Raw genomic sequence first — 51,283 nt, forward strand, 5'->3', positions numbered from 1 at the left:
TCAGTCGGAACCGGTGCTCACTGTCCACCTTCACGACTGAAACCGGCCGAGTTGTCTCCGACGGCTGCTGGAACGCCTGACGTTCTGACCGGCTACCCTCTTTTACAGGCGGTTCGAGGCGAATGCCCCGGGGCTTGACCCCGAGGTGGTTCACGGACACCGGTATGCGGCATGGGTTGGAAGGGTCTTTCTGGCACTCTATCGGAGGATTCTCCAAGAGATAGAGGGGCCGTTGACAGTGACGCACCCTGTGTATCCCATTGGATGTAGTCGCCACACCCCAAAGCGAATGGTTATTACTGTATATCGGCTAGGTGTGGCATGGGAACTCTTAACAACGGGTCGCCGATCGACGACATCGGGTATCTCTCTCGATCCGAACATCGTATTCCAATGCTCGTTTCGCTAACGGATCGTCCCCGGAGTCGCTCCGAACTCTGTGAGCTGAATGAAGTGTCATCGTCGACAGCCCGACGAACGTTGAGCGAATTCGAAGACCGCACTTGGGTTCAAAAGGAGGGGTACCAGTATGTAGCAACACGGTTGGGAGAGGCCATCGCGACCGGGATGGAGGATCTGATCGACCTTTTCGAAACCGAGCGGAAGCTACGTGACATCTGGCACTGGCTTCCAGACGAGGTGATTGAAGTCCCGACCGAGACATGGTCTGAGCTGACTGTCACACTTCCGGAGCCCGATTCACCCTACCGTCCTGTGAACCGATTCAAGTCGCTTCTCCAGCAGACGAACGAGGTCCGCTATCTTCGACCCGAGGTTGCCTTGATGGAGCCCTGCTTCGACGCGCTCCTCTCGTTGATTGACGCCGGAGTAGACATGACGTTGATCGACCGACCGAGTTGTCATTCATACTTCATTACGACGTATCCCGAGCGCAGTTTAGAGATGGAGAAACGGGACAATTTCACGGTTCTTGAACATGACAAACTCCCCCAATGCGGAATTGGCCTTCTAGAAACCCGAGTTACCATCAGTTGTTACGAGCAGGACAGTGGGTCGGTCCAAGCATTGATCGACACCGACGTTCCGGCTATCCGCGAGTGGGCAGAATCGACGTATGCATCCTTCGAAATCGACGCGCGACCGGTCACCCCCGAAGCCTACATGGAGTGACGCTCCCGGTCGCGTGAGTGCAATATCCATCCGGTTGCTCGATGTCTCCCCTTCTACTTCGCAGGACAGACTGGTTGGGCCATCGATTTCTCGGCAGAGTTCAGTGAGCAACTGTTGACGCGTGTACAGTGGCTGAAAGAATGGCAGGACCTGCCGAAATAGCACGGAATAGCTACAACGTCTCAGGAGTCGTTGTGCCGCTTGTCGGGAGGTACAGCGAAACAATGACTGACGACCGGCAAACAATGCACGGAATCGACCTCGAAACACTCGAAGGATTCGCCGAACACGCAGCCGAGAATCCTGAAGCCGTCCAGCTTGGCCTCGGGGCGTCCGCGACCTACGAGGGGACGGCCGCTCACAGCCTGGCAAAGATCGATAGCTACGATCTCGGCGGCGAGACCATCGCTCGCGAGACGCGTGAATACACCGTTCCGTACGGCGCCTGGAAGGAAGTGATGGATGCTGGTGGGTGGGTCGGCGCGACCGATCGAATCGAACCTATCGAAGCAGCACTGTCTGCGCTCGCCGCCTGTATCAATGTCGGCATCACCATCAACGCCGCCGCGAACGGTGTCGACATCGACCATCTTCAGACGCGCATCCGGACAGATTTCGATCCAGCGGTCCTCTTTAGTCTCGCTGAACTCAAGGAGGCCGACTCGGTGTACGAGAATCTGACCGCGGAGGTCGAAATTGATGGAGAGGACATCGACGACGACCTGATCGATGAGTGGGCACGACGAGCGCCCGTCTACACGCTGCTCTCACTCGCTCAGGACATCCAGCTAAGCATCAAAACCCCCGCCGAAGCGGCGGGAGACGACTGATTGGTGAACAACAATGAGTGAATCACTAGACACGGACAAACTCGAACGAAAGGTCAAGTCGATGTACCGTGACGTCGCGGAGTTCTCCGACGGGGAGTTCCACTTCGAAATAGGCAGAAATCTAGCCGAGCGACTCGGATACGATCCAGAAGATCTCTCTGACGTTCCCAATCCTGCGATTGATTCATTCGCCGGTGTTGGATACCACTTCGATCTGGCGGCGATCCAACCCGGTGAGTCCGTACTTGACCTCGGCAGCGGTTCGGGAATGGACCTGTTCGTCGCCGGAATGCACGTCACCGAAACCGGAACGGTTACCGGCGTAGACATGACCGACGAACAGATCCAAAAGGCCCGAAAATTGATTGAGGAGAACGGATTTCACAACGTCGATGTGCGACACGGCCACATCGAAGCGCTCCCCTTCGACGATGAGTCGTTCGACGTGGTCGTCTCCAACGGCGTGATCAACCTCTCCGCAGAGAAGGAACGTGTGTTCGAGGAAGCGTATCGCGTGCTCGAGCCCGGCGGTCGACTCGCACTCTCGGACATCATCAGCGAGTCACAGATGCCGGAGAGCATCAAGAACAACGAGAACCTGTGGGGGGCCTGTATCGGTGGGGCCGAGCAGGTCGACCGTTACATGGCGCTCATCGAACAGGCCGGATTCGAAGTGACCGACGTCCGGGACAACACCCAGTACGAATTCATCTCGGACCAGGCCGTGAATGCATGTCAGACGTACGGCGTGAAGAGCATCTCACTCGGCGCCAGGAAGTGAGCAACATGGGAACCGACACTCAAGCAAATCCGATAAACGAAGAGAAACTGAGCGAACTCGTGGAGACGTCCCTCGTCGATCTCGGTGCAACGGTCCATGCCGCACTCGCCGTCATCGGTGACGACCTCGGGCTCTACGCGACACTTGATGACGCGGGGCCGCTCACGTCAGCTGAACTCGCTGAAAAAACCGAAACCGTCGAGCGTTACGTTCGCGAGTGGTTGCGCTCGCAGGCCGCCGGCGGGTACGTGACCTACGACCCTGAGACTGACCGATACTACCTCACCCCGGAGCAGGCGCACATCTTGGCCAACGAGGAGAGCCCTGTGTTCATGCCCGGTGCGTTCCAACTGGTCGGGTCAGTGGCCAAGATAGGTCCCGAACTTCAGGAGGCTTTCCGAACGGGCGAGGGCATCGGCTGGCACGAACATGACGAGGATGTGTTCCATGGCACGGAACGCTTCTTCGGGCCGTCCTACGGAGCGTTCCTACTCGACTGGATCGCAGCGCTCGATGGCATTGATGCTAGACTGAAATCAGGCGGGCGGATCGTCGACGTGGGGTGTGGTCACGGCGCGCCGACGATCCGCATGGCCGAAGCGTACCCCAACTCGACAGTCGTCGGCGTCGACTACCACGAGGAATCGATCGAGGTGGCGCGCGAGCGGGCGGAAACGGCGGGCGTGGCCGACCGTGTTAGCTTCGAAGTGGCGACCGCGAGGGAGTACACCGGCTTCGACTACGACCTCGTTACGATGTTCAACTGCTACCATGATATGGGAGATCCCGTCGGGGTGGCTGCTCACGTTCGAGAGACGCTAAGTGAGAACGGTGCGTGGATGATCGTCGAACCGTATGCCAATGACCGGGTCGAAAACAATCTTACCCCATTTGGCCGCCTTGGATACTCTATTTCGACACTTGCCTGTACGCCAAATTCGCTCAGTCAAGACGTCGGGTACGGGCTCGGCGCGCAGGCGGGCGAGGACCGAACCCGAGAGGTCGTCACTGGAGGCGGGTTCACGCACTTCCGCCGGGCGGCCGAGACGCCGACCAGTCTGGTCTTCGAAGCAAAATCCTGATTTCTTATCTGGGGCAATCGTGTATCTCTGGATGGAGGAAACTCACCCCGAGTTCGGGACTCATGAGCCACCTGCCCCTGCGACGGAACAACCGGCCCAATCGGTTCCTCAAGACTAGCTTGACAGAACAGTCTTTCCGATTTCCTGATTGTATCGTACGTTCTCTTTCTCTCAGTCCGTGTGGGGCCAGGACAGTGCTGCGACGCGCGTAGCTGGCCCGCACGTCGGCCACGACAAACACGGCCACTTTGATCACCGCTTCTGACGGTGTGCGCGCTGCGGAACGGAAACCACCGACAAAGACGCGCTCACCAACTGCTGCTAACTACATTTCCCCCCATTTTTATGATTTTCAACAGACGCTTCCTGACGTCGCCGAACAGCGCACGCTCACCGACAGCATCGACGACTGCGACGCCGCCGATAGCGTCCCGACGACGCAGGCGGCTCTGCTCGACCGGGCCCGAACGCACGCGGCCGACGTCGCTGCCGAGCACTTCCCCGAGTTCCCCCTTCACAGCGATCGACTGGGAGGTCTTCCAGCGGGCGCAGCGACAGGCCGGCGTCACCGAAGACAACCCAGACACCGAAGCGGCCACGATCCGGCTCACCTGGGACGCTTACCAAGAATTCGGCTGGACACAATTCAGCAAGACGTTTCGACACGAACTCGTCCACGCCTGGCAATACCGGCGGTTTGACGAGGCGGACCACGGTGAGACGTTCGTCCGCTGGACGGACCCGCTTAATATCGCCTAGCACTGCGAGCGATTTACCTCTCCTAAATGGTGGTTGGTCTGCGGGGATTGTGGCCAGCGTCTCGGGCGGTATCGTCGCTCGAAGACGGTCTGCAACCCCGAGGACTACCAGTGTAGCGACTGCGGCGGGAATCTGCGCGTCGAAGCGGGACCTAGGCAATGACCGGCGACCGCTGTCCGCACTGCAAGGCGGTAGTCACAGCGACAACTGTTCGAGGTTCCGCGTTGATGGTCGTCCATCCGTGTGGGCATGCACTACGCGTCAAAATCGCTGCTGGTCAAATATAATTCGACGGTACCGTGCTGAATAGAAAGCGCGAAAGAAGCAGGCCAATGCTCTCGAATAGAAGGAGGTTGGGTTGTTCAGTGCTGAGAGAACCGCTCTCGGAAGGGGTGAATTAGTCGTTTAACAATTCCCACCATCAGTACGTCAGTAAATTATGTTTTACTAGCAGCATTTCTTTATAGGTGGTTGTCGTACGAGAGTGCGAGCTGGACGGGAGCAGTGCTGTGAGCACCGTGCAAGAGAAAAACAGGGACCAACTATGACCAACGAGACACACGACACGCGAGCTGACGCAAAATCGGACTCCGAACCGCTACGGGCAACCCGCCGCACTGCGCTTCGCGGGGCGGGTCTCGCCGGCTTTCTCGCGATGGGCGGTGGCGCCAGCGCCCGCCAAGACTCCGGTATACAACTCCACTGGCACCGCCGTGACCTTCGTGTAACCGACAACCCGGCGCTGGCGGGCGACGACCGCGTACTTCCGGTGTTCGTCCACGATCCCGCGATACTCGCCTACGGCGCGCCGCCCGTGGTGTCGTTCCTGCTCGATGCGCTCGACTCATTGCGCGAGCAGTACCGCGAGCGCGGCGGTGAACTGCTCCTCGCCCGCGGCGACCCAAGCGCGGTGCTTCCCAATCTCGCCGCGGCCTGCGACGCCGACGCCGTCACCTGGAACCGCGACTACTCCGGACTGGCGGCCGAACGCGACCGTGCGGTCGCGGCGGCGCTCACCGACGCCGGCGTCAGCGTCGAGCAGTTCGACGGTATCCTCCTCCACGAACCAGCGAGCATCAAGCCGAACGACGGGAGCCACTACGCCGTCTTCTCGTACTTCTGGCGGCAGTGGCGCCACCGGGAGAAGCCCGCCCCCGTCGCCGCGCCCGGTCGCGGTGACGTTGTCGACCCCCGCGACAGCCTTGACGAGGAGTGGCTCGGCGAAGCCTCCGATGCCGCCGGCCCGCTCCCGTCACTCGCCGACCTCGGCTTCGACGAACCCGAAGCCGACGTGCAGCCAGCGGGCACTGACGTTGCCTACGACCTACTCGCCGACTTTCGTGAGGGCACTATCTACCGCTACGGGGACGACCGTGACTATCCCGCTCGGGAAGCGACCTCGCGCCTCTCGCCGCACCTGAAGTTCGGGACAGTCGGCGTCCGGACGGTCTGGAAAGCCACTGAGGACGCGGCGGCTACCGCGAGCGACGGGGACGCCCGGGAGTCGGTTGAGGCGTTCCGGCGAATGCTCGCCTGGCGGGAGTTCTACGCGCACGTCCTCGACGCGCGCCCCGACATAGTTACCGAGAACTATCGCGAGTTCCCGAACGAAATTCAGTGGCGCGATGATCCTGAGGGGCTCCGGGCATGGAAGGACGGTGAGACCGGTTACCCGCTCGTCGACGCCGGGATGCGGCAATTGCGCGACGAGGGGTGGATTCACAACCGCGTCCGGATGGTGGCCGCCGCGTTCCTCACGAAGGACCTGCTGATAGACTGGCGCGAGGGGTACGACTGGTATCGTCGAAAGCTTGCGGACCATGACACCGCGAACGGCGCCGGCGGCTGGCAGTGGGCTGCCTCGACAGGAACGGACGCCCCGCCGTACTTTCGCGTCTTCAACCCAGCGTCCCAGGGTGAAAAGTACGACCCCGACGGCGAGTACGTCCGGGAGTACGTCCCCGAACTCCGGGACGCGCCAACCGACGCCATCCACGAGTGGCCCGCGCTGGACGACGAGGAGCGCGCCGCTATCGCGCCCGACTACCCCGATCCCATCGTCGACCACGGCGAGCGCCGTAAACGCGCAATCGCGGCGTTCGAGGCCGCACACGGCGACGGCTGACGGAGACGAGAGAAGCGGCGCCGTCAGGAGCATAAGGACACGGCGGGGCTGGTTTTCGGGGGCGGGGATACCGAAGCGACGAAATTTCAATGTCAGGCCGAACACAACGGAATTGAGGCTCTCAGATTCCGGACATCTCGAATGTAGCGACCCGTCTACTCCAAATCGAAGGCTGATTGCACGCTTGGGGTGCCTTGAACAACAGTACGGTGAGCAGTTCCAGCCTAAGAACACGTGAGCACGGTGAACACGCCCCAGGGTCAAGCTCCGAGGCACTCGGCCTGCTCCGCCTGTAGAAGGGTATCGTTGAGTACTACGTCGACTTCAATGTAGAGGCCCTACCGAAGCCGACGTGAGAGCCAGAGCAATCACTAGTATGAAAAATCCAAAATTGCTTCCACCATTATATAAGAAATTTATGTTTTACTGCCATCATCTCTTTATAGGGGATTGTCGTACGAGAGTAGGAATTGGGTGGGGAGTGCTGTCGGCACCGCGGAAGAGAAAACGAGGCGAGACACTACTCATGAATAACGAGACACACGATACGACGGCTGACGCAGAATCGGATTCCAACCCGCTGCAGGCAACCCGCCGAACCGCGCTTCAAGGAGCAGGGCTCGCCGGGTTACTCGCGATGGGCGTCGGTAGTGCTGGCGCTCACCAAGACACACCGACACAGACTACCAACCAAGCCGAGCAACAGACGACGGACAATACCGATGGTGTCCCAGTGACATGGGCGAACTTCCCACGTGCCTACTGTCATGCTTCATTTCAGTCAATCGTCAGCAAGGGCGGATTCGGACAGTTCTATCATGTCGGAGATCTTTCTCCCATCGGTGCAAAGAGTGAGTTGGGCATCGGGGAGCAACGTGACTCACTCTACTCACTCGGAGTCTTCGATCTGACCGAGCCCGTCACTATCACGAAACCAGACACCGGTGACCGATATCAGTCGATGAATGTACAGAATGAGGATCAATATGTGAAGCTGAGCGTCACCGAACCTGGCACGTACACATTGACGCAGGATCAGATCGGCACGCAATATGCTGGTATCGTGTTCCGCACGTTCGTCGACGCTGACGACCCGGCCGATGTGAAACAAGTCCGGCAACTCCAAGATCAGATCGACGTGGTGCAATCGTCGCCTGGGTCGTTCGAGATTCCCAACTGGGATCAGCAATCACTCAAACAGATCGACGACGCGCTCAGAACACTCTATTACACGATAGACAACTGGTCGGACGCATTCGGTGACGTCGGCCAGGTCGACCCTGTGAAATTTTTCATCTCCAGTGCGTCAGGGTGGACTGGCGTCCCGGAACCGTCGGAAGCAGTAATCCTCCAACGGACTCCCGACCAGAATGACGGCGACACGCCATACACACTCACCGTCGAGGACGTCCCGGTCGACGGGTTCTGGTCGATCAGCGTCTACAACAGTCGCCTGTCCTTTGTAAAGAACAAATACGATGCCTACACTGTGAGCAACGTGACCGCCGACCGGAACGCTGACGGCAGTATCACGATCCACTTCGGTGGCGACCCCGCCCAGAAGAACTTCCTCTACACCCCGGAGGGATGGCGCTATCTTTTCCGGTTCTACGACCCACGCGAGCCGATTATCAATAGGAACTATCAATTTCCCGAAGCCGAACCGATCGAGTGAGGTGAGCGGACGGCTAGCAGCCGTTCAGTCCGCTCGCGATTCCTTCACCACGATGTCGTGAACACACCCCGGGGTCAAGCCCCGGGGCTTCCTGCTTCCACGACGCGCTTTGCATCCACTCGTGAGATCGTCGCTGGCCCACGTACCTCGACAACGCGTGCTTTGAAGCGATCTCTGTCGGCAGGAGCATCAATATGGGCCAACGTGTTCCGGGCGACCGAGGTCGTTGTTGTCGACGTGGCCGATGTCGTCGTGCTCGTGCTTGGGGTCGTCGTCGTTGTCGCGGTCGTTGTCGTCCTGATCGTCGTGGTCGTCGTTGCTGTTGGCTCTGTGGCCGTCGCTGGTGGGTCGGGCGTCGCTGTCTCGGTTGCGGTCGTCGTGGTGGTCTGAGTATTGTCGCCAAGTCCAAACCCGCCGAGGCAGCCGGCGAGAACGACGAGCAGGGCAAGACAGAAAATGGGACGTGGTTGCGCCATACGTGGGGTCGCTGCTCTGATTAGTTCAACGTTGAGGATTGCGAAGAATGCCGTAAACGGCCTTGTCGATGGTTTTATTCCTAGCTTTGAGAAATACGGTGGACATGATGGACTCGGACACGAGCGGAGAAGATACGTTTCGTCTGTTTGGGTATGAGGTCCCGGAGTTAGTGGCCTGCTACTTTCGTCTGTTTGATCCCGCCAACGTTCCAGATCGGTCCGGTACTGGGTCTTATGTCGAATTGCGTCTGTCGGAGAGGCGGATTGTTACGGGCGATCTGAGGAAAAGCCCTCCCGTGAGGGGAGACTGCCGGACCCAGGGTTCTTCTGGACGGCGGTTCTCTTGCTCGCTATCAGCATCGTGACGGTCGTTCTCCAACTGCTGAGTCTTGTCTAACGCTTTATCCCCTACTGGATCTGTTGAAACTCTCTAGATCATATAAGAATCGTGTGCTGACTACAGAGGATGTATTCTGCACGACGGTCTTCACGCTCGCTATCGGCTTCGGATACCGCGGATACCATCGTAGCGCTCGTCGTGAGCATGTTGTTACGGTCATGAGCAACGGCTAGACGACACAGAAACGATATTTAACTAAAGAGCTAAGTATTCACCCGGCGTTCATTAAACCGGATGGTTGAACAATCGTCGGACGACCCGGATCTCGACGCGATATTCCAGGCGTTGGCGCACCCAATCCGTCGGGACATCCTCGAACAGGTAGCCGACGGGCCGGAGAGCGTCGGCGAGCTAGCCGAGCCCCACGACGTCTCACTGGCGGCCGTGTCCAAGCACCTACACATGCTTGAGGACGCGGGCCTCATCGAGATCGAAAAAGACGGTCGCGTTCGCCGCTGCCACCTTACCGCCGCGCCACTCAGTGCGGCTTTCGGCTGGCTGACACGGTACCGTGTTTTCTGGGAGGACAGGTTCGACGCGTTGGCTATCCACCTGGAGGAAGAAGACCAATGACAACAAACGGCAACGGTGACGATGGACAGCAGCGCAACAATCGGACCAACGAGCAGACCATGACCGTGAGCCGCGTCATCGAGGCGCCGCCCAGGCGGGTCTACGAGGCGTTCCTCGACCCGGACGAGCTGGTCCAGTGGCTCCCGCCGACGGGATTTTCGGCCGAGGTCCACCAGTTCGAACCCGAGGAGGGTGGTACTTTCCGCATGACATTCACGGGAGAGACCGAGGAGTTCGCCGAGTACGGCTCGACATTTGGCGGCACCTACCGGGAGCTCGTCCCTGGCAAGCGCATCGTCCACACCGACGCGTTCGAGACCGACGACCCGGCGATGGCAGGCGAAATGACGGTAACAGTCACCTTCGAGGAGGTCCCCGAGGGAACTGAGATTACCGTCCGCCAGGAGGGGATCCCCCAGGCTATCCCGCCCGAGGACTCCCATGCCGGGTGGACCGACTCGCTCGGGCAGCTCGCGGGGCTGGTGAAAGGAGCATGACTGACGGAGAGACAACCGAGACAGCCTGACCATCCGCAGCTCATCTTCTGGAGAATTCTGACTCTCAGTCTCTTCCTTTAGTACACCTGGAACTGCTGTATATGCGCCCTCTATTCAGCACGAGATCTGAAACCGATCACCGCTTGAGGGTTTCAATACAGCCCCCTCCTCTCTCGTTCCTGACCGCGTGTATAAATAGCCGTCTCGGCATGTCTCCGACCGAACGCTCCCTCGTGTTTTCTTCGGCGACCGTCCCGTGTTCCTCCGATCGCCGTCGACTATTGCTGTTGAATCTGACTTCGTTTTAAGTGGTTCTGGCGATAAGGGATAGATACGACGGACGATCCACGCGGTGTTTCTCTCGAGACTGAATTCGAGCACCAGCTATGCCGACGCATGTGAACGAGACGTCGGTATGAATCCTCACTATCCGTCTGTTCTCACAATAGTCCAACAGGCATACTTGCGACGGGTATCGGACATGGCTAGCGCAAAGGAAGCCCGGGCCAGGCGAGAAAGGGAGTGAAAATAGCACCAGGCATAATGTCTCGATACTGAGCGATCGTAAAGAGGCTTGCAATTTTCATCTCTATGGTCAGGACGTCGTCTGCGGTATAGTAATTGATTCCGGCAGTCGTCTCTCGATAGAACGCGTCAGTCGTCTGCGTCGCCCCATTGTGAGCGTCGATCCCCGCTGTAGCTGGTTGCCGTTGCAATTCTATGTATAGACTCTACCCCGTCCACAGCCAGATTTATTGTTGAATAATATGTTTTGTTATTATGGTAAATTGGTCGCTCATTCGTCGGTGTGGCCTCCGCTATAGCCTTGGATATGGTAGCGTCACCGTTGCCATTGTTGTCGCCGCTGCGACGACCGTCCGCTCGTTGGCGCTTCTCTTTAGTCCTGTTCTGATTGGGGTTTTACTTGTAGTGTACTCGCTGAATGGGTCCGGGGACGTTCGAACGGGGGCTGCTGTTGTGGCGAATGAAGATCCAACAGGCGTGACAGGTACAACCGTTGACCCAGCCGACGAAAATCAGACCCCAACGACACTGGAGTCTGACCTCAAATTCTTCTTCTACGCAATTGGCCTGATTGTATTCGGAATTCTTGGAATGGCGTTCATCGTTATTACAGGACAGCTATCCTCATTCTATACTTTTTGAATGGCAGCCGCTTTTTCAGCAACTATAGAGACTGCAACTATTGTGAGCGATGTTCACCGCTCATTCATCCGATCGAACCATACCGGTACTCTCTGTCTGCCGACCGCGGTTGTACAACGATCGATGGGACAGCCGACCGTGCTGAGACGGCCTGTCCCCTCGGTGTGACCGGTGACGCCCTGGGTGACAGTCAACCGGGAGACTTGAAATGAGGCTAACTTCGCTTTAAGTGGTTCTGGCGATAAGGGATAGATACGACGGACGACCTCGCGGTGTTTCCTTTCGAGACTTGAATTCGAGCACCAGCCATACTGACGCTTGTGAATGAGACATACGTATGAGCCCTACCAACCCGTTTGTTCTCACAGTCCAATAGGCGCGCTCGCGATGAGTGCCGGGCATGGCTAGCGCAAAGGAAGCCCGGGGAGAGCTAGATGAGATGATGATTCTGTGGTGCCCTGATTGAATCCTCTGGGTGTCGTCGCTGTTGTGTCCCTGGATGTGTTGTTGTGCCTGGTTTCGCTGCTAGCTGAGTCCTGTCGGGGTTCGTTCCCAAGAGCAAGGCGCTCGACCGTGCCCTCTAATTCTATCTGAAGACGCGGGGGAACTTGACCGCAGTTCCGATTGGCGCACTCGAGGAGTAATGATGGCTGCTGAGGAGTGCGTCTCTCTCATGCCCGAGGAGATCCCCGTCGAAGTAGCGACGTCCTAGTCCGTCGGACGTGAGGATAATGGCTTTTCGTCGAATGACGTGCGGAGAAACGAGGGACACTTGCGAGCGGTCTTCTGCGGGTCATCAGTGGCTTCACAACCATTTAGATCTCGCCCACGGGCCATCCCGCCAGATAGGCAAAGGGCTGTGGCTGTTCAGTTTGTGGTATGTATCTAACAGAGGTGGTCCCAGGCGTGCATACCGCGGATTCAGGTGGGATATGATAAACTGAATATGGGAAGTCGCTGAACCGAAAAGTCAAGTTTATACAAATCGGGACAAGCCCTGACATTTCGAAATTCCTTAGATTAATATGTACTCAAGCGGAATAGCTCCGGTTATGGCTCGGTGTTCAGCAAATCTGGCGGAGGTGAAGGGTAGCGAGGGGTATATTTTACAGTAGTTGGTAATACGGTTTCTTTATTCAATCTAGAGTCTGTAATGGGCTCGACGGGTTTGCTCAATGTGCGGTGTGAAAGGAAGTAAATGTTTATGTGACCTCATTTCCAATTTGGGGTATGGGAGTGGTTGTAACGGCTGTGACGGTCGGTTTCGGGGTCGCTATCCTGTATTGGTTATATCGGTCGTATGTGATGGGTGTCGACAAGTTTAATGGCGAACTATTAGATTGAATCTGCAGTCACGCAATTCACACTCTCGACTGGCTATTTGATGGGTTGCAGTTCGCTGACTTGTGCGACCCCGTGAAGAGGCGGCTGAACACGACCCACACGGTGTACGGCAATTCCGTGTCAGTCAATTATAGCGGTTGAAGCGAGCTTGTACGGTATTTTGGCTTGATGGAGAGAACAATCGTCCACTTTGATGTAGTTTGCGGTGGAGCGTTGTGGGGAGGGAGAGATGGGTGAGTAATCCAGTACGCATAGTTACTGAAAGTCGAGGCGTTGAGGCTATTCGTTCAGCGTATGGGTATTTTCGGTCTCTTCCTGAGCTCACTACTACAGTATTGTTAGGTGGTTTGCTATGGGGGTATGGGATTTGGCTGGTGCTTCCCTCTGTGTTTGTAATGGGAATCTATATCCGGATTTTGCAAAATACGTCGGGAATTTCGGCAGCTAATCCTGAAGAGCCGTCGTTTACGAATTGGCCGCAGCTTCTCAGTATTGGAGCCAAATCCTACATAATATGGTTTACATACTTGGCGATAGCATTAGTGGGTAGTCTCCCAGCTAGCACATCAAATAGGCAGAGCGCAGAATTATTTCTCGCTCTTTTCAGCTCATTAGCTGGCGCAAGTCAATTCCAATTACTAGCAAATATCACAAATACAGGAGAAACAGCGCTACGAGAATCAATTGCCTTTTCGAGCATCGTCTCTCCGAAGGCGCTCTTGTTCTTGATAGGTATGTATATCGCTCCTGCAGCGATGATTGCCTTTTCTGAAGAGAATTCTCTCCGCGCAGGGTTCGACTTTTCAGAAATAAAGAATATACTGGAACGCGAATATTATGCCAAGCATTGGGTACTCTTCATGCTATTTTGGTTGCTTAGTACCATAACACTCTGGTCCCATACCGGTCTATTAGAATCTTCAACTCAGCCGGTTCTTATCGGTCTTCTCAGGGAGTCGATTGAATTTCTTCGTGGATTTTTAAGCTTCATAATGTTGTCGATGGGGTACATCATTCTCGGACAATCACGAGCACACGATACAGAACGAACAGTAGGCGACATCGGGATGGAATATTTAGCAAGTAACAGATTCACTCAGTTGGTGCAAAAAAGCGACAGAGTTTCTCGAACATTCCTGATTGGTGTTGTTCTTACAGTATTTCACAGCCTGCCGTCCGCACTGTTTCTTAGCGGCTATATCGCTCAACTCCTTCGAACAGTGCTTAAAGACGAAGACCAACTACCAACATTCAAAAACTGGAGACGAATCCTAAGGGACGGATCAATCGTATTTGGCGTCTGGTCAGTATTTGGATTTCTATCTGCGTTCTTCCTAGGGTTTCTCACTTTATATACTCCATCTTCAATTGAAGATTTGTCGATCGAATTTCGCCCTGGCGAGCAGATAGATTTCGGCGATCTGATTACAACTGCAACATTCACGATTGGATCGCCAATTGATGCACCGACCATGGCTCGTGATCTCTACTCTTTTTTCTGGTTTGATCTCCAAGATATGGTGGGATCTTATGTTCCAATTGTTAATAGGACTGTTCCAGCTGTTCTCGTAGACCATTGGTGGATGTTTCTACTACCTGTCCTTCTTTCGTATGTCACTCTCTGGTATTTTCTCCCAATCATATTGTGTATCTATGTATCCGATACAGATATTCCAGTCTATCGTGCACCAATAGAAATAAAGAAAGTAAGCATGAGTCGTGTATACTTCAGTAACTGGCTGATTGCAGCCTTCTATTGGTTGCTTATTGCATTTCTCTTCCAAGTATGGAATTGGTGGCGAGTGGCTCCAGTTAGGGCAGAAAAGTCGGATACTGTCCCCATCATCTCTTTTAAAGGGTTTTCACTATTAGAAGTACCTTCGAATCTTGGCCTCCAAAGCAGTTTCTTATTATTTATAACATCTATGCCAATATTCTTTCTTGTAATTGAATCATATCTGAAAATAGGGTACGGAGTCAAACATGGACTCAACAAATAATAAGTGTCTTTTAGCCCCCGACATCATTGTAACGTAGTCGAGTTTGGCCGTCTTTGAGGCTGCCAGTTTTACGATACGCATGCGAGAAAACAATCGACGACAACGTGAACGAGGTGGCGATTGGTGAGCAGTCGACGAGAGTTCTATCCCCTTTACCTCACCCGCTTTGCGGGGAGTCTCGGATTCGTGACGCTGATGTCGCTTCTACCGCAGTTATATAATCCTAACATGAAGGTTAGAATACTGGACTGATGAATCTACGGACACAACGACTCCTCGCAATCGTTTTCTCAGTGCTAATCGTCACGTCCACACTAACACCCGCGGCAGCGGCCCTGGAACCAGGGAGTCAGTACTCGGATAGTTCCACCGATACCCTTCTGACCACCATCACTGACTCCCTATCAAAAATCGAGTCCATGTGTGTGTTTCAGGCCGTCTGTGTGGTGTTGATTGGATTCGGAAGCCGGCGGAGTTGTGGCATTGTGCCTTCGTTGTGGACTGTCCGGATGGGGGTCCCGTTCACGGTCACGCGAAGTGTCTCCCAGCTATTGGGGAGCTCACCAGCGCCTGTGATTTCTGTCCCGGTTTTACACCCTGAGTGAGTGAGGGTCTTTGACTGGCGAGCGTCTGACGGTTGCTGCTGGGTCGTGATTCGGAGTGCATAGACGCCGTCTCTTACTTTCGTGAGTTTCAGACTCTTCTGCGTATCGATACTTTCGTTCTGGCCGTGGGCGATCGTCATGTTATAGGTGAGGTCTGACTGCTCACCGTCAGCGACGATGTGTATCCAGCCGCCGTTCTGTTCGACGGTATCGTTGAGGCAGTCGGTGCCTGATGAGGAAACGACGAGTGGGAGGGTGTCTGAGGGTGTGGTCGGGGTCGGTGTATTGTTCTGTTGGGTGTTATAGTGCTGAGTAGCGAGGAGGCCACCCGTGAGGAGGGCGGCGCTGAGGAGGGCTGCGGTGGTAATTAAGCGGGTTTTTCGCTGCATGGCGACTGTTCAATGGGTTTTCACTAAACACTTCCGAATTTCATTCTAGAATACAATACTTAGTTTAGGGTTGGCACAAGAATAAGGTTTGTTATAGAACGACGGAATTTAGACCCAATCGCCGCAGTGGCCTACGTAGGCGCGGACATACGTGCCGTAGTACTCAACATCGCCTGTTTCGTATTCGTACTTGAATCGGTCATTCTGCGCGAGCCAATTGAAACAGTTCGCGTCGAACGTGACTGCGTCTTTGTAGTGGGAAATGGAGGGATGATTATTGTCTGGGAACCGTTCGTGCAAAACGGCTTTGCCTTCACTCCGAACGATCCGATAGCTCGGCGGGGCGCTGATCGAGAGGCTGGCGATGTCCTCGACGGACGCTTTGATTCACGAGGACATCGAAGCGAAGCTCGTCGATGTCGTCCGTGACAACGCGTGGGACGGCGACGTCAACGTGTACCCCGACGAGGACATCCCGGAGTCCAAGGAGGTTCAGGTCGCTGTCCTGCTCGACTACCTCTCCAACGGAGCGCTCCGCAGTGAGCTGGACGATTTCTTCGAGGGGCACACCTATCAGAACACAGTACTGTTCGTCGCGCCGAAGCAGGAGATTCGCAGCGATGACGACATCATCAGCAAGGCCGCACGCGTCCTCGGTGCGGAGAACCTTCAGGGGAAGGTCGAAGACGAACAGGGCGAACTCGGGAAGATCATCCGGGACGAGAGACGTTTTGACATCGGTCGGTATAGCGATGTCACCATCTATGACCTCCTCCGCGACCGACGACCGTCTGGCACAGTTCATCCCCGGTCATCGCTCTGTACTCTCTGAGAGCGTAACAGGCTCAAACCGCTGGAGTCCGAAGAAAGTATTCAGGACAGCGCCAAATCCCACGACAATCAATACCAATTGGACGAGTACGCCAACATAGGGTATGGCACCGAGGATGTCTATCCCAAGCAGGAACAGGCCGACTCCGGCGACCGTCGCGACATCGGCGCGGTCGATCGGAAGTCGCCGTCCGATCAGGTGCCCGAAGACGACTTGACCGTAGAGGACGATCAGCAGTTCACCAACGAGGCCGACGACGCTCAGTGGAATCAAGATGAGCGTGAATGCCATGTAGACGAATAGGACGAGCAACGTGGCGGCGGCGAGCGAGCCGACCACACCGCTCACGAGTGGATGGTCGGTAATCGAGTGGCCGACGTTGTCGAGGAGTACCGGACGTCGCCGAGCAAGCCACCAACCTGCCAATCCGACGAAGAGGAACTGCAGCAGGAACCCGCCGATCTGTCTTGCGAGTGAGTTCGAGGGGGCCGGCGGTTCGAACGCTGATCGATGCCCAACAGCCGCACCGTCGGCGACCATCGATTCGCCAGAGATCGACTGTATCGTCCCGGTGATCGTGGCGCCGTCAATGACTGTGAGGTTGCCAGCTAGCACGGTAACGTCGCCGTTGAGTTCGCCTTCGACGCGCGTGGTCCCGCCGATGACGTAGATGTCGCCAGTGATGGTAGCGCCGGCAGGAACAGTAGTCGTTCCACCAGCGGCAACATAGACATCGTTGATCGCATCAAGACCGTGTTCGCCTTGGAAGGAGATAGTCATCTGTTCGGCGTTTCCACCGCCGATCGACACGAGGAGCAACACGACAATCAACAGTGGGATAGCCTCGGTTGGACTCACGCTGCATCCCCCTCCCTCGTAATCACAACCATCCGACGTACGTACAGTCCGACTACGAGCCCGAACAGCAAGAGTAGCGAGAGGGCCTGGACGACATTTAGATGCGAGAGCAGCGTCAGTTCGGCGGCTTGAAAGTACAGAGCCAAGGCGGTGCTCATGAAGGTGGCGAGCCAGCCGGCGACGCCGATTCCAATGGCCGAGTGCGTTCCAACGGTCCCAGAGGTCGAGATATCAGGCCACAATGCAAAGTTCAGCGTCGTATAGAAGCTCACCGCTACGGCGTACAGAGCCGGGTTGAGCGGTGATGTCTGGCCTTGGGCGAGTGTCGGAAACACGGCGGCAAGCCGGAGGTCAGAGGTGTACATCACGTGGGTTAGCGCGAACAACGCGAAGGTCCAGAGGAATACCCGGTCTAGGGGGTAATTTGCGTAGATGACGCCAGCCATCACCGCCCCGACGACGTGCGCAACGGCGATGAACAGCCTCGTCGAGAGTTCAGGTGATTGCCACGAGGTGAGTAGCAGGGCCGGTGTGTCGATGATCCGTAGGAAACCTAAACTGTCGATGAAGAAGACGGCGAACATCAACGTGACTGGGACAGCGAAGGCGAGGCTTCGTGCTTGGACCGGCTCGGGATGACAGAACCGTCCGGTACCGAAATCGCGGTGCTGGTCAGCGAGGTCCATTAGTATCATCTCAATGCGGTCGACACGCCCCGACGCAAGCACTGCGAGAACAAGGAGACCAGGTACCATCGCGGCGACCATGAGCTGACTGAAGACGTCGATCGACCATGCGAGTGGGTAAGCGTTCGCGGCGAAGTACGCAATCGCTGTAATTGCCGCGGCGACGTACCCCCTGTCGGGAACTGGGATGAGGTCGATAGCGAGCGAGAATGAGACGGGAAATCCGACGCCGAGACCGATCGAGGCGGCGACGATCCATGCGCCGAAGGCAGGGATGGACCGAATCGATGGCGCGATTAGCGTAAGCGCAAACTGGACCAAGACAACACCCAACAGAAGTCGAAGCTTCGTTCTGAGGTCCGTACTCCATCCGCGACGGTCCATCGTCACGCCAGTCATGACGGCGACGGTGAGCGTACAAAGCGCGAGGCCTGCCATCCACGCCGAGACCGCCGTCTCTGACATGCCGACGAGCCGTGTTCCGAGGTCGATTAGCCCCAGCTGGACGAAGGTGATGTTGTAGTAATAGCCAGCGACCATCAACGCGACGAACAGCAGATAGCCGAAGACCGTCGACCACTGCCGGTCACGTAGATGCTCTAAAAGGCGCATTCTATCGATATTCTCTCCGTATCGTGGACATGCAGGAATATTAAGCACGGGGATACCATCACTCGCTCTCGGTACTCCTACCAGCCACCGGTTATCGCTTTGGCCTCTTCCAAACCTTCAGTTCGGTCGCTGAACTTGAGTGAACTACCCTCCCAGACGCCTCTCGCCGCGAAAGGCAGTTGTCTATCCACAGAAATCACGGAGAATGCCTCAAGATGCTATTCTGAGGCTGTTCACGTTAGACTTTCACTCGTGCGGTGGCAGCGACCGGCTTTCCGTTCTGCGTGTACGGCTTATCGACGCCGGGGAACTCGAGCTGCCGATTGCTGTTAGCGTCAGTATGGATCATCGCCGTCAGCGGCTGCGTCGACTGCTGCTGTTGTGTTTGGGATTGCATCTGCTGCATCAACTGACGCATTTGCGCGTAGTCGTGCATCTGCTGGCGCATCATGTGGCGCAACTGGCCCTGTTCGGTCGACTCGTCGGCGACGTGCATCAGCATCCGTTGTTGACGCATACTCGTCTGGTTCATCAGTTGCGCCATCTGCTGCATCTGCGTCTGGTGTTGCCCGTCGGCCATCATCGCCTGCATCAGCGTCCGCATCCGTTGGCGATCCTGCATCTGCTGGAGCATGAGGGCCATCATCTGGCTCATCTGCGTCTGGTTCATCATGCCACCCATGTGATGGCCGTCGGATTCGTTCATGATGCGCTGCATATCCTCGTGCGACATCTGCTGTGCCTGCTGCATCATCATCACGTTCTGTGACTGCGTTTCGTTCAACAACTGCATCATCTCCTGCATTTGCGAATAGCGGGACACAGCACCTGCACGCAGTTCGATTTCGACGTTCTCGTGTGTGCCTGGTTCGAGATAGTTCGATTGCCCGACGACTGCGCCGCTCTCGTTGTGAACGAGGATGAAACCGCCGTTCGGCAGCGTCGCAGACGCAACAGTCACGGTCGTTCCGTTGGTGGCCTGTTCCTGGAAGACGACCTGTGGCTGGGCGTTCTGTTGCTGGTCCGCTGTTACTCCATTCGTGGCGATCCCAGCAGTAGCAACCCCGGAGCTCGTAACGAGTAGTCCGACCGTCACAAGTATCGTCCACCGTCTTAGTGTCGTTATTGGTCCCATTTTCTTCCCCCGGAAGACACCGAGGTGACGTGGGAAAGGTACTTAATGATATTTGCCCATGTAGAGTAACGACATTTCCGCCGAACAGAATGAAAGCCAGTAATATCTGCGCTTCGTGATAGCTTCCCTGGTAACCGTATGAGCGCTCGAATCTCCTGACCGGCGATAAGTGCTTGTCCGGTCACCCGCTGGCCCGTCCCGCCCGTCGCACCAGCGATAACCAGTTTCATCGACGGACTCCGGCAAACGCGTTGGAGAGTCATATGAAGATGTACGTCAAGACAAGGGTCGCGACCACCGTCTCGACCGGCTAGTGTGTTCGTCGGGCAATCGTTACAGTATCGAAAAGGAACGAGGTGGAGCAGAGAACGACGTCAATACTCGGCGGCGACGTCGTCGAGCACGCGATCGAATCGGTCGCGAACGTCTCCAGCGATACCGTCCAGGTCCGGGTTGTCGACGACGCCGAGCAGCGTCTGGGGGTCGACAGCACTGACGACCACGTCGCCGTCGTCGTCCTCATAGATTACGACGTTACACGGCAGAAGCGTACCGAGGTCGCGTTCGGCATCTAGCCCCTGCTCCGCCAGCGGTGGGTTGCACGCGCCGAGGATACGATACTCCGGATACCCTTCGAGACCGAGTTTCTCCTTGAGCTTTGCCTGTAGATTGATATCGCTCAGGACGCCGAATCCTTCCTCCTCCAGCGCTTCAATAGTTGAATCGACGATATCTTGAAACGGTCCGTCGACGCGGCGAGTCATGGTGTAGTCCATCGCTACTCCCAGGTTCATCCGCCATCAGTATAGTGTTTAAGGCACAATCATAACTCCGTTGTCCTGTCAATATTGAAGCGGTGATACGGATGCAATACGTCGAGACGGCATTCTCAAAGGACGAGAATGAGCGCAGCAATATAATCCAGCAGCCGTCGTAGTAGTAGATAGAAGGGTGAACTCTCCATGACTCCTGCACAACACCTGAAAACGCGAATCGTGACGCTGGCCGCTACCGCGACGACGCTCGTCGCCACCGCGACCGGAACAGTCCTCGCCGACCCGACCGGCGGCGGCCACATGTGGGGCAACGGCTGGATGGCCGGATCCTGATGGATGGGACTCTGGGGAGTCCTCTGGATGGTTCTCCTCATCGCGATCCCACTGGCGCTCATCTACCTCATGGTGAACCGTCAAGAGCCCAGACAGCGGACCGATTCCGCGGTGGCGACGCTTCGAGAACGGTACGCCCGTGGCGAGATCGACGACGAGGAGTTCGAAACGCTCCGGGCAAAACTTTCCCGCCGTAGCGACACCGACGTTAATTAGATCACCTATCAAATCGGAAAATAGCGCCCTCTTGTTATTTCAGGTTGGTTTGGCTCGTATCGACAGCGTTGCGACCCGGCTCACCTGTAACGGTCTAATCAGTACGGTTTATTAGCGTGAAATCAGCCTACTGGGCTTCAAATGGAGATGGTATTTTATATTCTAGTGCCGTACGTCCACTGGTATGGCCTCCGAACGTACCGACCTCGGCATGACCGCCCGACAACTCGCTCGGACGGACGTGGTCAGCGTCACACCGGATACATCTGTCAGTGAAGCCGCTCAGACAATGCTTGATCGAACGGTCGGCAGCGTCCTCGTTACTGACGACGACGGTTCGCTCGTCGGAGTCGTCACTGACCGCGACATCGCCGTCGAACTTGTTGCCCAAGATGGTTCGTCTAGTCTCACTCAGGAGGACGTCACCTTGGAGACACTCACTGCGCAGGACGTGATGACGACGGACCCTCTCTCGGTCGAAGCAGACGCGAAAATCCAACGCGTCTTGCGAACGATGAACGACACCTACGTGCGCCGGATTCCGGTCGTCGCCGATGACCGTGTCGTCGGTATCATCACGTTCGACGACCTTGTGTTACACCTCGCTGGAGAGTGCACGCATGTTTCAGCGCAACTCGACAGTCTCGCCGAAGTCATCCGCGCAGAATCACCGTCGAGCTGAGTAGCCGATCAGAAAAGCCATGTTCACACCGGTCGCGACAGGTGTCTTCGAGGCGCTACGTATTGGCCTTGGATTCCTCTGGACTGCTACTTGGGCCATCTTGACCTCCTCCCGCGCCTAAAGGCGCGGGAATCCCACCACGGGATTTCAGGCCGGGCGTGGCCCTATGGTTTCAAGACGCATACGTTCCAAGCGTCTCCTGCTGGGTAGCATCGGCTTGGCTGTCTTGTGGGGTGGTCAAACGCCCCCCATCCTCAGCCGAGTCATTGTCGTTCGGGTGTTCTCTGGAACGACTCTCTCCACTGAGGTAGCGGTCCGCTATGTTTATCGCACCGTTCACGTCCGCTTGGTACTCGCCCATCCAGCAAGCGTCGTTCGTACACTTGAACGTCGCCTGTCGCGGGCGGTATCCTACCTCACCGCAAGCGTGGCACTCCTTCGACGTGTTGCGCGGGATCACCGTCTCGACGGGGATCGGTCGTGCTGAATAGAGAGTACATATCTCTCACCATCATCAGGGCGGCGAGAAAGAGGTAAATTAACACTACGACTAAACGTCCAGAAAGTATTTAATATATTTTATAAACTAATTACATATGAAACGGCGACGTTTTCTTGGCTCGTGCGTCTTCGTTCCTGTCTTGCTCGCCGGTTGCATGAGTGGCGACCAACGTAAGCGAGGAGACGTTAAAATAGAGAATTCGGATTCGACCAAACATACGGTTCACATGAGCATTTCTGAGTTGATACCGAATGCTCAAACCGCTTCAACGGCAACGACCGACACGACGCCGGAGTTCCGTCTCGACGAACGCTACACCATCACACCAGGCTCCACCAAACGGGTCGGATCTATCAAACATCCAGATCAGACGGGTCATGTGAAAATAACGACGGAACTGGACACGAACGTGACGACCGAACGGTGGATTGCGATTCCGACGACATACATCTGGACGCTCGATATTAGACCCAACGGGACGCTTTCGTGGGCGAGAACTGGCATCGAGTAGTACGCGCTACAAACTGAACAGGGTCGGATGACTAGTACGCAATCTAGAGCGTGTACTTCCCAGAAAGCATTTGCGTAAGCATATCGTGCTGGAGACATGAAATTCCGCTTTCGCGCCCTCTGTATTGTGGTACTCTTCGTCCTTGCTGGTTGTGTCGGTTCCCCATCTCCGAAGGCGACGACCACAGGGTCACCACCAACAGAGACCACCACTATCCCGGTGACAGCGACCTCAACAACGAGTTCTACACCGACACCCACGACCATCTCGCAGGCAAAGATTCTTGACTATCAGAATCTCGAAGCACCAACTCGACGTATACTTCGAGCAGCGATCGAAAACGGGTCCGTGACGGTCACCCGTTCGAACCTTTCTGGAAGAGTATCGCCTGACAAAGACGGGTGGTATGTTCGTCACCAAGGCGAACTCTACAAGATGTCGTGGGAATATCAGGGGTTTCGTGGTGAGTATCAACTCAGAAACGCAACCAAGGTAAACGCGTCGGCAATCGATGATGCATCTGCCGCCATTGAGTACCGAAATTTATCGGCACACGCCCAACGGATGTTCGACACCGCCCGGATGGGCGGCGAGACCGAAACCTACGGTGCGAACTTCCCGAATCAATTCCGGAACAACCGCTACGTGAAGTATCACGGCGAGTATTATGAACTCCGAACAGTGGTTGGTGACTACGTCACCTATCAACTGTCTCTCAAGAAGGTATGAACTGCGATACATACGCACCACGAACTGAACAGGGCCGGATGACTCGTGTGCAACTTAGAGCGTGTATTGACCACCGAGGTACCATATGCTGTACAGAAAGCATTTATCAATATAAGCGAAACTTCTGCTATGCATAGACGCCAGTTCCTCCAGGCATCACTTTCTGTTGGGCTGGGTGTGACTGCCGGTTGTTCGAACGGGGTCAACAAGGAACTCGACGTCATCAATAACTCCGGTGAGAACGTCACTCTCCACATCATCATTGACCGAAATAAGCCTGCTGGATCACAGAACAAGAAAACAATATTCGACGAAGACGTAACCGTCTCCGCAAAACAGACGAAGACGCTCACGGTGTTAGGGAAAAACCAATTCGAACTCACAGTCACTAGAACGGAGCAAGAGATGACGTTCTGGACGAGACCGATTTGTAGCGCGGCAAGAACTGCAATCATTATCGAAGAATCCGGCGAACTGCGGAATGAAGTCGAAGACTGCGAATGATCCACACACCGCGAACTCACCAGCCAGTGAGTGTGGGATAAAGATACGCGTCCTGTATCTTGCAGCGGCTCACTGAGTTACCGAGCTGCTGTCACAATCGGCGTGCTGAATAGAGAGGCTGTATTCATCACAACCGGTGATTGGGGGAGTGAGAAATGCAGAGCGTGTACTTATCGTTCCACTTCCAATAGCGGATTAAGGGGTTCAATAGAGCTAGCGAACAGTTTTCGTCTCCACTCACCTGGTTGTCTGTGTACCGGGATGAGAAGAATGACGTGAAAACGCATGACAGAGCAGTCGCAAGGCGGTGCCTGTTTCGGACAATATAGTTATGCCCTGAGAGAGCCTGTTGTACCTATGTCTACGATAGTGACGTTTACAATCCCTGCTGACGCCTTCCCACTTGGACACATCTTTGAGTCTTTCCCCCACATCACAATCGAAATCGAACAAGTCGTCCCGGCAAATGATACCATTCTCCCCTATTTTTGGGTACGAGAGGAACCCGTTGAAAACGTGCAAGAAGCCCTCGAAGCACAAGGAGCACTCAAATCATACACGCTTCTCGACGACCTTGGCGACCAAGGCCTGTTCCGTGCCGAGTGGGACGCAGATGTTGAAGGTGTCCTCACCGGAATCCTCGACGCAAAACTGACCGTACTCTCCGCGACAGGCACCGAGGATGAATGGAAGTTCGAGTTTCGAGCCGAGGAGACCAACCAAATTGCGGAGTTCCAGCAATACTGCGCCGATCATGGTATTGATATTACGTTAGGACACATTCATTCGGTCGGAGCGCGAACCGATGAAGGAGCCTATGGTCTCACGCCGGAACAGCGAGAAGCGGTGCTGCTCGCATACAAAAACGGCTACTATGAAACACCGCCAGACACAAACCTTGGTGAACTAGCGGAGGAACTTGGGATTACTCACCAGTCGTTCTCCGACCGGCTTCGACGAGGGATGCATAACTTTATCGAAGAAACACTTGACGTGACGTAACCTCACTCGCGTACGTTTTAAACCCCCTGGATATACTGTGTTGAGCTTCAACCGAACCGAGTGCCTACGGAGTGGTAGAACCCGCAAAATGACTCACTCTACTGAAACTGCTTCGGCTGAGTCGCACACTACCAAGAAAAACGACGGAACGATGTACTGTGTGCAGGAAAATGAATCAGTCACCGAGGCTGTCGTCCGGGACGTCAGTGCTGAGAAAGAATCTCCTCTTACAGAACTCGAATCGCTCTACTCGGTCGTCGAAACTGATGCGCTCAATACGCTGTTTGCACCCCAGGTGAACGGCGACCGACGGATGGCGAACGGAGCGGTCGCATTCAGGTACAGCGAGTGCGACATCCGAATTACGCATGACGGAAAGGTACTCATCAAGGAGGATGACGAAGAGTAAATGTATCAGCTTGACTGTGACCACTGCGACGTGATGGTCGAAGGGGAGGCCGTAGAACAAGTAAAAAGAGACGCAAAGACGCATCTCAAAGAGAACCACACCGAAGACCTGATAACTAATCTAAAGGAACAGTACACAAACGTTCCATGCCAGAACAAGTGTGGATACACAGTTCCTATCGGCGTTGAAAACGTCGCAGGAATAGAGTGCCCGGAATGTGGTCACGATAACTTTTCACCGCTCTTAGAGCAATACATCTTCTGGAGAATAATAGAAAGTCAGTGAAAGAGTCTTAAGAAAGATTCCCAGTTCCACGAGTCCTATCACTTTGATTCCTACTCGCCGTGAGTGTTCGCTATTTGTACAAGGAGACTCGATGAGTTTGCACCACTAGCTCACCAGTCTGGTCATCATCAGTGTGATGAATACGCGCCCTGTATCTTGCAGCGACTCAGCGAGTTACCGTGCTGTTGTCACAAATACCGTGCTGAATAGAGACTAAATACATCGGATAGACACGGTGATGCAGATTGGTTACGAGACTGTAACTGTATCACATTGGCCATCACGGTATACCTTATTATTGCGACCGACCGTTATTCGGAGGCCACCAGCACTTCTTATTCCGCGGTCTTCACAATCCATTTTGGGCCATTCATATATCTGGGGTGGATTTGCATCAATGGTCACCTGTATCGTCGTCGGTGTGTCGAGGAATGGCTTAGTATCCTCCTCTCCATGTTCAGGCTTCAGCCGAAATAGCGAGTGGAAAAGTATCTCTCCAGCATCATTCTTCACTCGGATATAGATGTTATGAGTCTCGTTGGAGATGTTGAAAACTTCTATATAATGCGCCAGTTTTGGCGAACTAAACAGACTCTTTGAATAGCCGCTAATGGCCGAAAACCACCCACTCGAGCCTAACGCCAGAAAGCGCCGTCGTGAATACCGAGATGGCATATAATCACTTAATGTGGATTATAATAATAACCCTTTGGTTAATCTACACCTCGAACTCAACAGCCAGGAGGTGTGGGATGAAAGAAATGCGCCCTGTATTTAGCACGTTGTTTATATCAACCGGCGAGGGCTTCAACAGAGCCAGTTCAGGGTAAGCCTTAGAATGACTCAGTCTACGCACTTGCCACCACAGTGTATTTTGGTCCGTCTGATGTCGTTCCACGAATCAAGAGACGAATGAGGCGCCAGCTCCAGTACTGCAACTCAACCACGGGTGTCTGACGGATGTGCGACTAGTTTCCAGTGGAACAGCATCTCCGACACTCACCGAAATTACCGCGTAGCACGGTGACCATCGTCTCGATGCGTGGTATTCACTCGAAATGAGGGGTGGTCAAGTGGGCATATGAAATCGACCCGCACGAAAAAGCATTCATAGAGACGGCTGTCCAGCGACTGAGGATTGGAACGAGATTGGCCACTAATATTGACGGGGTTGAGCCGTACCGTGTCTGTGCGTCAGTTCCGTGCTCGGGCGGCAGAGTTGGTCGGGATTTTCGGACGCCACTATCGTAGTCGTATAGAATTACAAACACATACAGCCGTAGACATCATATCTGTCGGCGAGGTAGGGATACTTACGGGCGAGCGTCGGTGTGAGCTTGGCGTGGTCATGGGCGCGGAGGTATTCGGCGACCCGCTGGCGGGTATGTACGCATGGATGGGGTCGACGCCGTGGTTCGTTGAGTTCGCGAACGTCGCCGTGCCGTGGGACGAGTTGTTCATCGGCCTCGGCTTACTCGTCGGCGCTGTTGTTCGTCTCGCAGCGTTCTTCGGCGCGCTCAGATGGCGATGTTCTACTTCGGGAACTGGGACATAGCTCACGGTTCATCAACGGGGACTTCGCGTACATGCTCGTGTTCCTCGCAGTCGCCGCGTTCGGCGCCGGCTGCATCCTCGGGCTCGACCAGTACATCGAACAGTACGAAATCCGCGGCTAGATGCCGTCGAGCGCTACCCCGCGCCCTCGAATACTTCCTTGGCTAACTCCGCCGAACTCTCTTCGGGAGTACAAGTATGCAAATTCCAATTTCTCACTAAGGGTACTAACTGAGAAGCTCGAAAGTCCGCCCCTCCCGCTATTAGTTTAGACTCACTCTAGGATTAGATGCGTCTAATTTATATATTGGAGTGGTTAACTAGCGCATATGGGTATCCGAAGGCACGACCAGCGGAGGAGATCATGCCATCGATAGATTACGACAGTGCAGCGGACGTCACAGAACGACTCGAACAGCGATTGGTCGAATCACTCACCGGTGAAATGAGTGTCAGTCGCCGCACGGTACTCGGCAGTCTCGGTGTCGCCGGGAGTGCAGCAGTCGGACTCGGGAGTACTCAAGCAAGTGCTTCGCCCGACCCTGAGGACGAGGATGAACACGGTAGCTTCGGTGCAGTGGGCGAATACCAGGATTTGGATTTCGACCCTCACGAGTTCCTCACCGCGTTCAATACCGGAGACAGCGGACAGGATAACGTCCCTCAGCAGGCCTACGAGGAGAATGGGCGAACCGTACGGGAGTTCGAGTTCACCGCCGTCGACACGACAATCACCATCGCGCCGGGCGTCGAATTCCAGGCGTGGGCATACAACGGCCAGGTGCCGGGCCCGACGATCCGTGCCGTTGAGGGCGACCTGATCCGCGTCACGTTCACGAACTTGGGGCGGCACGCTCACACGATTCATCCGCACCTGAAGAATCTCAACCCGCGAATGGATGGGATCCCCCAGAACGGGCCTGGTGTACTCGATACGGGTGAATCCTTCACTTACGAGTGGATCGCCCAGCCCGCCGGCACGCACTTCTATCACTGCCACTCGCTCCCACTGAAAGAGCACATCCACCGCGGACTCTACGGCACGATTATCGTCGATCCGGACCCCGAACGCGTCAGGGAAAACCCACGCGACTACGTCAATTACCCTGGCCCGATTACCGACGACTTCCGAGCGCAGCTCGTCAACGAGGCGAAGAGCCGGAATCACGAGTACGCCGAAAACGACGCCGTCAACGAGATGGTAATGGTGATGAACTCGTTCGATACAAACTTCGACGGCGGAAATGAGGTCTACGCGGCGAACACACGGGCGTTCGGGTACGGGGTCGGGGACACCGACGGCAACGGCAACTGGACGGCAGGTGAGACGAAGCGCCCCATCCAGATCGACAAGAACGAACGCCAGCGCGTATACCTCTCCAATGCGACTGAGTTCGACCTCATCAATTCGTTCCACACTCACTCGCAGTTCTTCGATTATTACGACCACGGGACGACGCTGACGCCGACGCGCAAGACTGTGGACACGATTATGCAGACGCAGGCCCAGCGCGGTATTATCGAGATCGACTACTCGGATCACGAACCTGGGCTGTACATGTTTCACGCACATCAGTCGGAGTTTGCCGAACTCGGCTGGATGAGCTTCTTCGAGGTGGTCTAACATGGCGGACAAGACACAGAACTCGACGACGGACGGTGGTGTACCAGCCGAGAACGAGATCACGCAACCGCTCGGGCTTCCGCGATGGGTCAGCGCGTTACTCCCGATTGTGTTGCTCGTGCTAGTCTTGGGCGTGTTCGCGTTCACGTCACCGCTCGCTGGTGTTCAGAGCGGCGCACCGCTTCCCGACGTGACGGTTACGCATACGACGCTTCCGAGTGACGAAACGGTCGTGCTGCACGTGACGAATAACGGGCCCGAATCCGTGACGATCTCACAGATTCTCGTCGACGAAGCATACTGGGATTTCCGGGTCGAAGGAGCCGGTGGTGACCGAACGCTCGCCCCGATGGAAAGCGCACAGGTCGTGATTCCGTATCACTGGAATCCAGGGTGGGATCTCGAAGTTGCTTTGGTACTCTCTGACGGAGCGACATTCCATAATACGATCGTCGCTCCGAGTCAGTCACCCGGATTTAGCCTCAGTCTGCTCGGGACGCTTGCAGTCATCGGGCTGTTCGTCGGCGTGATCCCGGTCGCATTAGGGATGCTCTGGTTCCCCTACATCAAGACGATGAGCGATCGCTGGCTGCACGCCGTTCTCTTATTCGCGGCCGGCGTACTGGGCTTCTTGGCGTTCGACGCTGGATTCGAGGCGTTTGAACTCGCCGAGCGGGTTCCAGGCGCGTACGAGGGCAACCTCTTGGTCGTCTTCGGGATCTTCGGCGCATTCCTCCTCGTCCAGGCGATTAGTGCGTGGCGTGAGGGTCGTGTCGCCGCTGGTGATAGTCGGGCGAGTAGTGGTCTCTGGATCGCCTATCTGGTCGCGGTAGGGATCGGCCTGCACAACCTCGCGGAGGGGCTGGCGATCGGGAGTTCGTTTGCACTCGGGCGTGTGTCGCTCGGCGCATTCCTCGTGATCGGGTTCATGCTCCACAACGTGACGGAAGGCCCGGCTGTCGTTGCGCCGGTTGCCCGCGGAAAACGCCCGTCGCTCAAGCACTTCGCTGCGCTCGGCGTCATCGCCGGCGCACCCGTCATCCTCGGTGGCTGGATCGGCAGTCTCGCATACTCACCGACGATCGGTGCCTTCTTCCTCGCAATCGGGGTTGGTGCAATCCTGCAGGTGAACTGGGAGATTGCGCGAATGGTTCGGGACGCAGGCGGTCGCGTGGCCAGCGCCACGAATCTACTCGCGTTCCTCCTCGGTTTTGCCATAATGTACGTAACTGACCTCTTCGTGGCGCTCTAATAGGTACCACTCGTTTCTGTCACAATGTCACTCGAATCTCACAGCCGACGGACGGTTTTGCGACTCAGTACCGCGACCCTGGCGACTCTCAGCACCGCTGGATGTTTGAACGGACAGTCATCGTCGACCCAGACTGTCACGATGCCCGATACCCTCACGTTTGAGCCGAAGACTTCGACGATCGAAACAGGGGAGACGGTAATATGGACAAACGAAAGCGATATCGAGCATACGGTCACAGCGTATGAAGATGATATTCCAGACGAGGCCGCGTACTTCGCAAGTGGTGGCTTCGAGTCAGAACGTGCTGCGAGGAACCGGGTCAACGAGGGGCTTATCGCTCCAGGCGAAAACTACGAGCACACGTTCGATCAGTCCGGAACGTACGGGTACTTTTGTATCCCACATGAGAGCTCGGGGATGGTCGGGACAGTACAGGTAAAATAATCGAATGGTCTATCTCTATCGGAATCCGCCGAGACCTTTTACAGATACTCCGGGAGTAGTAGGCTATATTCCGTGGTTTCTCTTGCCTTAATCACCCAAATTGGGCAACTGAACGTATTGCCGAAGGCCTGCCAACAGCGTCGCGCTGAGTACAGAGGATGTAGTCAGTCCGTGGGTTCTAGGAGCTTCTGAGGATCTCAACAGAGCCAGGATTTCGAATTTTAAGCGGTGTACGCTACTATGTCGGTCCGAAGGCCGCGATATCGGCTCCCACTGTCGCCAGTGCGTCGGCGGGGTTCGGGTCGCTGTCGGCCAGATGCGTGTACTGGTGGTCCGGGATGCTCGACAGTGCCGCCCTGATGGCCTCGCTGTATGTCTCGACGCCCGGTTCCGTCGGGTCATCGCCACCCCAGACGTCTCGAATGACCGTCATCGAATCGATGCGCACGTCCAGCCTGCGTGGCTCGTAGCGAGCCAACAGTTCGGAGAGCCCGAGCTGGAGGGCGACATACTCGGCGGTGTTGTTCCCAGTCCGGGAGCCGACGGGTCGGCCGAGACGCGCGAGTTCGTCCTCCGCAGCGTCCATGATGACAGCGCCCGCACCTGCGGGGCCGGGGTTGCCGCGTGAACTGCCGTCGACGTAGAGGATGAATGTGTCGCTCGTCGGCTCGGGAACGGGTGGCCGGGCGAGTCCCGACGCCAGCAGGCTATCGAGCGCGCGACGCAACTCGGCCGAGGTGGTCGCGGGATCGAATAAACCGCCGTAGCCGGGAACAGTGTCGTCGATGGCGTCGGTGGCGGCCGCCATCTCGTAGCCGACGCCCGCGAGTACCTCGTCGACGAGGGTGGCGAGCGGCGAGAGGTGTTCGGCCGGAAGAGGGTCGTCGGTCACGCCACGTCCCCCTTCGGGCTTCGGTTTCGGGGGCTCACACCTTCGCTCGCGGATGATCTCGTTGGCTGGTCGCACCACTGCATATAGGTCCTCGGTGGTCAAGCCGGATAATCTCTTCAGGTGGCACCGGTGGCGGGCCGGTTTGAATTAGTCGGCCCCATGGAGTCCTCAACGGCTGATACAAACGGCCTGCTGAATAGAGAGGACGTCTCTCTCAGACTCGCGCAAGTGCGTTATTGGACAAGATACTTACCACTACTCTTCGTGGATCCCAGTATGCTCTCCAGACGACAGGTTCTCGCATCTACCGGAGTGACCCTCTCAGCAGGCGTCCTCGGAGGATGCCTCTCCTCGCTTCAGCAATCGAAGAACGGCCACCTCCAGTTGAAGGCGGTTTCACTTACTTGGGAGTATAACGGACAACGATACACAAACGAACCACTTGACCTCCGGTTCGACACGAAGGAAAAGGAGGTCTCTGGTCAGTACGACCCCGATTTCTTCTCAGGTAGCGTCGACACACCGACGAACGTCGTCGTAAGTGACGATCACCATCGGCGACTCAGCAGGTACTTCCACGTTGAGTATCTCATCGGCGTCTGCGGGACGGACTTTGGCAGTGAGGATACTTCGTACGGATGTCTCAACACGCGTACAACCCGAGCTGACTTCAATCGCGTTCGGTTAAACAGCCGCGCAGACGTTCGTGAAAAGGACGACCGATTCGATGTCATTGATGTCGAGGAGGACGCGTATTCCGTGAAAACGACTGACATTCACACATTTGATTTCGCACAACTCCATGAGGATGATGGGATTAACCCTGAGGATTGGTAGTTCAAACGACGGAATCCTGAACAGCGGGGACTAACCAGTGGGCAATGAAGAGGGTGTATTCAGCAATCCACTACTCTTCGTTTCGCACTTGGGGGACTGAATAGACTGATAGGAAGGGGGTGCGATTTGTTCACCGGCGGGTCAGAACACCTGGAGAGTGGAGGTCGAATACGATATACTCTTCACCCGAACTATCGGCAGGATAGTAGTGAACGTGCCCTTCGTCTGTTTGTCGATTGTTGTCCCTGAGGACACTGTATCTGACTAAGTACGCATGGGTCTCGACGACATTCTCCTGTCGAACCTCGCCCTGTGGCTCGACATGGATGCTATCGTCGTAGCTTCTCGCGCCACGTGAGGATGCGTCCCCACTCTCCCGAAATAGATCCAGTACCACTGTGTACGGCGTATCGGTGTGATTGAAGACTGCCACATCGAGCATGGATGACTGGGACGGCAGTAGCGAACAGCCAGAGAGCGTCGAGAGCAGTGCGATACCACTGGCACGAAGGGCTGTCCGACGGGTAACTGGGGCCATATGCGCGTACAGATAGTTATCTGATAAGTATCTTCTTTATATCACTCAATGGGAGCTACCCCAGGTGACGACTATCGGGTACGCCAGTGAGAAAACACTCGCGATGAGGATGACGAGTGGAAGCAGTTCGAAACGAACACGTCCATTGACCGTCAGAGGGTTTCAGTGACCGACGGAGGTTGACCTCCGCAATTGGGCCGAGGATGAGTAATGGCCCCGTCTTCAGACGGAGGATGAAGCCGACACGATGAGGCACAATCCACCGTGCGGTAGACGGTCGAGAGTTCCGTCCCGAATCATTAAACTCGGCCCTCCCGTATTGGGAGGTTCCGGCGTCCCCGGTTATGGCCCGGGGTCTTCGACCCCAACGGACGCGTCGCGTCCACAGCCCACCGGTAAAAAGCCGAAGACCCACGCCCCCACGTCCCGTCCATCTGGTCGGACGCGAATGGTGGTACCCAGTCAGATGAATACCCGACCGTGGAGGGGCGGACGGTATTCCGTCCCGTCGAAGCGCCCGGCACGTCCGGGTGGGAAGGCCCGTTTGACCGGGTTGTACGCGCTGGAAAGCATATCCGGGGTCGTAACCGGACGGCGACCGATGAACGCCCCACGCGAAAGCGTACTTGAGGGCCGAGGAAACGCGCAACCGTACACTCCCCATCGGGGATTCCACGGTGTTCACGCCGTGGAGGAGGTCAATCTGGCGACCCTCGCTCGGTGGTCTCGGGTAGGTGCGTGTACCACCACGCCCAGAGGATCAGGACGCCTTGGAACGGGAGGCGCACCCACATCGCGACCCGAGCGATGCCGCTGGCCCAGTTGGGGACGGTCTCAGGAATCACGTCGTTGGTTGCCATGTAAACGTTCGCCGGGAAGACCGCGATCAACAGTGCGATGAGTCCCCACGCTGATTCGCGGCGCGTTCGCCGGAGTACAACGCCAATACCGAGGACGACCTCCGCCAGTCCGGAGAGATAAACAAGGAGGACTGGTCGGGGAAATTGTGGGGGGACGATGCGAGCATAGACCTTCGGGAACACGAAATGGAGCACGCCCGCGACGACGTAAAGCAAACCCATCACGTAGCAGAGCGGTCGTTTGAGTCCAGCCAACCGGCCGCCGATACCATCGAGCATACTAGACAGTCTTTGATCTCTATCAAGATAAGAACCTACGGTCGTTCGTCCACGACATCTCGAAGCTCGCCAACCCAGGGATTCGCGCGACGAAGACGTTTCTCGCTCCCTACTATCGACCGGTCAACGGCGCTGGCACCGATAGCTCGGCCCAAGACATCGCAGAGAAGGTCACTGCTGAGGTCGGCCAGTGGACCGACCACACAACCAACGTCGACACTCCGTGGACGGCCTGCGAGCACGGCAACCGTCTCCAGCCGTTGTTTCTCGTCGACGCTGCAAGCGACCGGCTGCTCATTACTACTACGACGACCTGAATTCAGTTAGCATTTATTGGATTCAGAGATCGGCGCTTGATGTACATTTTTCGAGCGTGGGGGCGTAGTGTCGGACCATGTCGAGTATCGAGGATCGGATACGCGACCATCCCGTCGCAGCGTTCGCGCTCCTCACTTACGCGGGGGCCTGGACCCTGGATTTCGGTGTTCTCGTGCTCGGGATGGAACCTTCCTGGACGCGGTGGATTCTGAGCGGATTCCTCTCTGCGCTGATGCCGACGCTCGCAGCAGCAGTCGTCGTGTACGTAGGTGCGGGCAACGTTCGTGCCTGGGCCCGGCAGATTATCAGATGGCGAGTACACCCGAGGTGGTACCTCGCCGCCGTCGGTCTCCCCATCGTGATCACGATCGGTGCGATCACCGCCGCAACCGTGACTGGTGGTCCGTTGGATTTCGGCTCGTTCGATCCCCTCGACGCCGGTGTGACGATTATTATTGGAACGCTCCTCGGGGCGTTCATCGGTGGAGGACAGGAAGAAGCCGGCTGGCGTGGCTTCCCACAACCGCACCTGCAAGACACGTATGGTGCATTCCGTGGCTCCATCATTGTCGGGGTGCTGTGGGGCGGATGGCATCTGCCGCTCTTTCTCGACCCGACGGCCCCTCACGCACAGTGGTCGTCAATCGAGCAGACGTCGTACTTCGTCGGCATCGTCGGGTTCTCGGTTCTGTTGACGTGGCTCTACAACAGTAGCGGTGCGAGCGTTCTACTGGTGATGATCATGCACGGGGCTGATAACGCGGTCAGTGGGCTGGTTCCAATAGATGTCGAGACGGTGATCGTCGAGGGGATTGTCCGGTTCGACTTGCTGTGGAGCGTCTATGTCGGGCACGCCGTCACGGTCTGGATTCTCGTCGTGCTTCTCGTCGCCATCTACGGCGCTCGGACACTCAGCGCGAACTCGGTCCCGACACCAGAGAGTGTTTGGGCTAGTAACGACCACTGAGTATGCAGTCCTGGACGTCAGTGAAAGAACAGGAATCTCATCTGGAACACGGAGAAAGCCATCTCCTTCAGGAAAATGAATCCATCGCCTGAAGGAGCCATCCCATCGTCGAAGGGTACTTCTGCCATCTAGGTCGTGAACTAACTTCGCGACATCGCTGCCGAGCACTTCCCCGAGTTCCCCGTCGACTCAATCAACTCGGAGGTCTCCGAGCGGACCCAGCAACAGGCTGGCGTCACCGAATATGACCCAGATACCCAGGCGGTCACGATCAGGCTCACCTGGGACGCCTATCAAGAATTCGGCTGGCAGCAGTTCAGCAAGACTATCCGGCACGAACTCGTCCACGCCTGGCAATACTGGCGGTTTAACGAAGCCGACCACGTCGAGACATTCGCCCGCTGGACGGACCCACTCGATATCGCCCAGCACTGCCAGCAGTTTACCTAGCCCAAGTGGCGGCTGATCTGCCTCGATTGTGGCGAGCGTATCGGTCGATATCACCGCTCGAAGGCGGTGCGCAATCCCGAGGATTACAATGATGGTGACTGTGGGAATTCGTGCATCGAAGAAGACGACTGTTACCCGTGCTGTCAGGTGGGTAGTGATGAGATTGGCCGTCCAGGGGCCAAAGACCAGCGTAGTAGGGAAGGGAAGAGAAAGGATACACTACAGCGAGGCTTCAGGCGATTGTTTGAATAACATATCCTTGAATACCTGGTGGAACAGACGTGTATCGAATGACTGGATGATAGTGGTTCGAGCGTCATCGCCGGTATCGTTGTTTTTGTCGACCGACAGGTAGCCCCGGGTGAGTCCTTCCCGTTCATCGACGTCAACGTGGTACGTCCCCGTCTCTTCGATGAGTTCTGGTGCAATGAGCCCAGCCATGAGCCCCGCGTCCGGCTGGGTCGTCAGGTCTCGGCCCAGATTCGCCTCGTTGGATTCGCGAACTGAACTGGCGATCTCCAGGAAGAATGACGCAAGGTCCGTATCAGGACCAGCTTCGATCTCGGCGAGCCTCTCAGCGTCGAACGCAGTATCGCGAACAGTAACCCCCCAGTCGAAGAGAACGATATCAAGTTCGCGCACGACTCTTTTTGCGGCATCCGGATCGACCCAGAAGTTGAACTCGGCGGCAGGCGTAACGTTACCAGGGTAGTTGACGGCCCCACCCATCACCCATACTTCGTCGAGCAACTCGTTGAGATTCGGTTCTTTCTGCAGCGCGAGCGCAACGTTTGTCAGCGGGGCAATACAGACGAGCGTGAGTTCGCCCGGATTCTCACGTGCCTGTTCAACAATGTAGTCGACAGCATACTGATCGCCGGAGGGAACTCCAGTCTCTGGAAAGAGGTCGCCGCCAAGGCCGCCTTCACCATGCACGTCATCGGCATACTCGTGCGTTTTCACTAGCGGTGTCCGTGCACCCTCGTAGACAGTAACATCGTCAGCAACGCCCGCCAGGTCCAGTGCATACTTGGCGTTTTCTACCATGTACTCGAATTCAACGTTGCCAGTACAGATAGTCACGCCCTCAATAGCAATGCGGTCGGAGGTTGCCGCGAGCAAGAGAGCCTGTGTGTCATCACCAGCGGTGTCTGTATCGATAATAACCCGTCGCGTTTCTCCACTCATAACGGGCAGTAAGAAGAGGTTCGGCAAGTAACTACTGACCAAAGTCGATGGTCGGGCTGGAGCAAGCCTTGGGAAAGATTTGAACTCTCGACCGACTCCTTACAAAGGAGTCGCTTCACCAGCCTGAGCTACCAAAACAGACTTCCACAGTAGTCAAACAGGCGCCCTCGCCATGGATGACGGCTAGTTGCGCAACGGGAAGCCAGGCCGGGCGAGATGTGATGATGATGCTGTGGCGCCATGGTTGAATCCTCAAGGTGCGTCGTTCACGTTGTTCAAGTCACTGCCAGCCGCTTCAGTGTGGACACTCTGGACACCGATTGCACCACTCCCCGACGAGGACGGATACGACTGATCTGTGACGAAACAAAGCACGTATGCTGAGATAATTTGGGCAAAAAGCACCGTCTGTTTGGCGATCCGCAGTGTTCCACACTCTCAGTATTACCAAAACGCACTTACCGCTTGGAATAAGAATATCTGTCACAAGTTTCTTCTTTATCCTCATTTCATTAATGTAGTAGGTGAAGATGAGCCGAAGAAGCATAGCAGGCTGGACAGATAGAAGTAGCCAACTAGCGCAACGAGAACCCCACCGTGCACCAATACACGATTACGCTCGACACCGGAGCGGGCGATCACATCGCCTGCACCTGTCCGCACCAGATTCACCGGCACACACTGTATAGCCGATAGGACACAACCATTGACGGATTGCTCAACGCCGTCGGGCACGTAAACTCCATTACAGAGATAGTATTGTAATGGAGAACTGGCTGTTGTTAAAACGCTAATACTGTATGATAATCTTCAACAAAGTGTAGAACACTACGGGGCACGGAAGACCCGTACGACGTATGGGCTGACGAGGACCAACAGCCTGCCGTTGAGACGGGTAGATGACCTGTCCGACCGCGCTCGTCGTCCCAAACGTCTTATACCACAGAGATCGAAGTCACGACGTCGAAAGGAGAGCGCAATGCCTTTCGAAAACCTTCCGGGCGTCGCTCGGTCGAGGAAACGGAGAACTTCCAGCGGTTGGTGTACTCGGGACGGAGCACATCTATCACTACCTGCCATTGAAGAATGTGCTTTCGATACCGCGTTATCAAGCGACTTCCCGGATTCTGGGAGTGACCGGTGGGTATTTGGAATCCAATACCGTGAGTTCACTTGGCAACCGGACAGTCCGGGGGTATTGAAAAACGACTAACCGACGGTGAAAAAGCATGGACATTAATGACATCGTTTCGGAAGAGTACATAGAATACACTCCCGAGACGCAGGTTTCGAAACTCGTCGGCACGTTCGACAATCCAGACGTCAAGGGCGTTGTCGTGAACGGCGACAAGTTCGAGGGGGTCATCACCAGAAGACAACTCGCCAACTCGCATCACCAGCCCGGAGAAAAGCTCGGCTCGCTGGTCTGGCACGTCCCCCGACTCGCTCCCGACGAAGACATCCGTAAGGTCGCACAGCTGATGATCGATGGCGACTCCCAACTCCTCCCCGTTTTCGACGGTCGGGAAATGGTCGGAGTCGTCACCGTCGACGGGATTCTCCAGAAGGTCAAGCCGTTTCTCGACGCGGCGACCGTCGCCGACGCCTACACCGACGACCTCGTCTCGGTGAGTTCGGAGTCGACGGCTGGTAAAGTGCTCCACATCTTTCGTGAGAACCGGATTACGCACCTTCCGGTCGTCGAGGATAGCACGGCGGTCGGCATCTTGAGCCTCTACGACGTGACCGACCTGACGGTCAGATCCACCCAGCAGAGTCAGGGTGGTGACCCGGCCGGGACGGACTCGTTCGGGGGAGACCTCTCCGACAGCGCCGGTCGCGTGCGTCGCGGTGGCTTCGGCGCCCGAGAAGGGGAACTTGCGCGTATCCTCGACCTGCCGGTTCGGGACGTGATGGTATCGCCGGTGCGAACGATACGACCTGATCAGACGCTCGACACGGCCGTCGACGAGATGTTCGAGATCGATGGCTCGTCGCTCGTCGTCACTGAAGACGAACGTCCCGATGGTATCGTCACGAAAACGGACGTCCTCGAGTCACTCACGTGGGAGGTCGGAGGCAATCGGGCCGTCCAGATTTACGGCACCGACTTGTTAGACGACGTGCGCTACGAGGAGGTCGTGGAGATGGTCGAGAAGTTCGACGACAGAGATCACGGCATGAACGTCCTAGACGCGAGGATCCACCTGCACAAACACGACGAGAAGCTGCGTGGGACGCCACTTCTGCTCGCCCGCATTCGTCTGCACACCGACCGAGGACTGTATATCGCCTCGGGGACGGGATACGGCGCAAGTCAAGCGATTAACGAGGCGCGGGACATCCTGGAGAGACAAATCCGCGACAAGAAGACCTACGGACGAAGCAAAAAGCACCCGGGCGAGGAGTACTGGAAGAAGCGCTTCGGCTGGATGCTCGAGGAGTGACCGACTACCGTTAGCGGCCCGCAAGCTGCGGGCACCTTCTCCAAGTTCAGCGAACAGTACAGTTGTATCACAGCTACTCGCTAGACCTCTCTTCCCCGAAATCCGAAAAATGGATAGTTAGTACGGGGGTCGTTGCGCCCGGATAACATCGGCAAGCTGTTGCTGTTCATCAGCAAGAAGCTCGGTCAGATCATCAGCCGTGATGATTCCAACCAGCTCGTCGTCGGCATCACAGACGGGAAGCCGCCGAACACCGTGTTCGCACATCAATTCGGCTGCCTGGTGAACCGCCTCGGGGTCACGCCCCGAGGCTTCCCGTGGGTTAATCGGACACCCCCACGCGATCATCGGCCTAATAGCCTCGGGCGGTCGGGTGGGTCACGGTCGGGGCGTCCACGGCCCCCGATGCCTGCCGTCGCACCGTCCGAACAACGGGAAGGCTGTTGAGAGCAGGCACATTCCAGTCCTGATGCGTCTCGATACCTTTCACGGCGATATTCACGCTTGCACTACGGTCACTGTGATCTTGATGGGAACACGACCGACACTTGAACCGCTTCTTGTTCCGATTTGCTCGCTCCGTATGCCCGCACATCGGGCATCGCTGGCTCGTGTACTCGGGTTAATCCACGCAGTTGGGATGCCCTCGAACGACGCCTTGTAGGACGTATAGAACTGAAGAGCGCGGAACGGGAGGTGGTGCAAGCGTCGATTCATCCGCATGCCGTAGTCGATACTGTCACGCATCTCTTTGAGGTCTTCAAAGACGATGCACGGCTTCTCGAACTGACGACACCACTCCATGATGTGACGGCTCACCTTGTGGAGTCGGTCGCGGACGAACCGTTCCTCACGTCCTTCCAGCGTGTCGTGGATGCTGTCTTTCCCCGCGTTCTGCACGCGCTTTCGCATCGTGAAGTAGCGGTGACGCTCGAACTTAATCTCGGGGAAGTCGATGACCAACGAGTCCTTGACGCCACCTTCGGAGAGAGCGGTGAGAGCCACGTTATCCTCGTTCACGTCCACACCGATGACCGTCCGTGAGTCCTGCTTGTCGCGGACGGTCTGCTCGGTGTTGGTGACGTTGACGTGTAGTTCAGCGTTCTCGTTGTGGAACAGGGCTTCCGCCGTCCCAATCTTCCACTCGTCGCTCGTGAGCGCGGTCTTGAGAACGTCGAGGTGGGCGTCACTTCCTTTGAGGACGCCCTTGACGTGCTTGTACGGCTTCGCGCTGATGCGGAACGCCACGTCGCCCTCGTCGGTGAGCGACAGGTTGTACCCCTCCTCGTAATTCGCTCGAAGCGGGTACGCGCCGTCCTTGGTGTGACTCGGAAGCCCGAAGTCGTCGTGCTCGTAGTAGTTTTCCACCGCGCCAAGTGCTTTGGCAACGACGCGCTGTGTCGTGTTTTTCACGAGGTTGGCTTCGTCGGCCACGCGGTCGGGAATCGCGTCCCAGTCCACGGCTTGTTTGGCGAGGCGGATGGTTTCGTTGTACACCGAGCGGGCTTCGAGCGTGGCATCGTACAGCAGGCTCTCGTTGTCACTCTGGATGTTGAGTTGGAAGTCCAGTGTCTTGACGAGAGCCTGTGTGTCGGTCATTCTTCGTCGTTGGGTTGGACGTGACGGTAGTGGAGGAGGAGCGTACGAATCACGCTGTCGAAACTCGTGTGGCCCTCTTCGTCCTTGAGTTCGTCAAGATCGTCGTACACGGCATCGGATACCTTGAGTTGTTTCGTCACGTCTACCCCTTGTCCTTCCACGCTTAAAAGTCTACTGAAGGTTGACTGTGGGGGGCTTTAGAAAATACTTTCGATTGGTAGTTGTGTGGTAGGTATGGGTGAGAAGCGGTCGAATCACACGGTGTACAACGTCAACTACCACTTCGTGTGGTGCCCGAAGTACCGGCACTCGATTCTCGAACCACTCGAATATTCGCTGGAAGCGAGTTTCCGCGACGTGTGCAACGAGTATGGCTACAAGATACTATCGCTAAACATCTCGCCCGACCACGTACACCTGTTCGTCTCCGCTCACCCGAAGCACGCGCCGAGCGAGATTGTACGGACGGTCAAGAGCATCACGGCGCGAGAGATGTGGGAACAGCATGAACCGTTCTTGGAGGACTACCTGTGGAGCGGTGGGTTTTGGGAGGAATCGTACTACGTCGGGACGGCAGGCGATGTTTCGACCAGCACGATCGAACAGTATATTGAGCGAACGGAACACATTTAGCGGAGCGTACGGCCTTCACCCTCGGGGTCGTTCGAGAGTCTCTCGTGATGACGAGACGCCGTCGGCGTCTCGAACCACGTGACCCCGAGGCGATTTACGACTCCTCGTAGAGGTACGCCATCGCTTCCTCGTCGCTCACCTGCTCGAAGTTCTCGTAGAACTGCCCGACCGCACTGAACGCCGGCGTCGTCGTTGGGCAGACCACTTCGTCGGCCTCCGCTCGGAGGTCGTCTATCGTGCTTGGCGGTCCGACTGGGACGGCGACGACGATTCGTTCGGCTCCCTTCTCGCGAGCTAACCGTACTGCGGAGATGGCAGTCGACCCGGTCGCGACACCGTCGTCCACGACGAGGACTGTCTTCCCCGCGAGAGTAGGTTCGCTTCGTTCGCCGCGGTATCGTTCGGCCTTCTCGCGTGCGTTCCGAGCCTCCCGTTCGCGCTCGCGTTCGAGGTAGTCGTCCGAGGCGCCAACTCGCTCGATGGCCGCCTCGTTGAACCATGCGCTCCCGTCGCTGGCTACCGCACCGATGGCATACTCTGGATTGTCTGGCGCACCGATCTTCGAGGCGACGATGATATCCAGTGGCAACTCGAGTGCATCCGCCACCTCGCGTCCTAAAGGAAGACCACCACGTGGGATGGCGAGTACGATGTCAGCGTCTACGTCGTGTTCCGCAATTGCGTCAGCCAACCGCTGGCCAGCGTCGATTCTATCCTGGAACCGGTCGGTTCCCCCTAGTCCCCCAGACATACGCTTCGATAGGACCCTCTGACAGAAAATAACACCGTCTCCTTTCCGTGCGGGTTCGGTGAAACTCCGCGACCGTATGCGAACGGCCAGCGATGCAACCCGAAAAAGTGAGTGCCGTCGCTCCTTCCGGTGGGAGGATACTCGTCTCCGGTACCGAGCGTGCCAGCCGCCAGTTCCTGACCAACTGTCGGGGACGTACACTTATGGATTCCTCCGTCGTATCGGTTCGCGGGAGACACAGTGACAGTACAAGACGTAGCCCGAGCTGGCGTAGTAACGGCTCCCAGAGACAAATCCGCCGGGAATCTGGCCACCGTGATGAAAGAGGAGAACGTCGGAAGTACGATCATCGAAGACGACGGCAGGCCGGTCGGTATCGTCACCGACCGCGACCTCGTCATGGAGGTTCTCGAACCACGCGAAGACCCGACGGAGGTGACCGCCGAAGATATCATGACCGAGACGCTGACCACGGTACAGGCCGACGATGGCGTCTTCGAAGCGACCGAGACGATGTACGAGCAGTCGGTGCGGCGTCTCCCAGTCGTCGATTCAGAGGGAAGTACCGCCGGAATCGTGACGCTGGACGACCTCCTTGTCCTGCTCACCGACGAGATGGACAACCTCGCCGGCGTCATCGAAGCCGAATCACCGCCATACTGAAACCAAAAGCGAACCACCAACGATGACCGTCACGATAAAACTCAACGACGATCTCGCAGAGCGACTCGACCAACACTTGGAGGAGGACGAATCGTACGAGGAACTCATCGAGGAACTGGTGTCGATGTACGAGACCGAGGGGGCGTTCCTCACGGAAGGCTACTCCGAATAGACGAGACGAGATATCTGCATCCACTCCACGTTCACGTGATCAGCACGATTGAGATTCAGTGGGGCCCGGCGACTCCCGAGACGACTGCGAACGTGGTAACGATTCCGTCGTTCGCGCCGTAGATGATCTCCGCCAGATACTCCCCGGACGACTCCACCTCGTCGCCGAGTAGTTGCTCTAACATTTCTGTCCCCTGTACAGTCGAAACCCTTACAAACCTTTCCTCGAAACCCCCTTCGTCAACGAGTAACGCTACTCGTCGCTCCCCGCCGTTCGTTTCACGGAAGATGTCCCGGGGACTAAGAGTACTTCTCAGACGTACTCGAAGACTCGAGCCATCCCTCGTTCCAGGTGATAGTTGTTGTGGCAGTGGAAGAGCCAGTCACCGGGGTTGTCCGCCAGAAAGTCGAACGTAACCTGTCCCCGATGGGGCGGGACGAGGACGGTGTCCTTGACTGCGTCGCCGACCTGGAAGAAGTGGCCGTGAAGGTGCATCGGGTGAATCGCCGGACTGCGGTTTACCATCCGAACCCGAACGTGCTCGCCCTCGCTGATCTCTAGAGGGTCGGCGTCCGGGTACACCTGCCCGTCGATGGTCCACGCTCCGGGTTCCTGCATCATCCCTCCCGAGAGGGTGAGGTCGAACGTCCGGTCGGGTGTACCGCCAACGTCGAGCGGTTCGAGTGCCTGGAGGTCGCCGTACTGTAGCGTCCGACCGTCGAACTGTGGTCGTCCGGCAGAATTGGTCCCGGTCGTGCTATCGTACCGCAGTATCGCTTCCGCAGGTCGCTCACTTCCGACGACGGGTGACGCGACGATGGCCCAGTCCCCGGGGGAGTCGGCCTCGACGATTGCGTCGTAGCGTTCGCCCATGCTGATGTAGAAGGAGTCGACTTCCACCGGTTCGACCGGTCGTCCGTCGGTGTGCGTGACGGTCATCGAGTGGCCGCCGATACCGACGCGGTACGTCGTAGCGCCGCCGGGGTTGATGAATCGCAGTCGGACGCGCTCGCCTTCTTGGACGTCGAATACGGGCGGGTCGGAGGGGAGCCGTCCGTTGATGACCATCCCCTTGTACGGGGGACGGCGGTCGTGCATCGGACCCCCACCTCCTATTCTGCCGTTCCGGCCTCCACCACCGGGGCCACCTCCTCCACCGGGTCCGCCGCCACCGCCGCCGGGACCACCACCGCCACCGGGACCACCGCCTCCACCAGGTCCGCCACCACCAGGTCCGCCGCCACCGGGGCCGCCACCGCCACCGGGGCCGCCACCGGGACCACCACCACCGGGTCCGCCGCCACCGGGACCACCTCCACCAGGTCCGCCGCCACCAGGTCCGCCGCCACCGGGACCGCCGCCGCCGCCGCCACCGGGGCCGCCACCGCCACCGGGGCCGCCACCGCCACGACCTCCCCCAGGTGGCGCCTCGATGGAGTCGAGTTTCGGATCGCCAGCGAAGAAGTCGTCGACCACCAGCGTGTGCTCCCGGTCGTACTCGACGTGGGGCGACTCTTCCTCGACGATCAGTGGCCCGTTGAGCGCCCTGTCGAGTTGGAGACCGACGTGGCTGTGATAGACGTAGGTGCCCGCTGGCGACGCTTCGTATTCGTACGTGAACGTCTCGCCGGGTGGGACCGGGTCCTGCGTGACGTTCGGAACGCCGTCCATCGGATTCGGGACGGGGACGCCGTGCCAGTGAACGGTCGTTCCCTCCGGTAACCGATTCTCGACGGAGACACGCAGCGTGTCTCCCTCGCTCACGCGGAGTTCCGGTCCGGGATACCGGTCGTCGTACAGCCACGTATTGCCGGTTTCGCCCGGCGCTACCTCGGCCTGTCCTTCTGTGGCCACGAGAGTCGGGTCCTGCCCGTCCCCGTTTCCTTCCTCCTGCGACCCGTTGACGGGCTTTGATTCGATTCCGTTTACTCCCCTACTTCCTGCAATTCCCAGTAGTGCCGCGCCCCCTCCGACGCGCAACACACGTCGCCGCGATACGTTCCGTTCGTTGCTGACCATCACGTGCCCTACCACGTCAACAACAAAAAACGAGGGGGCAATGCCCAGCACCTGAGACTTTCGTTGTCTACCTCGGCCAGCGTGTCGGGATGTTTCGGGTGATTGATAATCACCTCGTTCGCGTCGTGTGCTCCCTCGTACGCCTTTGATATTTATCGGGGTTAGATGTATTCGAGATCCACGTGTTGTCGTTAGCCATGGGTTCATAGAGGTTCGACGTGCGGGTCAGCCGTCAGCGCGGTCGTCTTGGCTACGGGTTGTCAGAGATATGTCATCGACTCCTCGTCGGTCACCTGCTCGAAGCCCTCGTAGAACTGTCCCAGCCCGCGGAACGCGGGTGTCACCCTCGGACAGACCACCTCGTCAGCCTCCGCTTGGAGGTCGTCTATCGTACTCGGCGGTCCTACGGGAACGGCGACGACGACGCACTCGGCACCCCCCAGCAGATTACCGAGTTCGGCTCGGTTGCCTTTCCGAGTGCCGACGCCGTCGCCAACTTCGCGAACCTTCGACTCACCGATGAGACGGGGTCGAATCTCTCTTTCCCGCCCTTGGCCTGATTGGCACGGTCATCGCGATTCCGATAGTCCTCTAGCACCTCTATCGCACCGACATCGAGATACTGCTCTGGATCGTCAGTATCTTCGTTTTGCTCTTCTTCCTGGCGTTTCTCTATCGGAGTGTCACCCGTTTGAATCCGAGTTCGAAGGCGAGGCGTGAGATGCTGCACCTCGACTTGTCGTGAGGTCCTCGAACGAACCCCCCGGCAATAGATGTATGCTAACGCGGGCCAATAGTGGCTATATGAGTGTCGAGTCCACCGACCCAGAACCGAATTACCGGCAGTTGTCCGACGACGTGTTCGACCGCCGGATCGCCGACCTTCGGGGACGATACGCGAACTGCGACTTGTGCGCGTACGAGTGTTACGTGGATCGGACGGCCGGCCGGGAAGGCACCTGCCAAGTCGACGACACCGCCTACGTCTCGTCGTACTTCCCTCACTTCGGCGAAGAGGACTGTCTAAAGGGTCACAACGGAAGTGGGACGATTTTCCTGGCGAACTGTAACATGAAGTGTGTGTTCTGCCAAAACTTCGAAACTAGCCACGAGGCCAAAGGCGATCCCGCCACGGCCGAGGACATCGCCGAAATGGCACTCGAACTCGAGGCGAAAGGCTGTCACAACGTCAATTTTGTATCGCCGACCCATCACTCACCGCATCTAGTGGAGGCGATCAAAATCGCGAAGGATCGCGGACTCGACCTCCCGATCGTGTGGAACTGCGGCGGGTACGAGCGCGCGGAAATCCTCGAGAAACTCGACGGAATCGTCGACATCTACATGCCCGACGTGAAATGGTCCGACGATCAAGCGGCGGCGAAGTATTCGAAGGCTCCGAACTACTGGTCGAACGTCACGGAATCGCTTGAAGAGATGCACAGGCAGGTGGGGGACCTGCGGATGAACGATATCGGGTTGGCGACTGGCGGCCTCCTAGTGCGCCACCTCGTCATGCCGAATCACCTCGACAATGCAAAACGAGTCGTTGAATTCATCGCCGAGGAACTTTCCGAGCAAACGTTCGTCGATATCATGGCCCAATATCAGCCGTATTACAAAGCCAAAACCGAAGACTTCTACGGAGAGATCAGCCGTCCGATTACCCAGAAGGAGTACGAGGAAGTGGTGACTCACGCTCGAGACACGGGGCTGGAACGACTCTATCTCGACCAGTCGATGCTCTCGGAACGACCCGGAATCACCGACCTCTTCTAGAGACCTACTCGGAAGCTTCTCCCCTCACGAAATCGGATAAGTCGTCGCTCGTGGCGGGTGAAGGACGTGCTAGAAACCGTTGACGGACCGTCAGTGTCGGTTGCTCGGCAGTCCGAATCACGCGTTCGGTGGTGCTTCCGAGGTGGACTTCGCTCGTCCGACCGTGCGCGCCCAGCGTGAAGAGGTCAACGTCGTTCTCGTCGGCGTAGTCGAGGAGTTCCTGTGACGGTCTTCCACGCCGGAACGACGTCTCGACCTCGACGTTAACTTCCCGACCCATCTCGACTATCCCGTCCAGTCCAGCGTTCCCGCTCTCTTTGAGGATGCCGACGATACTCCGCGGCACGTCTTCGAAGGCGTACGTATTCGTGTCCACGACGTAGAGTGCGTGAACTGTCGTACCGTACATCTCCGCGATGCCGATTCCCTGCTCGGCGGCGGCCATCGAACCGTCACTACCGTCGGTAGCGACGAGTACGTCGTCGAAGATTCCGTAGTGACTTTCCAAATCGAGGGGGATGGCTTCGCTGAATCGAACCGTCAGCACCGGTACGTCGACGTTTCGGACGACCCTGAGCGTCGTACTACCCAGGTCCGGCCCTCTCCCGGCCCGACCGTGCGTGCCCATCGCCACGAGTCGATGTCGCGCTCATCGGCGTAGTCGAGTATCGCCTCGTAGGGTGTTCCCTGTCGGCATCTACGTTCCGCGGCGTCAAGTAAGCACGCGACGGGATCACTCTCTGCTCTGGCCGAACGTCTCTTCGTTCCAGACGTAATCGGACGCTTCCTCGCTCCGTTCGAGGTAGTCCTCCAGCATCTCTTGGACGGTTCGACCGAGATTCTGTAACTCGGCGTCTATCATCGAAACCGTGCTGGAATCGAACGACTCAGTCACCTCCCGCTCGCGCCAGTCGTCCGGAACGCTCGGGGCGTCGTATCGAAGGCGGCCGTCGGTGGGGTCCCAGTAGAAGTCGAACGCCTGAAACAGCCCGAGGTCATCGACGGCCCGAACCTGCTTTTCGTCGAGGTCCGTATACTCGGCCCACTCGTTAAACCCCTCTTTCCACGCACCGTCCTGGAGCCAGTCTTCGAGTGCCTCGCGGTGGAACTCCTCCGACCCGCTCGTCTCTTCCAGCCACTCGAACTCGCGCGGCATGCCTCGGTTCGAGAGGTCCGGTGATTCTGGAAGGTCCACGTCGAGGGACATACGAGCGCTACGACGGGCAGGGAGATAAAGCCAGGTGACGGCGCCAGTCGGTCGAAAGCGCCTCCCTTCGAAGGCGAACAGCGCGAAGCAGGTCTGAACCTACTCGACCCGAGCGAGGGCGAACGCGTTCTCGACGTGGGCTCCGGGACCGGCGAGGCACTCGTGTCGCTTTCGGACTCCGTCGGCCACGCCGGACACGCCGTCGGCGTGGACATCGCCGAGGGTATGTGTCGCACAGCGCGGACGAGTATCCGGACCGCGGGCGTCGGTGACCGCGCCGAGGTGGTCTGCGCGGACGCGACCCGTCTTCCGCTTCGAGACGGATCGATGGACGCGATATTTTCGAGCTTCACGCTCGAACTGTTCGACACGCCCGACATCCCGGTCGTGCTCCGGGAGTGTCGGCGCATTCTCCGGCCAGGGGGCCGCCTGTGCGTCGTCTCCCTTTCAAAGCGACGTGCGGGCCTCGCGACGGGGGTCTACGAGCGCCTGCACACGCTGTTCCCGCGACACCTCGACTGTCGGCCGATATTCGTCCGCGAGGCGGTACGGGACGTGGGCTTTCGCGTCCAGAGCGCCGAAGACGAGGAGATGTGGGGTCTCTCCATCGAACTCGTGCTAGCACGGGCGTCGTGAGAACGACCGTCGCGACCTGCACACCGCCCGAACCTCCGTCCATCCGAGAATATAACACCAACTCCGTCGTATCCCGTCCGAGTAACGTCCTGTCGGGCGTTTCAGCGACGAAACGGCAGTCCTGCAGATGCTTCATCGGTGGCTACGTAGTCGCGTGGTCGTAGACATCGATCCAGACCACTCCGGACGGACGTTCAGCTTCGACGTGAGGGTTTTCGACATCGAGTGACGTCACGCCTGCGTTCGGCGTGGCGTCCGAGAACACGTACTCATTTGTGCATGGGAATCGGAATATGCTGACGCCCGAGAGAAGCCCCGGGTTCCTCGCCCCGTGACAGAGGAGCGGACGATAAAACGAACGGTGACTAGAAACGAAGGCGGAGGCTGAGGTCCACGGTACTCGAAGGCTACACGCGAGAGGAGAGTTCGTATCTGATGCAGCGACAGGACGCGAACGACACGTCGTCGGTAAGTAGCGAGACGGATTATCCGGTCGTGGACGAGAGCTCCAACGAGTCGAAGTGCGAAGCAGCCGAGAAACGGAACGTCGAACGGGTGAGCACCGACGAGTTCCGCGAACAGTTCCCGAGCGAACGCGAGTAACACGACCCCATGCCGGACTCTTATCCCCCCGCGTCGGTGAAGGATCTCGCGCCGAAAGCAGCCGTCTGGCTCGGTGTCCTCGTGGCACTGGCGCTGTTCCTGTTCGCAGCGCGCCTGCTCGGGGCTGCTACCGAGGCGTTCTCTCCAGTCGTCGAACTGTATCTAGATCGAATCGTGACCAGCGATCCGTCGGCCCTCGGTGTCAGTTGGTTGGCGGCCTACGGATTGCTGAATGGCTCGGTCGTGGCAGCAGTATCAGTGGCGTTTTTCCACGCGGAACTCGTCTCGCCAACGCAGTTCTTCCTGTTAGTCGCGGGAGCCCGGCTCGGCGCGTCTGGTGTAATCGTACTCATCGGGGGACTGGAGTTCCTCCAGGAGCGTCAGGGGCCGGTCATGAAGTCGGTGAGTATGGGCATTCTCTCGTTCCTCGTGACCCAGACGATCTACCTTCCTGCGACCGCAGTGGGGTACATTACGCTCGATTGGCTTCTCTCGGCGTTCCCGACGGTCGAGTTGGCCGACGACAGCGGGGGAGCGAAAAGCATGAACGGAACCGCGACCGACGCGCTCGTCGACTACCTCGGTGCCGCTCCGACGTTTCTACTGGCCGTGGTCCTGCTGTTCCTCAGCCTCCGGCTTTTCGACGCCGTCCTCGACAAGGTCGACACTGAACAACTCCGGCACCATTTTCACGACAAGTTCGAAAGCAGGTGGTTCCCGTTCGTCCTGGGTCTCGTCGTTGCCGGGGTGACGGCGAGCATCGTCTTTTCAGTGGGTATCGTCGTCCCCCTGTACAATCGCGACTCGGTGGATCTCGACGACATCGTCCCGTACATTATGGGTGCGAATATCAGTACGTTCGTCGATACAGTCATCGTCGGCGTCGCGCTCGGGGCGGCCGACGCCCTGAGCATAGTCGCGTGGTTCATAGTAGTTCTCGCGCTCGTCACTGGCCTCGCTCTCGCGTTCTATCGACCGTACTTCACGTTCGTCGAGACCTTGTTGACACATACCGTCGAGAACCGCGTCGTCTTCTTCGCCTTCTTCGTGCTACTGGTAGCCGTCCCTGGTCTCCTCATTTTCGTCCAGTAGGCGGCCCCGTCTTGCCACCATTCTAGTACAGAATTTCACGATTCATGCGATAGCTCACCAGCCCGATTACTTCCCTGACATCTTCCACGGCTAAAGTCGTGGGTTTCCACCTCGCAACCGCTGTAATCGGGCAATGGGAGGACGTTCCTCCAACAAAGAACCGCTACGGCGAACGGCTAATCGAACAGGTTCGAATTACGCGTCTCGGTCCGAGGACTCACCCGAAGTGGTTTCGGGTTCGGTCTCACTTTCAGCCTCGGATTGCGGGCCGCCACCGGTTTGTGCCTCTTCGGCATCGCCCCACCCCCCGGCATCAACGACCTTGAACAGCTTACCCCAGCTCTCGTCATCCTCGCTCTCCGGAAGCTGGTCGCGTAACTGCTGGAAGTCGGACAGCGGGACCTGGGTGCGTACGAGATCCGTGATGACCTGGGCGTGGTAAGCTGCTTCCGGCCGGTCAGCGTTCTCGATTTCGCTGACGCGCGAGACGAACTCGCGCCAGTCGAATCGCTCGCCGTGTTCGTGGACGGCACCGGTCATATACCACTTGATCTCCATCGGGAGTGAGGC

The 51,283-nt window shown here is 57.1% G+C and carries 56 protein-coding genes, 1 tRNA gene and 4 pseudogenes (1 of these 61 only partly in view); 39 read left to right on the plus strand and 22 right to left on the minus strand.

Annotation, left to right across the window (positions count from 1 at the left end; translation table 11 throughout):
- The 5 genes from ACTF4R_RS17635 to ACTF4R_RS17655 all read left to right on the plus strand — a co-directional run.
- Positions 1–40, plus strand: partial view of an APC family permease gene (locus tag ACTF4R_RS17635; protein WP_440009215.1) — the end only. Its footprint begins 2,078 nt before the window's first position; 40 of the gene's 2,118 nt are visible here — the last part of the coding sequence; its start codon lies off the left edge, out of view; it ends in the stop codon at positions 38–40.
- A 281-nt stretch (positions 41–321) separates the two neighbouring features.
- Positions 322–1,131: a helix-turn-helix transcriptional regulator gene (locus ACTF4R_RS17640; protein ID WP_440009217.1), complete on the plus strand. Its 810-nt coding sequence runs from the start codon at positions 322–324 to the stop codon at positions 1,129–1,131.
- A gap of 224 nt (positions 1,132–1,355) precedes the next feature.
- A complete protein-coding gene (locus ACTF4R_RS17645; RefSeq protein ID WP_440009218.1) occupies positions 1,356–1,961 on the plus strand; it encodes an OsmC family protein in 606 nt (201 codons plus the stop codon).
- A gap of 13 nt (positions 1,962–1,974) precedes the next feature.
- Entirely contained in the window at positions 1,975–2,742 is a 768-nt protein-coding gene (locus ACTF4R_RS17650; protein WP_440009219.1) for a methyltransferase domain-containing protein, read from the plus strand.
- 5 nt (positions 2,743–2,747) lie between these two features.
- Positions 2,748–3,824: a class I SAM-dependent methyltransferase gene (locus ACTF4R_RS17655; RefSeq protein ID WP_440009220.1), complete on the plus strand. Its 1,077-nt coding sequence runs from the start codon at positions 2,748–2,750 to the stop codon at positions 3,822–3,824.
- A gap of 308 nt (positions 3,825–4,132) precedes the next feature.
- On the opposite strand, the gene ACTF4R_RS17660 is transcribed toward ACTF4R_RS17655, so the two are convergent.
- Positions 4,133–4,435, minus strand: coding sequence for a hypothetical protein (locus ACTF4R_RS17660; protein WP_440009332.1), 303 nt, complete (start codon positions 4,433–4,435; stop codon positions 4,133–4,135).
- Here ACTF4R_RS17660 and ACTF4R_RS17665 point away from each other — a divergent pair.
- The 6 genes from ACTF4R_RS17665 (at position 4,347) to ACTF4R_RS17690 (ending at position 10,329) form a co-directional block, all read left to right on the plus strand.
- On the plus strand, positions 4,347–4,583 hold the full coding sequence (locus ACTF4R_RS17665; protein WP_440009318.1) for a SprT-like domain-containing protein: 237 nt from the start codon (positions 4,347–4,349) through the stop codon (positions 4,581–4,583). The genes ACTF4R_RS17660 and ACTF4R_RS17665 overlap by 89 nt on opposite strands.
- Before the next feature lie 691 nt (positions 4,584–5,274).
- Positions 5,275–6,708, plus strand: coding sequence for a cryptochrome/photolyase family protein (locus ACTF4R_RS17670; protein ID WP_440009321.1), 1,434 nt, complete (start codon positions 5,275–5,277; stop codon positions 6,706–6,708).
- A gap of 526 nt (positions 6,709–7,234) precedes the next feature.
- Positions 7,235–8,383 (plus strand): DUF1214 domain-containing protein, encoded by a 1,149-nt coding sequence (locus tag ACTF4R_RS17675; protein ID WP_440009223.1) that lies wholly within the window; start codon positions 7,235–7,237, stop codon positions 8,381–8,383.
- A 204-nt stretch (positions 8,384–8,587) separates the two neighbouring features.
- Positions 8,588–8,773 (plus strand): hypothetical protein, encoded by a 186-nt coding sequence (locus ACTF4R_RS17680; protein ID WP_440009225.1) that lies wholly within the window; start codon positions 8,588–8,590, stop codon positions 8,771–8,773.
- Positions 8,774–9,493: 720 nt separating this feature from the next.
- Complete coding sequence (locus tag ACTF4R_RS17685) at positions 9,494–9,832, plus strand: ArsR/SmtB family transcription factor (RefSeq protein ID WP_440009227.1); 339 nt, start codon at positions 9,494–9,496, stop codon at positions 9,830–9,832.
- Positions 9,829–10,329 carry an SRPBCC domain-containing protein gene (locus tag ACTF4R_RS17690; RefSeq protein WP_440009228.1) on the plus strand — a complete coding sequence of 167 codons (501 nt, stop codon included), beginning with the start codon at positions 9,829–9,831 and terminating at the stop codon, positions 10,327–10,329. Before ACTF4R_RS17685 ends, ACTF4R_RS17690 begins: the two co-directional genes overlap by 4 nt.
- 485 nt (positions 10,330–10,814) lie before the next feature.
- Here the strand turns inward: ACTF4R_RS17690 and ACTF4R_RS17695 are convergent, their stop codons facing one another.
- Entirely contained in the window at positions 10,815–11,045 is a 231-nt protein-coding gene (locus tag ACTF4R_RS17695; RefSeq protein ID WP_440009231.1) for a phosphorylase family protein, read from the minus strand.
- A 64-nt stretch (positions 11,046–11,109) separates the two neighbouring features.
- Here ACTF4R_RS17695 and ACTF4R_RS17700 point away from each other — a divergent pair, with 64 nt between their 5' ends.
- Positions 11,110–11,496: a DUF8070 family membrane protein gene (locus tag ACTF4R_RS17700; RefSeq protein ID WP_440009234.1), complete on the plus strand. Its 387-nt coding sequence runs from the start codon at positions 11,110–11,112 to the stop codon at positions 11,494–11,496.
- Positions 11,497–13,073: 1,577 nt separating this feature from the next.
- Complete coding sequence (locus ACTF4R_RS17705) at positions 13,074–14,840, plus strand: DUF4013 domain-containing protein (RefSeq protein ID WP_440009236.1); 1,767 nt, start codon at positions 13,074–13,076, stop codon at positions 14,838–14,840.
- Positions 14,841–15,270: 430 nt separating this feature from the next.
- Here ACTF4R_RS17705 and ACTF4R_RS17710 read toward each other — a convergent pair whose 3' ends face one another.
- A complete protein-coding gene (locus ACTF4R_RS17710; RefSeq protein WP_440009238.1) occupies positions 15,271–15,834 on the minus strand; it encodes a hypothetical protein in 564 nt (187 codons plus the stop codon).
- A gap of 364 nt (positions 15,835–16,198) precedes the next feature.
- Between ACTF4R_RS17710 and ACTF4R_RS17715 the strand changes: the two genes are divergently transcribed.
- Positions 16,199–16,666, plus strand: a complete 468-nt coding sequence (locus ACTF4R_RS17715) for a hypothetical protein (RefSeq protein WP_440009241.1) — start codon at positions 16,199–16,201, stop codon at positions 16,664–16,666.
- Here the strand turns inward: ACTF4R_RS17715 and ACTF4R_RS17720 are convergent.
- From ACTF4R_RS17720 to ACTF4R_RS17735, 4 genes are all read right to left on the minus strand, one after another.
- Positions 16,646–17,524 (minus strand): DUF8173 domain-containing protein, encoded by an 879-nt coding sequence (locus tag ACTF4R_RS17720; protein WP_440009243.1) that lies wholly within the window; start codon positions 17,522–17,524, stop codon positions 16,646–16,648. The two genes, ACTF4R_RS17715 and ACTF4R_RS17720, sit on opposite strands and share 21 nt — an antisense overlap.
- On the minus strand, positions 17,521–18,822 hold the full coding sequence (locus tag ACTF4R_RS17725) for an MFS transporter (RefSeq protein WP_440009245.1): 1,302 nt from the start codon (positions 18,820–18,822) through the stop codon (positions 17,521–17,523). Before ACTF4R_RS17725 ends, ACTF4R_RS17720 begins: the two co-directional genes overlap by 4 nt.
- A 238-nt stretch (positions 18,823–19,060) precedes the next feature.
- The gene (locus tag ACTF4R_RS17730; RefSeq protein ID WP_440009246.1) at positions 19,061–19,918 is read right to left on the minus strand and encodes a DUF7282 domain-containing protein; all 858 of its coding nucleotides are present in this window, start codon (positions 19,916–19,918) and stop codon (positions 19,061–19,063) included.
- 413 nt (positions 19,919–20,331) lie between these two features.
- Complete coding sequence (locus tag ACTF4R_RS17735; protein WP_440009323.1) at positions 20,332–20,733, minus strand: DUF302 domain-containing protein; 402 nt, start codon at positions 20,731–20,733, stop codon at positions 20,332–20,334.
- Positions 20,734–20,919: 186 nt separating this feature from the next.
- Here ACTF4R_RS17735 and ACTF4R_RS17740 point away from each other — a divergent pair, with 186 nt between their 5' ends.
- The 3 genes from ACTF4R_RS17740 (at position 20,920) to ACTF4R_RS17750 (ending at position 21,964) form a co-directional block, all read left to right on the plus strand.
- The gene (locus ACTF4R_RS17740; RefSeq protein ID WP_440009249.1) at positions 20,920–21,066 is read left to right on the plus strand and encodes a hypothetical protein; all 147 of its coding nucleotides are present in this window, start codon (positions 20,920–20,922) and stop codon (positions 21,064–21,066) included.
- 27 nt (positions 21,067–21,093) lie between these two features.
- Complete coding sequence (locus ACTF4R_RS17745) at positions 21,094–21,282, plus strand: SHOCT domain-containing protein (RefSeq protein WP_440009250.1); 189 nt, start codon at positions 21,094–21,096, stop codon at positions 21,280–21,282.
- 184 nt (positions 21,283–21,466) lie between these two features.
- Positions 21,467–21,964, plus strand: coding sequence for a CBS domain-containing protein (locus tag ACTF4R_RS17750; protein ID WP_440009251.1), 498 nt, complete (start codon positions 21,467–21,469; stop codon positions 21,962–21,964).
- 172 nt (positions 21,965–22,136) lie between these two features.
- Here ACTF4R_RS17750 and ACTF4R_RS17755 read toward each other — a convergent pair.
- Positions 22,137–22,439, minus strand: a pseudogene (locus ACTF4R_RS17755) (zinc ribbon domain-containing protein); the annotation flags it as partial.
- A 253-nt stretch (positions 22,440–22,692) separates the two neighbouring features.
- Between ACTF4R_RS17755 and ACTF4R_RS17760 the strand changes: the two are divergent.
- From ACTF4R_RS17760 to ACTF4R_RS17805, 10 genes and pseudogenes are all read left to right on the plus strand, one after another.
- A complete protein-coding gene (locus ACTF4R_RS17760; protein ID WP_440009252.1) occupies positions 22,693–22,977 on the plus strand; it encodes a hypothetical protein in 285 nt (94 codons plus the stop codon).
- Between the two features lie 126 nt (positions 22,978–23,103).
- Complete coding sequence (locus ACTF4R_RS17765) at positions 23,104–23,706, plus strand: DUF7979 domain-containing protein (protein WP_440009254.1); 603 nt, start codon at positions 23,104–23,106, stop codon at positions 23,704–23,706.
- A gap of 129 nt (positions 23,707–23,835) precedes the next feature.
- Complete coding sequence (locus ACTF4R_RS17770; protein ID WP_440009257.1) at positions 23,836–24,210, plus strand: hypothetical protein; 375 nt, start codon at positions 23,836–23,838, stop codon at positions 24,208–24,210.
- Positions 24,211–24,567: 357 nt separating this feature from the next.
- Positions 24,568–25,212, plus strand: coding sequence for a helix-turn-helix domain-containing protein (locus ACTF4R_RS17775; protein ID WP_440009258.1), 645 nt, complete (start codon positions 24,568–24,570; stop codon positions 25,210–25,212).
- A gap of 160 nt (positions 25,213–25,372) precedes the next feature.
- The gene (locus ACTF4R_RS17780) at positions 25,373–25,621 is read left to right on the plus strand and encodes a DdfA family disk-determining factor (RefSeq protein WP_440009260.1); all 249 of its coding nucleotides are present in this window, start codon (positions 25,373–25,375) and stop codon (positions 25,619–25,621) included.
- A 33-nt stretch (positions 25,622–25,654) separates the two neighbouring features.
- Entirely contained in the window at positions 25,655–25,906 is a 252-nt protein-coding gene (locus ACTF4R_RS17785) for a hypothetical protein (protein ID WP_440009263.1), read from the plus strand.
- A 1,366-nt stretch (positions 25,907–27,272) separates the two neighbouring features.
- A pseudogene (locus ACTF4R_RS17790) lies at positions 27,273–27,628 on the plus strand (DoxX family protein); the annotation flags it as partial.
- A gap of 196 nt (positions 27,629–27,824) precedes the next feature.
- Positions 27,825–29,084, plus strand: a complete 1,260-nt coding sequence (locus tag ACTF4R_RS17795) for a multicopper oxidase domain-containing protein (RefSeq protein ID WP_440009264.1) — start codon at positions 27,825–27,827, stop codon at positions 29,082–29,084.
- Between the two features lies 1 nt (position 29,085).
- Positions 29,086–30,336, plus strand: a complete 1,251-nt coding sequence (locus tag ACTF4R_RS17800) for a ZIP family metal transporter (RefSeq protein WP_440009265.1) — start codon at positions 29,086–29,088, stop codon at positions 30,334–30,336.
- 141 nt (positions 30,337–30,477) lie between these two features.
- Positions 30,478–30,783 (plus strand): cupredoxin domain-containing protein, encoded by a 306-nt coding sequence (locus tag ACTF4R_RS17805; protein WP_440009267.1) that lies wholly within the window; start codon positions 30,478–30,480, stop codon positions 30,781–30,783.
- 238 nt (positions 30,784–31,021) lie between these two features.
- On the opposite strand, the gene ACTF4R_RS17810 is transcribed toward ACTF4R_RS17805, so the two are convergent.
- The gene (locus ACTF4R_RS17810; RefSeq protein ID WP_440009268.1) at positions 31,022–31,675 is read right to left on the minus strand and encodes a ribonuclease HI family protein; all 654 of its coding nucleotides are present in this window, start codon (positions 31,673–31,675) and stop codon (positions 31,022–31,024) included.
- 276 nt (positions 31,676–31,951) lie between these two features.
- Between ACTF4R_RS17810 and ACTF4R_RS17815 the strand changes: the two genes are divergently transcribed.
- Positions 31,952–32,512, plus strand: a complete 561-nt coding sequence (locus tag ACTF4R_RS17815; RefSeq protein WP_440009270.1) for a twin-arginine translocation signal domain-containing protein — start codon at positions 31,952–31,954, stop codon at positions 32,510–32,512.
- Positions 32,513–32,642: 130 nt separating this feature from the next.
- On the opposite strand, the gene ACTF4R_RS17820 is transcribed toward ACTF4R_RS17815, so the two are convergent.
- A complete protein-coding gene (locus ACTF4R_RS17820; protein WP_440009271.1) occupies positions 32,643–33,050 on the minus strand; it encodes a hypothetical protein in 408 nt (135 codons plus the stop codon).
- A gap of 698 nt (positions 33,051–33,748) precedes the next feature.
- Complete coding sequence (locus ACTF4R_RS17825) at positions 33,749–34,189, minus strand: DoxX family protein (protein ID WP_440009273.1); 441 nt, start codon at positions 34,187–34,189, stop codon at positions 33,749–33,751.
- 394 nt (positions 34,190–34,583) lie between these two features.
- Between ACTF4R_RS17825 and ACTF4R_RS17830 the strand changes: the two genes are divergently transcribed.
- Positions 34,584–35,474 carry a CPBP family intramembrane glutamic endopeptidase gene (locus ACTF4R_RS17830; RefSeq protein WP_440009275.1) on the plus strand — a complete coding sequence of 297 codons (891 nt, stop codon included), beginning with the start codon at positions 34,584–34,586 and terminating at the stop codon, positions 35,472–35,474.
- Between the two features lie 192 nt (positions 35,475–35,666).
- The gene (locus ACTF4R_RS17835) at positions 35,667–35,924 is read left to right on the plus strand and encodes a SprT-like domain-containing protein (protein WP_440009325.1); all 258 of its coding nucleotides are present in this window, start codon (positions 35,667–35,669) and stop codon (positions 35,922–35,924) included.
- A gap of 219 nt (positions 35,925–36,143) precedes the next feature.
- Here ACTF4R_RS17835 and ACTF4R_RS17840 read toward each other — a convergent pair whose 3' ends face one another.
- Together ACTF4R_RS17840 and ACTF4R_RS17845 are read right to left on the minus strand one after the other, a co-directional pair.
- Complete coding sequence (locus ACTF4R_RS17840) at positions 36,144–37,112, minus strand: nucleoside hydrolase (RefSeq protein WP_440009277.1); 969 nt, start codon at positions 37,110–37,112, stop codon at positions 36,144–36,146.
- Positions 37,113–37,176: 64 nt separating this feature from the next.
- A tRNA-Thr gene (locus tag ACTF4R_RS17845) sits at positions 37,177–37,250 on the minus strand.
- 1,091 nt (positions 37,251–38,341) lie between these two features.
- On the opposite strand from ACTF4R_RS17845, the gene ACTF4R_RS17850 reads away from it, so the two are divergent.
- Complete coding sequence (locus ACTF4R_RS17850; protein WP_440009278.1) at positions 38,342–39,559, plus strand: CBS domain-containing protein; 1,218 nt, start codon at positions 38,342–38,344, stop codon at positions 39,557–39,559.
- A gap of 117 nt (positions 39,560–39,676) precedes the next feature.
- Here the strand turns inward: ACTF4R_RS17850 and ACTF4R_RS17855 are convergent.
- The 3 genes and pseudogenes from ACTF4R_RS17855 to ACTF4R_RS17865 form a co-directional block, all read right to left on the minus strand.
- Positions 39,677–39,844 (minus strand): annotated as a pseudogene (locus tag ACTF4R_RS17855) (CBS domain-containing protein); the annotation flags it as partial.
- Positions 39,845–39,911: 67 nt separating this feature from the next.
- A pseudogene (locus ACTF4R_RS17860) lies at positions 39,912–41,158 on the minus strand (RNA-guided endonuclease InsQ/TnpB family protein).
- Positions 41,155–41,298 carry a hypothetical protein gene (locus tag ACTF4R_RS17865; protein ID WP_440009280.1) on the minus strand — a complete coding sequence of 48 codons (144 nt, stop codon included), beginning with the start codon at positions 41,296–41,298 and terminating at the stop codon, positions 41,155–41,157. Before ACTF4R_RS17865 ends, ACTF4R_RS17860 begins: the two are co-directional and overlap by 4 nt.
- A gap of 94 nt (positions 41,299–41,392) precedes the next feature.
- Here ACTF4R_RS17865 and tnpA point away from each other — a divergent pair, with 94 nt between their 5' ends.
- Complete coding sequence (tnpA, locus tag ACTF4R_RS17870) at positions 41,393–41,791, plus strand: IS200/IS605 family transposase (RefSeq protein ID WP_440009282.1); 399 nt, start codon at positions 41,393–41,395, stop codon at positions 41,789–41,791.
- Positions 41,792–41,885: 94 nt separating this feature from the next.
- Here tnpA and ACTF4R_RS17875 read toward each other — a convergent pair whose 3' ends face one another.
- Positions 41,886–42,542, minus strand: coding sequence for a phosphoribosyltransferase (locus ACTF4R_RS17875; protein WP_440009284.1), 657 nt, complete (start codon positions 42,540–42,542; stop codon positions 41,886–41,888).
- A 240-nt stretch (positions 42,543–42,782) separates the two neighbouring features.
- On the opposite strand from ACTF4R_RS17875, the gene ACTF4R_RS17880 reads away from it, so the two are divergent.
- On the plus strand, positions 42,783–43,205 hold the full coding sequence (locus ACTF4R_RS17880; RefSeq protein WP_440009286.1) for a CBS domain-containing protein: 423 nt from the start codon (positions 42,783–42,785) through the stop codon (positions 43,203–43,205).
- A 22-nt stretch (positions 43,206–43,227) separates the two neighbouring features.
- Positions 43,228–43,377: a DUF7557 family protein gene (locus tag ACTF4R_RS17885; RefSeq protein WP_433629380.1), complete on the plus strand. Its 150-nt coding sequence runs from the start codon at positions 43,228–43,230 to the stop codon at positions 43,375–43,377.
- 55 nt (positions 43,378–43,432) lie between these two features.
- Here the strand turns inward: ACTF4R_RS17885 and ACTF4R_RS17890 are convergent, their stop codons facing one another.
- On the minus strand, positions 43,433–43,561 hold the full coding sequence (locus ACTF4R_RS17890; protein ID WP_440009288.1) for a VIT1/CCC1 transporter family protein: 129 nt from the start codon (positions 43,559–43,561) through the stop codon (positions 43,433–43,435).
- Positions 43,562–43,689: 128 nt separating this feature from the next.
- Entirely contained in the window at positions 43,690–45,396 is a 1,707-nt protein-coding gene (locus ACTF4R_RS17895; RefSeq protein WP_440009290.1) for a multicopper oxidase family protein, read from the minus strand.
- 218 nt (positions 45,397–45,614) lie between these two features.
- On the opposite strand from ACTF4R_RS17895, the gene ACTF4R_RS17900 reads away from it, so the two are divergent.
- Together ACTF4R_RS17900 and ACTF4R_RS17905 are read left to right on the plus strand one after the other, a co-directional pair.
- On the plus strand, positions 45,615–45,956 hold the full coding sequence (locus ACTF4R_RS17900) for a hypothetical protein (RefSeq protein ID WP_440009291.1): 342 nt from the start codon (positions 45,615–45,617) through the stop codon (positions 45,954–45,956).
- 244 nt (positions 45,957–46,200) lie between these two features.
- Positions 46,201–47,175 carry a radical SAM protein gene (locus tag ACTF4R_RS17905; RefSeq protein WP_440009293.1) on the plus strand — a complete coding sequence of 325 codons (975 nt, stop codon included), beginning with the start codon at positions 46,201–46,203 and terminating at the stop codon, positions 47,173–47,175.
- A gap of 4 nt (positions 47,176–47,179) precedes the next feature.
- Here the strand turns inward: ACTF4R_RS17905 and ACTF4R_RS17910 are convergent, their stop codons facing one another.
- Positions 47,180–47,803 carry a universal stress protein gene (locus tag ACTF4R_RS17910; RefSeq protein WP_440009294.1) on the minus strand — a complete coding sequence of 208 codons (624 nt, stop codon included), beginning with the start codon at positions 47,801–47,803 and terminating at the stop codon, positions 47,180–47,182.
- A 105-nt stretch (positions 47,804–47,908) separates the two neighbouring features.
- Positions 47,909–48,382: a DUF7992 family protein gene (locus ACTF4R_RS17915; RefSeq protein ID WP_440009295.1), complete on the minus strand. Its 474-nt coding sequence runs from the start codon at positions 48,380–48,382 to the stop codon at positions 47,909–47,911.
- Between the two features lie 93 nt (positions 48,383–48,475).
- Between ACTF4R_RS17915 and ACTF4R_RS17920 the strand changes: the two genes are divergently transcribed.
- The 3 genes from ACTF4R_RS17920 (at position 48,476) to ACTF4R_RS17930 (ending at position 50,713) form a co-directional block, all read left to right on the plus strand.
- A complete protein-coding gene (locus tag ACTF4R_RS17920) occupies positions 48,476–49,018 on the plus strand; it encodes a class I SAM-dependent methyltransferase (protein ID WP_440009327.1) in 543 nt (180 codons plus the stop codon).
- A gap of 435 nt (positions 49,019–49,453) precedes the next feature.
- Positions 49,454–49,621, plus strand: coding sequence for a hypothetical protein (locus tag ACTF4R_RS17925; protein ID WP_440009297.1), 168 nt, complete (start codon positions 49,454–49,456; stop codon positions 49,619–49,621).
- A gap of 36 nt (positions 49,622–49,657) precedes the next feature.
- A complete protein-coding gene (locus ACTF4R_RS17930) occupies positions 49,658–50,713 on the plus strand; it encodes a sodium:phosphate symporter (protein ID WP_440009299.1) in 1,056 nt (351 codons plus the stop codon).
- A 195-nt stretch (positions 50,714–50,908) separates the two neighbouring features.
- On the opposite strand, the gene ACTF4R_RS17935 is transcribed toward ACTF4R_RS17930, so the two are convergent.
- Positions 50,909–51,283, minus strand: a 375-nt coding sequence (locus ACTF4R_RS17935; RefSeq protein WP_440009302.1) for a DUF2267 domain-containing protein, incomplete at its 5' end; no start/stop codon positions are given.

This window comes from Halomicrococcus pelagicus, assembly GCF_051917725.1.
Taxonomy (GTDB): Archaea; Halobacteriota; Halobacteria; order Halobacteriales; family Haladaptataceae; genus Halomicrococcus.

What these genes read in the sequence shown, in the direction of transcription:
- ACTF4R_RS17770 (WP_440009257.1), top strand. Translation starts at nt 23,836, where the DNA reads ATGCATAGACGCCAGTTCCTCCAGGCATCACTTTCTGTTGGGCTGGGT.
- ACTF4R_RS17820 (WP_440009271.1), bottom strand. Translation starts at nt 33,050, where the DNA reads ATGGCCCCAGTTACCCGTCGGACAGCCCTTCGTGCCAGTGGTATCGCA.
- ACTF4R_RS17830 (WP_440009275.1), top strand. Translation starts at nt 34,584, where the DNA reads ATGTCGAGTATCGAGGATCGGATACGCGACCATCCCGTCGCAGCGTTC.
- ACTF4R_RS17895 (WP_440009290.1), bottom strand. Translation starts at nt 45,396, where the DNA reads ATGGTCAGCAACGAACGGAACGTATCGCGGCGACGTGTGTTGCGCGTC.
- ACTF4R_RS17785 (WP_440009263.1), top strand. Translation starts at nt 25,655, where the DNA reads ATGGTCGAAGGGGAGGCCGTAGAACAAGTAAAAAGAGACGCAAAGACG.
- ACTF4R_RS17825 (WP_440009273.1), bottom strand. Translation starts at nt 34,189, where the DNA reads ATGCTCGATGGTATCGGCGGCCGGTTGGCTGGACTCAAACGACCGCTC.
- ACTF4R_RS17760 (WP_440009252.1), top strand. Translation starts at nt 22,693, where the DNA reads ATGAGCATTTCTGAGTTGATACCGAATGCTCAAACCGCTTCAACGGCA.
- ACTF4R_RS17645 (WP_440009218.1), top strand. Translation starts at nt 1,356, where the DNA reads ATGACTGACGACCGGCAAACAATGCACGGAATCGACCTCGAAACACTC.
- ACTF4R_RS17725 (WP_440009245.1), bottom strand. Translation starts at nt 18,822, where the DNA reads ATGCGCCTTTTAGAGCATCTACGTGACCGGCAGTGGTCGACGGTCTTC.
- ACTF4R_RS17675 (WP_440009223.1), top strand. Translation starts at nt 7,235, where the DNA reads ATGAATAACGAGACACACGATACGACGGCTGACGCAGAATCGGATTCC.
- ACTF4R_RS17925 (WP_440009297.1), top strand. Translation starts at nt 49,454, where the DNA reads ATGCAGCGACAGGACGCGAACGACACGTCGTCGGTAAGTAGCGAGACG.
- ACTF4R_RS17775 (WP_440009258.1), top strand. Translation starts at nt 24,568, where the DNA reads ATGTCTACGATAGTGACGTTTACAATCCCTGCTGACGCCTTCCCACTT.
- ACTF4R_RS17655 (WP_440009220.1), top strand. Translation starts at nt 2,748, where the DNA reads ATGGGAACCGACACTCAAGCAAATCCGATAAACGAAGAGAAACTGAGC.
- ACTF4R_RS17805 (WP_440009267.1), top strand. Translation starts at nt 30,478, where the DNA reads ATGCCCGATACCCTCACGTTTGAGCCGAAGACTTCGACGATCGAAACA.
- ACTF4R_RS17690 (WP_440009228.1), top strand. Translation starts at nt 9,829, where the DNA reads ATGACAACAAACGGCAACGGTGACGATGGACAGCAGCGCAACAATCGG.
- ACTF4R_RS17875 (WP_440009284.1), bottom strand. Translation starts at nt 42,542, where the DNA reads ATGTCTGGGGGACTAGGGGGAACCGACCGGTTCCAGGATAGAATCGAC.
- ACTF4R_RS17735 (WP_440009323.1), bottom strand. Translation starts at nt 20,733, where the DNA reads ATGGACTACACCATGACTCGCCGCGTCGACGGACCGTTTCAAGATATC.
- ACTF4R_RS17910 (WP_440009294.1), bottom strand. Translation starts at nt 47,803, where the DNA reads ATGGGCACGCACGGTCGGGCCGGGAGAGGGCCGGACCTGGGTAGTACG.
- tnpA (WP_440009282.1), top strand. Translation starts at nt 41,393, where the DNA reads ATGGGTGAGAAGCGGTCGAATCACACGGTGTACAACGTCAACTACCAC.
- ACTF4R_RS17700 (WP_440009234.1), top strand. Translation starts at nt 11,110, where the DNA reads ATGGTAAATTGGTCGCTCATTCGTCGGTGTGGCCTCCGCTATAGCCTT.
- ACTF4R_RS17800 (WP_440009265.1), top strand. Translation starts at nt 29,086, where the DNA reads ATGGCGGACAAGACACAGAACTCGACGACGGACGGTGGTGTACCAGCC.
- ACTF4R_RS17915 (WP_440009295.1), bottom strand. Translation starts at nt 48,382, where the DNA reads ATGTCCCTCGACGTGGACCTTCCAGAATCACCGGACCTCTCGAACCGA.
- ACTF4R_RS17850 (WP_440009278.1), top strand. Translation starts at nt 38,342, where the DNA reads ATGGACATTAATGACATCGTTTCGGAAGAGTACATAGAATACACTCCC.
- ACTF4R_RS17815 (WP_440009270.1), top strand. Translation starts at nt 31,952, where the DNA reads ATGCTCTCCAGACGACAGGTTCTCGCATCTACCGGAGTGACCCTCTCA.
- ACTF4R_RS17640 (WP_440009217.1), top strand. Translation starts at nt 322, where the DNA reads ATGGGAACTCTTAACAACGGGTCGCCGATCGACGACATCGGGTATCTC.
- ACTF4R_RS17715 (WP_440009241.1), top strand. Translation starts at nt 16,199, where the DNA reads ATGTCCTCGACGGACGCTTTGATTCACGAGGACATCGAAGCGAAGCTC.
- ACTF4R_RS17890 (WP_440009288.1), bottom strand. Translation starts at nt 43,561, where the DNA reads ATGTTAGAGCAACTACTCGGCGACGAGGTGGAGTCGTCCGGGGAGTAT.
- ACTF4R_RS17905 (WP_440009293.1), top strand. Translation starts at nt 46,201, where the DNA reads ATGAGTGTCGAGTCCACCGACCCAGAACCGAATTACCGGCAGTTGTCC.
- ACTF4R_RS17840 (WP_440009277.1), bottom strand. Translation starts at nt 37,112, where the DNA reads ATGAGTGGAGAAACGCGACGGGTTATTATCGATACAGACACCGCTGGT.
- ACTF4R_RS17885 (WP_433629380.1), top strand. Translation starts at nt 43,228, where the DNA reads ATGACCGTCACGATAAAACTCAACGACGATCTCGCAGAGCGACTCGAC.
- ACTF4R_RS17750 (WP_440009251.1), top strand. Translation starts at nt 21,467, where the DNA reads ATGGCCTCCGAACGTACCGACCTCGGCATGACCGCCCGACAACTCGCT.
- ACTF4R_RS17740 (WP_440009249.1), top strand. Translation starts at nt 20,920, where the DNA reads ATGACTCCTGCACAACACCTGAAAACGCGAATCGTGACGCTGGCCGCT.
- ACTF4R_RS17685 (WP_440009227.1), top strand. Translation starts at nt 9,494, where the DNA reads ATGGTTGAACAATCGTCGGACGACCCGGATCTCGACGCGATATTCCAG.
- ACTF4R_RS17745 (WP_440009250.1), top strand. Translation starts at nt 21,094, where the DNA reads ATGGTTCTCCTCATCGCGATCCCACTGGCGCTCATCTACCTCATGGTG.
- ACTF4R_RS17650 (WP_440009219.1), top strand. Translation starts at nt 1,975, where the DNA reads ATGAGTGAATCACTAGACACGGACAAACTCGAACGAAAGGTCAAGTCG.
- ACTF4R_RS17710 (WP_440009238.1), bottom strand. Translation starts at nt 15,834, where the DNA reads ATGCAGCGAAAAACCCGCTTAATTACCACCGCAGCCCTCCTCAGCGCC.
- ACTF4R_RS17795 (WP_440009264.1), top strand. Translation starts at nt 27,825, where the DNA reads ATGCCATCGATAGATTACGACAGTGCAGCGGACGTCACAGAACGACTC.